Source organism: Duganella sp. BJB1802 (assembly GCF_013369445.1).
In the GTDB taxonomy this organism is placed as follows: domain Bacteria; phylum Pseudomonadota; class Gammaproteobacteria; order Burkholderiales; family Burkholderiaceae_D; genus Rugamonas; species Rugamonas vulcania_A.
On the sequence record NZ_JABWEF010000023.1, the window covers coordinates 57228 to 114898 of the forward strand.

Genomic DNA, 57671 nt, shown 5'->3' on the forward strand with positions numbered 1-57671 from the left:
GATCGGCGCCGGCCATCCGCTGCATCCGCTGCTGTCCGGCGTGCTGGCCGACGAGGACCGCCACGTGCGCCTGTGCAGCCACACGCTGGAGCGCCTGGTCGCGCCGCAGGAGCAGCCGGCGCTGGCGGCGCTGCTGGAGCGGATCCGCGCCATCGACCGCTCCTGGGGCGTGACGGGAGCCATCGGCATGTACCTGGCCGGTTTGGCTTTGCGCTTGAGGCCAGCCGCATGAAGGGCATCAAGCTGACCTACCTGGCCACCGCCGACGCGCGCGGCCACCTGATGCGCGCCCAGCTGCTGACCCACGCGCTGCGCGCCGATGGCGCCTCCGTCGACGTGCTGACCACCTCGGACGAGGGCGTGGACTTCCTGGCGCGCTTCGGCATCGAGGCCACGGTGCTGTCGCGCCACTACGCGGTGCAGTTCGACACGCACCAGAACATGCTGCGCGGCGCCACCGACGCCAACGTGGCCAACTATGTGTTCCGGCCGACGCGCATGTGGCGCGACATCTGGCGCTTGCGGCGCGTGCTGCGCGACGCCGACCTGGTCATTAACGATTCCTTCCATCCGGCGCTGCTGTGCATGGGCTGCCTGCCGGGCTGGCGGCGCAAGGTGGTGCATGTGTATGGCGCCAGCCTGCGGCATGCGCTGGAAACCAACTTCAGCGGCCGGGTGCCGGGCTTGCTGTCCGGCCTGTTCCACCGGGTGATCGCCTTGCAGATCAACGCCAGCCTGGCGCGGCTGGAGCATGACTTTTGCTATATCGACGAGGCCAGCGGCGGCGCCACCTTCCGCCTGCCGACGCCGGTGGCGATCGCCGCGCCGGCCGAAGCCGAGCCGGGCGCCACACCGCGTGCGGCGGTCTACTTGAATCCGCACTTCCGCGATCCCGCGCTGGCCGATGCGTTGACCGCCGGCCTGGAGGGCGCGGGCGTGAGCGCGCAGTTGGTCGGCGAGGGCTACGCGGGGCGGGGCGCATGGCGGGCGCAGGATCCGGACTGGGTGCACGGCGCGGCCGTCAGCGACCTGATCGTCTCGGCGCCAGGCATGGCGGCCTTGTCGGTGGCGCTGGTGTACCGGCGTCCCATCGTGCTGGTGCTGACCGAGCAGCCGGAGCAGCAGAGCAACGCGGCGCGCGCCGCCGCGCTTGGCCTGGCGCACCGCGTCGTCGTATGGCGCGGCGATGCGGCGGCCTTTGGCGCCGAGGTCAGGCAGGCCGGCATCGAGTTGCTGGCGCAAGCGCGCAGCGGCGCCGGCCAGCGCTGCGGCGCGGGCGACGGCCACAACATCGCCCGTGCGCGGCTGGACAGCTGGGTCTCGGTGCTGCAGCAACTGGCGGCAGGCAGGAGGCGAACATGACGCTGTCATCGCGGCAGGACAACATCTGCGACGGCGGCCACGCGCGCGACAGCCTGCCGCCGGACCTGGCCCGCAGCGGCGACGGCGACGTGCAGGCCAGCCTGGCGCTGCCACCGCACTTGGCCCGCATCAGCGACGGCCGCGCGCTGGCCAGCCTGGCGCTGGACTGGTTGCTGATCGCCGCCTGCTTCGCGTTCGCCATTCGGCTGGCGCACCCGGCGGCCTATCTGGTGGCGATGATTCTGATCGCCCGCACGCAGCTGGCGCTGGCCGTGCTGATGCACGAGAGCGCGCACCGCACGCTGCTGCGCAACCGCCGCGCCAACGACGTGGTCGGCCAGCTGTTCGCCGCCGCGCCGTTGATGCTGTCGATGTTCGGCTACCGGCGCGGCCACCTGCGCCACCACCGCGCACCGATGGCCGCCGACGATCCTGTCGCCACCGTGTTCGGCATCGGCGACTATCCGGTCCCCAAACGCGAGCTGTGGTGGCGCCTGTTCAAGGATGTGACCAGCATCGGCTATTTCCTCAGCGTGCGCGATTTCGCCGCCGGCAAGCACGCGCACATCATGCCGAAGGCGCGCAAGGGCGACCGACGCGGCCTGTACGCGCTGGCCTCCATCGTCGCGATCAACTGCCTGATGCTCGGCGTGCTGGCGGCGCTGGGCCACGCGACGCTGTACCTCACGCTGTGGCTGCTGCCGGCGCTGACCTTCCTCCAGCTGTTCGCCCGCATCCGCGCCATCACCGAGCACGCCGGCTATCCCGCCATGGACGACCAGCGCCTGAACGCGCGCACGGTGGTGCGGCGCAGCTGGCAGACGTTCTTCGTCGGCCCGCACCGCATCCATCATCACATCGAACACCACCAGTATCCGCAGGTGCCGTTCTACCGCCTGCCGCAAGTACACGCGCTGATGGCCGAGCGTGGCCAGCTGCCCGCCGCCAACCTGTACCGTTCCTATCTGCGGGTGTTGAAGGATGTGATCGCGTAAAATATCGAGCCGCCACTCCGACCCGCCGCCACACGCTATGCTTTCTGGTTTTGCCGACAATATTGCCACCGACTTCAGACCGGACCTGGTCCGCTGGCGCCAGCTCGTCACGCCGGCCTGGCTGGCGGGACTGACCGCAGGCGCCGAGGTCGAGGCGCCACCGGCGGCGGACTGGCGCCTGTTCGAAGTCGGCTGCGGCGCGGCGGTGCTGTTCGAGCAGGCCCATGTCCCGGGCGCGTCCTACTTCGACACCGCCTGCATCGAACAGCTGCCCCTGTGGAACAAGGTCACCGACCAGGCCTTGCTGGCGCTGCTGCTGGCGCGCGGCGTGCGCCACGACACCACCGTCATCCTCTACGGCCGCAACAACCTGGCCGCCGCGCGGCTGGCGCATCTGCTGCTGTACGCCGGCGTGGCCGACGTGCGCCTGCTCGACGGTGGCTTCGCCCGCTGGCAGGCCGGCGGCCACGCCTGCGCGCGCGGGCCGGCGGCAACCGCCGCAGCCGCCTCCGGCTTCGGCACCATCTTCCCGGCCCATCCCGAATACCTGATCGGCACGCCGCAAGCGCGCGCCTTGCTCGCGCGGGGCGACGGCGTGCTGGCCAGCATCCGCACCCGGGCCGAATTCACCGGCCAGGCCTCCGGCTACCACTACATTGCCGCCGGCGACATTCCCGGCGCGCGCTGGGGCAGGGCGGGCGAGGATGGCGACGTCAACAGTATGAGCGCCTATCACGAGGCCGACGGCAGCATGAAGCCGGCCGCCGAGATCGCCGCGCAGTGGGCCGAACAGGGCATCCTCCCCGGCACGCCAACCGCCTTCTACTGCGGCACCGGCTGGCGCGCCTCGATGGCGTTTTTCTACGCCTGGCTGATGGGCTGGCCCGCGATCAGCGTCTACGACGGCGGCTGGTTCGAGTGGAGCCAGACTCCGCCGGCCGGCTGACGACCGTCCAACTTTTCATACAACAGCCATCGCAACCGTCTGAATTTCGGGGTGGCCCCGGCGTGTCACAAGATGTTGCTGTTATGAATTATATTTAGAATCAAGGACTTGCCTCCGAATTTTCGTTCGTCCAAGGCTGGCACAACCATTGCTATGTAGCTTGGACCCCGCCGGCGCACTGCTTAGCGGTGACGACAACAAAAATCTGGAGAACCCAAGTGAAAAAGAAACGCCCATTAACCCTCTACATCCTGATCGCGATGGTGCTCGGTATCGGTGTCGGCTATGCCTGCCATGACACCTTCCCCGACAAGGCGCTCAGCGCCACCATCGCCGGCAACATCTCGATCGCCACCGACGTGTTCCTCCGTCTGATCAAGATGATCATTTCGCTGCTGGTGTTCTCCACGCTGGCGGTCGGCATTGCGCACATGGGCGACGGCAAGGCCGCCGGCCGGGTCGGCATCAAGGCCATGGGCTGGTTCGTGATCGCTTCGCTGGTGTCGCTGACGCTGGGCATGCTGCTGTCGAACTTCCTGCAGCTGGGCACCCACCTGGGCCTGCCGCTGCCGCCGATGGACGCCGCCACCGGCCTGAAAACCTCGGCCTTCACGCTGAAGGACTTCGTCGCCCACATGGTGCCGAAGTCGCCGATCGAGGCGATGGCCAACAACGAGATCCTGCAGGTGCTGGTGTTCTCGATCTTCTTCGGCAGCGCGCTGAGCGCGATGGGCGAGGCCGGCGCCAAGCTGACCGCCGTCATCGACCAGCTGGCCCAGGTGATGTTGCGCATCACCGGCGCCATCATGAACCTGGCTCCGCTGGCCGTGTTCGCCGCGATGGCCTCGGTCATCACCACCAACGGCCTGGGCATCCTGGGCACCTTCGCCAAATTCATGGGCGGCTTCTACCTGGGCCTGGTCTGCCTGTGGGCGCTGCTGATCCTGGGCGGCTTCCTGTTCATCGGCAAGCGCGTGTTCCGCCTGATGGCCCTGATCCGCGAACCGTTCCTGCTGGCGTTCTCGACCGCGAGCTCGGAAGCGGCCTATCCGAAACTGCTGGTCGCGCTGGACCAGTTCGGCGTGCAACGCAAGATCTCCAGCTTCGTGCTGCCGATGGGCTACTCCTTCAACCTGGACGGCTCGATGATGTACTGTACCTTCGCCGTGCTGTTCATCACCCAGGCCTACGGCATCGACCTGTCGCTGGGCACCCAGATCACCATGCTGCTGTTGCTGATGGTGACCTCCAAGGGCATCGCCGGCGTGCCGCGCGCCTCGCTGGTGGTGATCGCCGCCACGCTGAACCAGTTCCACATTCCCGAAGCCGGCCTGCTGCTGTTGATGGGCATCGACCAGTTCCTGGACATGGGCCGCTCGGCCACCAACGCGGTCGGCAACGCTGTCGCCACCGCCGTGGTCGCGAAGTGGGAAGGCGCTTTGGAAGAAGAAGTGGAACAACCTGTCGTCGCCACGATGCGTGCGGCTTGAAGAATAATTAGAGGAGATTGAAAGATGCAAAAGCATGTGATGGGCGCGTTGGCGCTGGGTTTGGTATCGGCCGTGGCACAGGCGCAATCGAGCGTGACCGTGTACGGCATCGCCGACGCCGGCCTGGTGCTGGAACGCGGCGGCCCCGCCGGTAACACGCAGAACGTCAGCAGCGGCGTGGGCTCCGGCTCGCGCCTGGGCTTCAAGGGCAAGGAAGACCTGGGTGGCGGCCTGGTCGCCGGCTTCCAGCTGGAAAACGGCTACAACATCGACACCGGCACCGCCGGACAGGGCGGCCTGCTGTTCGGCCGCCAGGCCTATGTGAGCCTGTCCGGCTCGGCCGGTTCCATCAGCGCCGGCCGCCAGTACATGCCGTACTTCAAAGCCCTGCGCGATGTGATCGATCCGTTCGGCACCGGCTTCGCCGGCAACGTGCAGAACATCTTCTTCCCGAGCACGCGGGTCGACAACTCGGTCGAGTACATGACGAAGAAGTACAACGGCTTCTCGGCGGACCTGCTGTACGGCTTCGGCGAAACCGCCGGCGACGCCTCCAAGAACCGCACCATCAGCGGCGCCGCCAGCTACGACAACGGCCCGCTGAGCGTGGTGCTGACCCATCATCAGCGCGAGAACGCCCTGGGTACCGCCCACACCCGCTACACCATGCTGGGCGGCCGCTACCGCTACGGCGACGTCACCGGCCACGCCGCCTACTCGCGCAACAAGGATCTGCTGGGCATCGGCAGCCGTGATGCGCTGCTGGGCGTGACGGTGTCGGTCGGCGCGGACAAGCTGCTGGCCTCGTACATCGACCACCGCGACGACTCGTCGCCGCGCCAGCGCGCCCGCCAGGCCGCGATCGGCTACCTGCATCCGCTGTCGGTGCGGACCGACCTGTACGCCGCGTACGGCCATATCATCAACCGCAACGGCGCCAATTTCCACGTCGGCACGGCCACCGATAGTGGTACCGGTACAACCGGATTCAACCTGGGTGTGCGTCATGTGTTTTAATGAGGGCGTATGAAACGAGGATAACAACAGAGGAGACTATGGCAGCAGCACCACCGCAGACCGTCTTGCCGTCTCGGCCGGGCCGCCGGCTGCTGCGCCGGGCCGCGCTGTGGGTGTTGCTGCTGCTGTGCTGCCTCGCGGTGGCGGCGCTGGCCTGGCGCTGGACCGAAAACGCCGCCACCGAAAAGCTGCGCCTGGCCGCGGCGCAGCGGCTCGACGGCTACGCCGTCAGCCTGGAAAACCTGTTGTCCAAATACGACTTCCTGCCCGGCACGCTGGAGCTCAACAAGGACGTGATCGCCCTGCTGCAGCAGCCCGACGACGAGACCCTGCGCGCCGAGGTCAACGCCTACCTCGAGCAGGTCAACCACCTGTCCAAATCGACCACCATCTACATCGTCAACCTGCAGGGCGTGACGCAGGCGGCCAGCAACTGGCGCGAGCCGGACAGCTTCGTCGGCGACAACGTCGCCTTCCGCCCCTACGTGCGCGACGCGCTGCGGCGCACGCCGGGCGGCTTCTACGGCGTCGGCACCACGCGCGGCGAGCCGGGCTACTTCTTCGCGCATGGCATTTATCACAACGGCCGCATGCTGGGCGTGGCCACCGTCAAGGTCAATATCGAGAAACTGGAAAGCGGCTGGATGCAGGGCAACGACAAGGTGCTGCTGACCGACGCCCACGGCGTGGTTTTCCTCAGCTCCGAGCCGGAATGGAAGTATCGCGCGCTGGCGCCGCTGTCGCCGGCCGTGCTGCAAGAGCTGGAGGTGTCGCGCCAATACTTCTCGCACGCCTTGCTGCCGCTGGGCATACGCGAACTGCGCAAGCTCGACAACGGCGCCGCCATCGTCGCCACGCCGGCGCCGGCCGCGCGCCTGCGCATGCTGGCCCAGACCCGTTCGCTCGCGCCGCGCAAGTGGCAGTTCGTCTACCTGTCGGACCTGGCGCCGGTCGAGGCCAGCGCCCGCAACGCCTTCCTCTTCACCTGGCTGTCGGAGGCGCTGCTGCTGATGCTGGTGCTGTACGCGCGCCAGCGCCGCCGGCTGGGACGGCAACGCCAGCGCGCCCGGCTGGACCTGCAGCGCGCCTACGACGACCTGGAATCGATGGTGGCCGAGCGCACCGCCAGCCTGCAGCAGATGACGCACAACCTGAGCGAGGAAAACGTCGTGCGCCGCCAGGCAGAGCAGAAGCTGCGGCAGGCGCAGAGCGAGCTGGTCCAGGCTGGCAAGATGGCGGTGTTGGGCCAGATGTCGGCCGGCATCACGCACGAGCTGAACCAGCCGCTGACGGCGCTGCGCACCATGTCCGACAATGCCCGCGTGCTCATCGAACGCGGCCGGGTGGACGAGGCCAAGGACAACCTGGCGACCATCTCGCAGCTGGTCGCGCGCATGGGTGCGCTGACCGGCCAGCTGCGCCAGTTCGCCCGCAAGTCCGACGCCAGCGTCAGGCCGGTGGCGGTGGCGGGGGCCATCACCGCCGCGCTGTTCCTGGTCGAACGGCGGGTGGAGCAGGAGCGGGTCAACTTCCGCATGTCGATGCAGAGCCCGGACGTGTTTGCGCTGTGCGACACCAACCGGCTGGAGCAGGTGCTGGTCAACCTGTTCACCAACGCGCTCGACGCGATGGCCGACAGCGAGACGCGCCAGCTGACCGTGAGCGTGTCGCGCAGTTTTCAAAAGGCCATGATCGCCGTCTCGGATACCGGGCCGGGCATTCCGGAAGCGATCCGCCGCCACTTATTCGAACCCTTTTTCACAACAAAGCCGCAAGGGCAGGGCCTGGGCCTGGGACTGGCGATATCCGAGCAGATCATCCGCGAATTCGGCGGACGGCTGCTGGCGGAGGCCACGTCCACGGGCGGTGCCCGGTTCATCATCGAATTGCCCATTGCAGAGCAGGAGACAGCATGAAAGTATTACTGATCGAAGACGACCCGACCGTGCGCGCGGGCAGCGCGCAGGCGCTGGACCTGGCGGGCATCGAGGTGCAAGCCTTCCACACCGCCGAGCAGGCGCTGCCGCTGATCACGCCGGGCTTTGACGGCGTGGTGGTGAGCGACGTGCGCCTGCCCGGCATGAGCGGGCTGGACTTCATGGCCGCCGTCAAGGCCATCGACGCGCAACTGCCGGTGGTGCTGGTGACCGGCCACGGCGACATCACCATGGCGGTGGGCGCGATGCGCGACGGCGCCTACGACTTCATCGCCAAGCCGTACTCGTCGGAGCAGCTGACCGACGTGGTGCAGCGCGCGATGGAGACCCGGCGGCTGGTGCTGGAAGTGGCCGCGCTGCGCCACCGCATCGAGCACGGCGAGGGCATCGAGGCGACCCTGCTGGGCGACTCGGCCGCGATCCGCGACCTGCGCCGCCTGATCCTGGACCTGGCCGACGAGCCGGCGGACGTGCTGATCTACGGCGAAACCGGCACCGGCAAGGAGATGGTGGCGCGCTGCCTGCACCAGTTCAGCCGCCGGCACCAGAGCAACTTCGTCGCGCTCAACTGCGGCGCCATCCCCGAGACCATCTTCGAGAGCGAAGTGTTCGGCCACGAGTCGGGCGCCTTCACCGGCGCCGCCAAGCGCCAGGTCGGCAAGATCGAGCACGCGGACGGCGGCTCGCTGTTCCTCGACGAGATCGAATCCCTGCCGATGGCGCTGCAGGTGAAGATGCTGCGCGTGCTGCAGGAGCGCTACGTCGAACGGCTGGGCTCGAACAGCCCGGTGCCGGTGGACGTGCGCGTGATCGCGGCGGCCAAGGTCGATTTGAAGGAATGGTCGGACCAGCAGAAATTCCGCAGCGACCTGTACTATCGCTTGAACCTGATCGTGCTGAACCTGCCGCCGCTGCGCGAGCGGCGCGAGGACATCCCGCTGCTGTTCGAGCACTTCCTGCTGGGCGCCGCCGCGCGCTACAAGCGCAGCGCGCCGCCCGTGCCGGGGCCGCTGATGCAGGCGTTGATGGCGCACGACTGGCCGGGCAATGTGCGCGAACTGCGCAACATCGCCGAGCGTTTCGTGCTGGGTCTGTCGAGCGGGGCCGATGGCCTGCTGTCGGCGCGCAGTCTGGCGCCGTTGCCGCTGGCCGAGCAGGTGGGCTGCTTCGAACGCGCGGTGATCGAACAGGAACTGCGCAGGGCCAGCGGCAGCGTCACCGAAGTGAGCGTCGCGCTCGGCGTGCCGAAGCAGACGCTGTACTACAAGATGCAAAAGTACGCGCTGACGCCGGACGACTACAAGTAAGCGTCTAGTTCAAGGCGCGCTCGCCGTCGCGCAGCGTCAGCACCTGCACGCCGCTGCGCGTGACCGCCACCGTGTGCTCGAACTGCGCGGACAATTTGCCGTCCATGGTGACGACGGTCCAGCCATCGTCCTCGGTGCGGACCGCGCGGCGGCCCTGGTTGAGCATGGGTTCGATGGTGAACACCATGCCTTCCTGGAGCACCAGTCCGGTCTTCGGCTTGCCCCAATGGAGCACCTGCGGCGGCTCGTGCATCTCGCGGCCTATGCCGTGCCCGCAATATTCCCGGACCACGGAATAGCCGTTGCGGCGGGCGTGGCGCTCGATCGCATGGCCGACGTCGCCCAGCCTGGCGCCGGGGCGGACCGCGCGGATGCCGCGCCACATCGCCTCGTAAGTCACCTGCACCAGCCGCTTGGCCAAGGGCGCAACGTCGCCCACCAGATAGGTCTTGCTGGAATCGGCGATGAAGCCGTTCTTCTCCAGCGTGATATCGAAGTTGACGATATCGCCGTCCTGCAAAAACTCCGTGTGCGACGGCACGCCGTGGCACACCACGCTGTTGCGCGAAGCGTTGAGCGCATAAGCGTAGCCATACTGCCCCTTGCTGGCCGGCCGCGCCTGGAGTTCATTGACGATCAGGCTGTCCACCATATCGTTGACCTGCATGGTGGACATACCGATCAGGCTCAAGCGATCCAGATGGGCGAACACGCTGGCCAGCAGCTTGCCCGCTTCCGCCATTAGCGCGATTTCCTCGGGACGCTTGGTCATGCCGCGCTCCGGAGAGGCGGGGCCTCGACACCGGCCGCGCGCAATTCCCGCGCGACGATCTCGTTGAAGGTCAGCGTAGGGTTCAATTCGCTCAACATTCCCATCTTGATCCAGAACGCCGCCTGCGCGTTGATGGACCGGCAAGCGACAGCGCTCGCCTTGCGGATCTGGTCGTGCAGCTCATCATCGATATTCACAATGCCCATTTTTTATCCTATATATGAAACGTATACGAATCATATACTAGCTCGAGATGATTTTCCATGACTAAGTGATAATTCGCGTATTTTGTACACTGGCAAGCTGCTATCCTGACGCCCTCCGGCCGGAGCAAGCCGCAGTATTAACCCATCAACGAAACGAAGAGAATTTTAGATATGCCATTCACAAAGCGCGCTTCGCTTTTTATCTTTGCCGCACTGCTGCTTGGGTGTTCGCGTTCGCCCCAGCCACCGCAGGAGGTGCCGGCGTCGAAGACCACGGCAAGCAAGCAAGCCGCATCTAAAGAGATCACCGAGAACCAGGCGCTGGATCTGCTTTTGGCCGCGCTGAAGCGGCGCAAGGTTGCCGACCTGGATTGCCTTGAATTTATGGCGGAAACCGATGATCCCGCAGTTTCGAAGGCGGAGCAGTGGGAGTTCGCGGCGCATGAAATTCACGACAAAAGATGCGGGGGAGACCCTGGCGTATCGCCGGTGCGTGATCGCTATCAAATAAGCTCGGCAGGCAAGGTCAAGGTCTATGACGCGGCAGAAGGCGAATTCAAAAAATTCTGACGCAGCGCCTTCCTCTCCTCATAATAGTGATGCAGTGGGGCAACACAATAGCCATTTTTAGGATGTTGCCATATGAAAACGTGAACGTTTTCGGTAGAATCTATTTTGCCCCACAGTAATTAAAGCACCCCTCGGCGCCGCTCAACTCCCGCGCGCCAGTCACCGCAGCCCCGCTCCGCTGCTCTTGAATTCTCACCGGTTTCCCCTGTCCGCCGTCAACGGCGACAACGCGTGTGGCCGGGCCTCGTTGCAAGGTGATGTCATGAACCGAATTTACAGAGTTGTGTGGAATGCCGCCCTGGGTGTTTGGCAGGTCTGTTCGGAGCAGGGTGGCGCGCGCGGCAAGCGCAGCGCATCCCGTACCGCGCGGCGCGCGTTGATCGCCGCGACTCTGGCGTTGACCGGCGCCTTGGCGCTGGCGGGCGATCTGCCGACCGGCGGTGCGGTGGTGGCGGGCCAGGGCAGCATCGCGCAGCAGGGCAAGACGCTGACCGTCAACCAGAACACCAACAAGCTGGCCATCGACTGGAACAGCTTCTCCATCGGCAGGGATAACACCGTCAACTTCGTGCAGCCGTCGGCCAGTTCGGTGGCGCTGAACCGCGTGACCGGCAGCGACGTATCGCAAATCCAGGGCGCGCTCAAGGCCAACGGCCAGGTGTTCCTGCTCAATCCAAACGGCGTGCTGTTCTCGCCGACGGCGCGGGTGGATGTGGGCGGTCTGCTGGCGTCGACGCTGGCGATGACCAACGACGATTTCATGGCCGGGAACTATCGCCTGCAAGGCGCCAGCGCCAACGCCGTCATCAACCAGGGCAATATCCGCACCGCCGGCGGCGGCTCGGTGGCGCTGGTGGCGGCGCGCATCGTCAACAGCGGCGAGATCGTGGCCGATCGCGGCAATGTGCTGCTGGGCGCGGGCAGCGAGGTGCAGCTGGATTTCGGTGGCCCTGTCAAGCTGCAGGTGAAGCAGGCGGCGCTCGATGCGTTGATCGACAACGGCGGCGCGGTGCGCGCCGATGGCGGCACGGTGCTGATGACGGCCAAGGCGGCCGGTGACCTGGTCAGCACGGTGATCAACAACACCGGCGTGGTGCAGGCACGCACGCTGGCCACCGGCGAACGCGGACAGATCGTGCTGCTGGGCGATATGCACAATGGCCGCATCGATATCGGCGGCACGCTGGACGCCAGCGCGCCCTTGGCCGGCAACGGCGGTTTCATCGAAACCTCGGCGGCGGAAGTGGCCACCGGCCGCGCGTTGAAGGTGGACGCCGGCGCGGCGCGCGGGCAGGGCGGCGAGTGGCTGATTGACCCGTACAACTACACCATCAACGCCACCGCGGCCAACAACATCAACGCGGCGCTCAATGCCGGCACCAGCGTCACGGTCAGCACGCAGACCAGCGTGAGCGGCTATGGCGGCGGCGCCAGTGGCACCGGCGACATCACCGTGGCCAGCGCGATCAGCAAGACCGGCGGCGGCGACGCGACGCTGACGCTGCGCGCGGATCACAGCATCGCGGTCAACAGCGATATCACCTCCACCGCCGGCAAGCTGGGTATCACGCTGAGCGCGGCCAACGCGAGCGGCGCCACCTCGGGCGGTGTCGATGTCAACGCCAACCTGACCAGCAATGGCGGCGCCATCATGCTGGGCGGCGCGGCCGGTGCGGTCACCAACGGCATCGGCTATGCGCTCAATTACAGCGGCAGCACGGCCGGTGTGATCGTTGAAGCGAACAAGAACATCCTGTCGCAGGGTGGCAATATCACCATCAACGGCAAGTCGTCGGTGGGCTCGAACAATGGCAGTTACTCGGGTGTGACGGGCGGCGTGTATATCTATTCCGGCGCGACCATCCTGTCGGGGACCGGCAACCTGTTCATGACCGGCGAGAGCACCGGCGGCATCAAGACGTTTGGCGTCGGCTTCGAAGGCAGTTCCGGCACGCTGACCACGGTCGGCAGCGCGACCGGTGGCGGCGGCATGCTGCTGAACGCGGTGAATTCGACGTCCGGTTACAGTTCGTCGCTGCAGGACCAGGGGGCGATCGGGCTGGTGTCCTACGGCAGCCGTGCGCGCATCGCGTTCCAGGGGCCGTCGGTGGCGAGCTGGCTGGTGTTCGTCAACGGGGCGCCGCAGTTGTCGGCTTATACGCAGTCGCCGCAGCTGTCCAGCTGTGCGACGCCGTATCCCAACTGCGGCACGCTGGTGATTCCCGGTTCGAACAACAGCTATCTGTATGCGACCTACCAGGCCGTCAGCATGGCGACCCAGCCTGTCTATGTGATACAGAGCGGGGCCGGTACCAAGGTCTATGATGGTTCGACCACGGCGACGGGCCTGACCTTTACCACGCTGGGTGGGCCGTCCGGCTTCTCGGTGTCGTCGCTGACGCCGTCGGTGACGTACACCACGTCGAGCAAGAACGTGGGCAGCTATGCCAGCCTGACACCTGATGGGTCGAATCCCATCAGCTATGTGAACGGCGGCACCACCTATGCGGTGGGCTACTTCAACACCGGCAGCTATACCATCACGCCCAAGACGCTGACGCCTGCCGCGTCCAGCAAGGTGTATGACGGCAGCACTACGGCGGCGGTGACCGCGAGCGGTGTGGTGTCGGGCGATTCGGTGACGCTGAGCGGCACCGGCGCGTTCGGTAGCAAGAACGTGGGCACCTATTCGGTCAATGTCAGCAATATCTCGTTGGGTGGTGCGGACGCGGGCAACTACACTTTGGCCAGCAGTAGCGCCAGCGCGTCGGCCAGCATCACCGCGCGTGCCGTCACGCTGAATGCGGCCAAGACGTATGACGGCGCGGCCGGCCTGACGGGGAATGTCACGCTGGGGAATCTGGTGGCGGGAGATGATCTGACCTACACCGGTGCGACGGCGAACAGCTCGCAGGTGCTGGGCGCGAGCTATGTGAATGCGATTACGCTGGCCAATGGCGCTACCGGCCTGGCATCCAATTATGCGGTGCCGGGTTTGTCGGCGGCGGGTGCGTCGAATACCGCGTCGATTACGCCGAAGGCGTTGACGGTGACCGGCATGACGGCGGGCGACAAGACGTATGATGGCACGACGTCGGCGGTGCTCACTGGCGGTTCGCTCAGTGGCCTGGTGGGTTCGGAGACGCTCTCGTTCTCCGGCCAGGTGGGCGCTTTCGCGGACAAGAACGCGGGCGCCGGCAAGGCGGTTACGGTGAGTGGCGTGGCGCTGGGCACTGGTACTGGCCAGGCGTCCAACTACACGGTGTCCAACCCGGCCGGCTTGACGGCGACGATTTCGAAGCGTGCCGCCGGCGTGTCCGGCATTACGGCGGCGGACAAGACGTATGACGGCAGCGCGGCTGCGGTGGTGGATGCCAGCGGCGCGGTGCTCTCCAACCTGGTGTCGGGCGATCAGGTGACGGTGTCGGCGAGCGGTGCGTTTGCTGATGCGAATGCGGGTGTGGCCAAGCCGGTGACGCTGGCCAGCACTTATGGTGGCGCGGACGCGGGCAATTACACGATCACCGATCAGGCCAGCGCGGCGGCGACGATCGCGCGCAAGCAGTTGACGATTGTCGGGATGTCTGCGGCTGACAAGACGTATGACGGTACGACTTCGGCGACTTTGAGTGGCGGTACGCTCAGTGGGCTGGTTGGAACGGAGACCTTGGGCTTTTCCGGTCAGGTCGGGGATTTCGCTGATCGCAATGCCGGCAATGGCAAGGCGGTGACGGTGAGCGGGGCGGTGCTGGCCGATGGTTCGGGACTCGCTTCCAACTATCAGCTGACGATGCCGTCGTATGTGGTGGCTTCCATTTTGCCCAAGGGCTTGACGGTGAGCGGTGCGACCGCTGCGGATAAGGTCGAGGATGGGACGACGGCGGCTGTATTGACGTCCGGTGGGGCGGTCAGTGGCAAGGTGGGTGGCGATGATGTGCATCTCAATGATGGTGCGGCGTCGGCGAATTTTGCGCAGACGGCGGCTGGCAATGGGTTGACTGTTAACGTCAGCGGGCTGGCGTTGGCCGGGACTGATGCGCAGAACTACAGCATCAGCGGGACCACGGTGGCTACCGCGAATATTCTGCCGGCGCCAACGCCAACGCCGACGCCGACGCCAACGCCGACGCCAACGCCAACGCCAACACCAGTGCCAGTGCCAGCGCCAGCGCCAGTGCCAGTGCCAGCGCCAGTGCCAGCGCCAGTGCCAGCGCCTGCGCCGCCGCCGACGCCGACGCCAGTACCGACGCCAGCACCGACGCCTGTGCCGACGCCAGTACCAACGCCAGTACCAACGCCAGTACCAACGCCAGTACCAACACCTGTACCGACGCCAGTACCAGCGCCTGTCCCGACGCCTGTGCCAGTGCCTGTCCCGGCACCTGTGCCAGTGCCCGTCCCGGCACCGGTACCAACGCCTGTGCCAGCGCCTGTGCCAGTGCCCGTCCCGGCACCGGTACCAACGCCGGTCCCAGCGCCGGTTCCAACTCCCGTGCCGACTCCAGTTGAAGTGCCTGCGCCTGCGCCGGTGCCAACCCCTGTCCCTGCGCCTGTTCCGACACCGGTGCCAGCGCCAACGCCAGCGCCAACGCCAGCGCCGGTGCCCACGCCTGCGCCAGTGCCGGCTCCTGCTGAAGTGCCAGCACCCGCGCCGGTGGTGACGCCAGCGCCTGTTCCGACGCCAGCACCAGCACCAGCACCAGCACCAGCACCAGCACCAGCACCAGCACCAGCACCAGCACCAGCACCAGCACCAGCGTCGGTCCCTGCCGCGGTATCGGTTCTGGCATCGACGCCGGTGCTGCAGTTGCAGGGCGGCTCGGCACCTGCCTTGCCATCGCTTAGTGTCGGCGGGCTGAATTACACGCCGGTCCCCGATGCCAGCGGTGCGACCGTCGCCGCCGGCGGCACAGGTGGCACGGCCAGCGGCGGCAGCGGCACGAGCTCCAGCTCCACCACCGACCGCTCGCCGGTCTCGCAAGGCCTGGGCGCCGGACGTGACGTGAAGTTCCTGAGCGTGTTCGTGGTTGGCGGCGGCATCCAGATGCCGTCGGCCGCGATCGACTCCAGTACTGCCTCGGCAGGAACCGCGACAAACTCGACGCAATAAGGCTAAAATCCACCTACCCATCAGATTGCGTTGAAAGCCGACATGAAATCAGCTCTGACTGTTCTGTCCACCGCCATCACGCTGTGCTTCGGCTCTGGAGCCCTGGCACAGCAACGTCCCGACGCCGGACAGCTGCTGCAAGAGAACGGCCCGCGCGCGCTGCGAGAGCCGCAATCCTCCGCAGCGCCGCTGCAACTGCCCGTAGCGCCGCCGCTGCAAGTGCCCCCCGGAGGCATGACTATTACTTTGAAACAGATCGTCATCAGCGGAAACGCCCTGATCGCGCAGGACGAACTGCTGCGCGCCATCGGCCCGGTGCACGGCAAGACCTACGACTTCGCCGGCCTCAGTGCGCTGGCCGACCAGATCTCCGCGCAGTACCGTAGCGCCGGCTACCCGTTCGCCCGCGCCTACCTGCCGCAACAGGATCTGCAGCAAGGCGTCTTGCACATACAAGTACTGGAAGGCCGCTACGGCCAGATCACCGCCCACGGCGATCCGGACCTGAGCGGTCCCGGCCAGCGCTTCCTGTCGCCGCTTAAACCCGGTGGCGTGATTGAAAGCCACGAACTGGAACGCGTCACGCTGATCCTGGACGACCAACCCGGCATCAAGAGCATCCCGGTGGTCAAGCCCGGCCGCGACGTCGGCACCGGCGACCTCGCGGTCGAAGTGCGGCGCGACCACCGCTACGCCGGCGATGCCGGCATCGACAACGACGGCAACCGCTACACCGGCCGCACGCGCGCCCACGTCAACCTCGACATCGATAGCCCGCTGACACTGGGCGACCAACTGGTCCTGCAGGCCATGGTCACCGATGAAAAGATGTGGTTCGGCGCCGCCAACTACGCCATGCCGCTCAACGCCTACGGACTGCGCGGAAAAGTCGGCTACAGCCATTCCTACTACACGCTGGCCGATACCTTCGCCGCGCTGAACGCCACCGGCACCGCCGACGTCACGAGTGCGGGCCTGAGTTATCCGGTGGTGCGTTCGCAGCGCCTCAACCTCACCTTGTCCGGCACGCTGGAGCACAAGCGCCTGCACGACCGCCAAGGCGCCACCGCCACGCACAGCGACAAGGGCAGCAACAGCCTGCCGATCGCCCTCAACTTCGACGTGCGTGACACCCTTCTGAACGGAGGCATCAGCTACGGCGCCGTCAGCTGGACGCCGGGCCGCCTGCAACTGGACGCCGACCTGGCGCCGGCCGACGCCGCCACCGCGCGCACCGCCGGCCAGTTCTCGAAACTGAATCTGGACCTGGCGCGCATCCAGTCGCTCAGCGAAGGGCTGGATCTGTACGGCCGCATCTCGGCCCAATGGGCCAGCAAGAACCTGGATTCGTCACAGAAGTTCGGCCTGGGCGGGCGCAATGGCGTGCGCGCCTATCCGAGCGGGGAAGGGTATGGCGACAGCGGCGCGCTGGCACAGGTCGAACTTCGCTATGCCATGGGCTTGTGGCTGCCGTATGTGTTTTACGATGCCGGTCGCGTCACCACCAACCGCGATCCATGGACGGCCGACGTGAACCACCGCAGCCTGGCCGGCGGCGGCGCCGGCGTGCGCTATGGCGGACGCACCTGGAATGCCTCATTGATCGCCGCCTGGCGCACCCTCGGCGGCGCACCGCGCTCCGAGCCCGGCAAGGGACAGCCCACGGTGTGGGCCAATGTGGGCTATCAGTTCTAAGTTCGAATTCAGTCCCGTTCCGGCACCGGCACGTTGAAGCCGTTCAGCGTCACCGACACCAGCGCGTACAGGCCGACCAGGTAGATCAGCTCACTGGCGCCATGCTGGCCGAAGGTGTCGACGGCCAGTCGGTACAGGGGCTCCGGCAGCGTGCCGCCCCGGCTCAGCGCATACGCCGTGTCGTAGGCGATGCTTTCCTCCTTGTTCAAATCTCCCGGCTTGACGTCGGCCACCAGCGTGGACAGCCGCTCGGCGGTCATGCCTTCGCGCTCGGCGACCGCGATGTGGGCGTAGATCTCGTAGGCCGCGTTGTAGCTGGCGCCGACCGTCAGGATGGCGATCTGCCGCACGTTTTCCGGCAGCTTGGTGTTGGCGGTCATGGCCAGCGTCAGGTCCCAGATCGCCTTGCCGATGCCTGGCTCGTGCAGCCACGGGTTCCATGGCCCCATCAGCGCGCCGTCTTCGCGCACCGAAATGAAATCGTTGAAGTTGCTGTTGATGCCCTTGCGCATATTGTCGTACAGGGCTTTTTGTTCGGAGCTGAGGTCTTTTGGGGCGATCAATGGCAGGCGCATAGCGGTTCCTTCGTGGTTGAACTGTCAACCCTCAGCATATGCGCGCGACGCCGTGAACTCTGTACGCCATCACACCCAGCGCACGGTTGAAAATGCGCGGCCTCAGCAATAATAGTAAAATTCGATTGTTTGTGAAATGGCAACTATCCCACCGTATAAGGCCAAGCGATGCGCGATGAAGTCAAATCCATAGTGGCGGCATTCGCTGATGGCCAGCACAATCGACTCCTGCGTCTTCAATTTCCCAACCAGGACGCGCCTGGCCGGTTCCTTGTCAATCAACTTGACGCCATGGAAGGGCTGTCGCGCCCCTTCGAGTACAAGGTCGAGCTGCTTTCGGAGTCCGCCCACGTTGAGCTCAAGGACATGCAGGGCAAGCTGCTCTCGGTCCATCTGGTACTTGGCGACGGCGGTATTCGCTACTTCACCGGACATGTTTTCAGTTTCGGGCTGACCAAAGTCGACGGTGGTATCGCCTACTACGAAGCCACGCTGGGACCTTGGTTCCGATTCCTGAGCCTGCGCAAGGATAACTATCTCTTTCATCAAGCGACGTTGTACGAGCAAACCTCCAGCGTGTTTGCGGATTATGACGGTCTTTGCGATTGGGACTGGCGCGTCGCCGGCGCTCAGAAAAGAATGAACGATGCCTGCCAGTTCGACGAGACCGACAGCAATTATTTGCAGCGGCGTTGGAACGCGGCGGGGCTGGTCTACTGGTTCGAACATAGTGCAAGCGGCCACAAGATGGTGCTGACCGACGACACGACAAGTGCCGCGCCGATCGAGGGCGGGGAAGAGGTGCCGTTTCAACGCCACGGTGGCGCGCTGGAAGAGGATGGGATCGGCGAGTGGTCGCCGACGCGCCACTTGGTGCAAGGCGCCGTGGCGGTTGCCAGTTATGACTTCAAAAGCGGCAAGCCCATCGTCAGCGCGATGCCGACGGTGAACCGGCAGGGCAATGTGCCGGTCATCGAATCGTACGAATACACCGGCGCCCTCGGCTTTGCCGACCATGCCACCGGCGAAGCGCTGGCCCGCTTGCGCCTGGAGGAAATGGAGGCGGTGGGAAAACTGTTCCATGGCGCTGGCAACAACCGCCGCCTGGCGCCGGGACGCTGGTTCCGCCTGACAGGACATTTCGATGGTGCGCCAAACGGAGGCAGCGGGGACACCGATGAGTTTCTTGTCGTCGAAGTGCGGCATCGCGCATCGAACAATTACCAGGTCAACGCGCAGCAGCCGTCGGAGTACCAGAACGAGATGTCGTGCTTGCGCAAGTTCATCCCGTGGCGGCCCGGCCGCACACGCAATTGCGAAGAGACACGGATCTACGGACTACAGACCGCCACGATCACCGGCCCGGCCGGCGAAGAGATCCATACCGATGAATTTGGCCGCGTGCGGGTTCAGTTCCACTGGGACCGGGTTGGCGTCCGCGACGAGAACAGTTCCACCTGGATCCGCGTCGCCACACCATGGGCTGGCTCGAACTTCGGGATGACTTCGATACCGCGCGTTGGGACCGAGGTGATTGTCTCCTTTATCGGCGGCGATCCGGATCGCCCCATCATTATCGGCATGGTGCCCAACGTCGATACCATGCCGGCCTGGGAGCTGCCCGCCAATAAGACCCAAAGCGGCATGATGTCCAGGTCCAGCCCAGGGGGCGCTGCGCAGAACGCGAACGCCTTGCGCTTCGAGGACAAAAAAGGTGCCGAGCAAGTCTGGCTCAAGGCCGAGCGCGATTTTGATTCGAATGTCGGCAACGACCAGACACTCACGGTGGGCAACAACCGCAGCAAAGTCGTGGCGCAGGACGAGGACGCGTTCGTCGGGAACAACCATAGCCGCCGCATCAAGAACAGCCTGATGGAGACGGTCAAGGTCGATGCCCTGCAGCAGATCGGCGGCGAAAAGAACACGCTGGTCGGCAAGCATTACAAGGTGGAGGCCGGCGAGTCCTTCGAGATCACTTGCGGGCAGGCCAAGTTCTATATGGATAAAAGCGGCAACGTCGCCATCACGGGCAAGAGCATCAACATCACCGCCGACGGGCCGGTGCAGGTCAACGGCAAACCGATCGACCTGAACTCCAGCGGCGGCGCGGCGGCCGTCACGCCCAGCCCGAAAGGTGGCGGGGCCATCATCGCCGATGTCGATGCGCAGTTCCCCAGTAACCAATCTTGATATCCAATGAATTACCAGATCAATGAGGGCAGTTTCGCGCTACCGCCCCAAGCGCAAGATCGTAGTGTCAACATGCTGGTGCTGAATCACGGCCCCGGCGGGCTGACGCTGGTGGTTTCTCGTGACATGGCACAGGACGGGGAAGCGCTCGATGCCATGCTGCGGCGCCAGCTGCGGACACTGGGCAGCCAGGTGAAAAACTTCAAACAGCAAGACCCGATTGCTGTGCAAGTCGGTGAAGCGCGTTTGTCAGCCTTGCAGGTGTCGACGTCATTCAAGCAGAACAATGCTACGGTCTATCAGCTGCAAACCATGGTCGCGTTGGGGGGGGATGCAGTGCTTGTGTTTACCTTGACTTGCGCCTCTCCGCTGACGCAGGAGCAGGCCGCGTATGCGCAGCAACTGCTGGACAGCTTCACTCCGGCAGCGAGGGACTGATTCCCCATGTGCCCGGCCGCCGCTCGCCTGAACGACCCAATCGCACACACATCCACGATGGGGATGCTCGCCAAAATGGGCGGCTCTCTGCTCGTAGGGGCACTGGTCGGCGCTGCCCTCACAGCGTTGGTGGCGGCTGCCGTCGTGGCAACGGTAGCGACCGGTGGTTTAGGGTTTGCGGCGGTACTGGCCATCGGCTTCGGCGTCAGCGTCGCGATGGAGGCTACTGGGCTAAACGGATTTATAGACAACCAGATCAATCGAGCGGTCGACAAGTTCATTCCACCTTCAATCGAAGGCAAGATCACTAGCGGGGCGCCCAACGTCACATTCAATTCGCTGCCGGCGGCGCGTGCTGCCTCACCAGGCGACCTGGATGTCATCCATTGCGGGAAGCATTCATCCGGCGCGCCGCCCATGTTGGCGCAGGGTTCCGACAATGTCTTCATCAACAGCCAACCAGCCACACGCATCGGCGACATGACCACCTGCGGTGGAACCATCGCCGAAGGTTCCGCCGATGTATTCGTTGGCGGCGGCACGCTCACCGTGCGTGATATCAAGGATGAACGTCCTTGGTGGATTACCGCCCTGGGTGTTGCGATTGGGGTGGCGCTGGCCCTGTGCGGGCGCGGAAAGCTAAATATCTCATCGCTGAAGGCTGCGCTGCCTTGCCTCTTGATGAACATGGGTGCATCAATGCTCGGAACCTACGTCGGCAGCAAGATCCGTACATTCATTGGCAATCCGGTCAACGTGATCACAGGCGGCAAGGTGTTGCGCGAGTCTGCAGACATTTTGCTGCCTGGCCCGATTCAACTTGGGTGGAGTCGCTTTTACAGTAGCCATGATACCCGCGATGGCGGTTTGCTTGGGCGGGGCTGGAGTGTGCCGTTCGAGGTGTCCTTGACGCTGGAGCGCACGCACGACGGCGAACTTTGCGCTGTGACCTATTGCGATGCACAGGGACGTCAGATACGTTTCCCCGCAGTGATGCCAGGAGAGAGTCACCTCAGCACGGCCGAAGGCTGCTATCTGATATGCACGGAGCTTGGTCACTACCTGGTCGAAAGTGTTGACGGCATTTATCGGGATTTCGGCATTCCGGATGCGGGCTTTTCCGGCACCTTGGCGCTACAGCGCATCGAGGACCGCAATGGCAATTGGCAAGCGCTCGATTACGCTGAGAATGGCAGGCTTGTCGCATTGCGCGATGGATGTGGACACAGGCTCGAACTCCGGTACGATGGAGGTGATCCGCGTCGCGTTTCGGCGATCGTCCTGACTGACCGCGCTGATGGCGTGGCCCATGAAGTGCTGGTGCAGTATCGTTACACCAGTGAGTATCAGCTGGCCGAAGTGATCGACCGCACGGGGACGCCGGTGCGCAATTTTGCTTACGCTAACGCGCTGATGATCGAGCACAATGTGCCCGGCGGCTTGCGCTGCTGCTACTCGTGGGAAGGTCGCGGTGCGGAGGCGAGGGTGGTGCGCCACTGGACCAACGATGGCGAACAATACACCTTCGATTACGATATTGCGCGAGGACGTACGCAAGTGCGCGACCAAATCGACAGGCTATATCAATGGGAGTGGAATGACGATTGCCAGCCAACCGCGTATACCGATGCTGAGGGGCACACTTGGCGCTACACTTGGGACCGGAACCGCCAGCTAGTCGAATTTTCCGATCCAGCTGGAAACCGCACGCGCTTCGAATATGATGAGCTTGGGCGGGAAATCGCCGTTATCAATGCGCTGGACCAAATTGAGCGCACGCAGTGGCATGAACGGTTCGACGTGCCGCGCGCGGAATGGGATGCGGCCGGCAACCGGTGGAGTTACGAATACGACCAGCGCGGAAACTTGATCCTGACGACTGATCCAGAGGGCTATCAGACGGAGCAGGTTTACGACGAGAGGGGCCTGCCCCATACGATTTGCGATGCGCGCGGGGGGTATAAACACCTCGAATGGAATAGATGCGCGCAATTGTCCGCTTATACCGACTGCTCCGGGAAACGCACCAGTTTCACATATGACGCGCGCGGCCATCTGATTAACGTCACCAATGCCTTGGGCGGCGTTTCACGCTACGAAGTTGACGTGCTGGGTCGCGTCACAGCAACCATCGCGCCTGATGGCAGCACCCAGCGCTTCCGTTACGATAGCCTCGGCAGGATAAGTGCGCGAATAGATGCTGCTGGCCGTGTAACCGAATACCACTGCAATGGGCGGGGTCTGCTTCAGCGCCGGATCGACGCGATGGGGCGTGGTGTGTGCTTTAAATACGATGCGGCGTTCCGGCTTGCAGAGTTGGTCAATGAGAACGGAGAGTCCTATCGCTTCGCGTACGACCGCAACGATAATCGCATCGAGGAGCGCGGCCTCGACGGCAGCATCAAACGTGTCGACTACGATGTGTGTGGCAACGCGCACGCGATCACCGATGCGGCTGGAGAAGCCGATGCGATAACTATGCGGCTGGAGCGGGACGCGCTCGGACGTGTAGTCGTCAAGCATGCAAGAGGTAGAGGCATCTCATTCAGGTACGGGAAAACAGGACGGGTGGTGCAGGCGCAGTCGTTTACCGATAATGGGTTGCGGCGTGTCATCCATGAAGACGTCAGCTTCACCTACGGCAAACGTGGGGAGCTGACAGGCGAGACTGGCCATCTGGGCACACTAACCCATGAGTACGATGAACTGGGAAACCGGTGCGCGACGATACTGCCTGATGGGCGTACGATCGGGCGTTTGCATTACGGCTCCGGGCATTTGCACCAATTGAATATCGATGGCGAGGTCATCAGCGATATCGAACGTGATGACTTGTACCGTGAGGTAGTTCGCACCCAAGGTGCGCTGTCGACGCGCTACAGCTATGACGCCATGGGGCGCAAGCGCTGGGAGCAATTCGGCGATGCGGCCGGTCTCAAGCCGGCATTGCGCAAGGAATGGACGTACGACCTGGCCGGCGAGTTGACGACAAAGCGTCATTCGCGCCAAGGATCCAGTACGTTTGCCTACGATCCGCTTGGCCGTATCACCAGCGCGACGCACGAGGCGCAGCGCGAACTATTCCGCTGGGATGCGGCAGCCAATATGGTCGACAGCAACCAAGGCGGGGGCTACGTAAAATATAACCGCGTCCAGGTTCTCGAGGATAAGCGTTTCGAATATGATGTCCACGGCCGTTTGGAGAGCAAGCGAATCGGGCGTCACACGGTTCAGCGCTTCAGCTACGATGGCGAGCATCGGCTGGTCCAGGTGGAAACCAACCGCGATGGCGTACGTCAAGCCGTGCACTTCGACTACGATCCGCTGGGGCGCAGGATCAGGAAGCATGACGATTTCGGCACGACGCACTTCCTGTGGGATGGTGTTCAGTTACTGCAAGAACAGCGTGGCAAAGATGTGGCGACGTACGTATATGAGCCAGATAGCTTCGCCCCGCTGGCGCGATTTGATAGCGCGCTGGTGAGCGAATGCCGGAATGCGGCGGCCAATGATCCCGCCACCGAAATGCAGCCCGATATACTGCAGCGTGCGGTGTACTATTTTCATAACGACGTTTCAGGCCTGCCAGAAGAAATGTCGACCGCATTGGGCGATATCGTGTGGGAAGCCAAATATCGGACTTGGGGAAATGCGGTTACGGAAACGTGGGCGCCTTCGGCCGGTGGGGGCGGCTGCCCGTTGCCTCAGAATTTGAGATTTCAAGGACAATATCTCGATCGCGAGATCGGCCTCCATTACAACACGTTCCGTTTTTATGATCCGGATTTAGGCACGTACATATCGGGGGATCCGATAGGCATACTGGGTGGTAATAATCTGCATCAATTTGCCGCGAATCCGATTCGATGGGCCGATCCGTTAGGCTGGTATAACGGCGAGGGTGTACGCGGGTTAGGTAAATACCATACCTTTCACGAGCACGTCCTTTCGGTAAATGAGTATAAGCTGTCCGATGACTACCATTTTTCGAAAGCGAACGAGTCTGTGTATCAACGGTTGCAAACCGATCCAGAGTTCCGCCGCACATTGCAAACCAAGTATCCGGGGGTAATTGAGCATGTTCAACCTTCGTCAACTGGAAACTTTAGTGGGGATTCACCACCTGGGATGACATGGCACCATGCTGATAAGCCGGGATCGCTTGTGTTGGCAGACAGGTTGGACCACAGAAAGTTCGCCAAAATTTACCATCCTGATGGTACCGGGGGGCGTAATAAATGGGGTGGGGGAACAGGCTGCAGGTAGTGACAGGCTCCGGAGAAACATCATCAACATGAGGAATCAAAATGGCAACAACCTATCAAGGATTTATGGCGTTGAGAAACGCTGTCGAGGAATTTCCTGCAGCGGGGCGCATCTTCACGAAGCCAAAAATAGACAGGGCGACGATCATGGATGCAGAGTTCGTCGTGATTCCGAGCCGTGAGGTAGATGGATATACCGAAGAGAACGGGAGACGAATCCCTAATGTGCTGGCCGGGAAAGGGTATTTCTCATGGCTGGAGGCGCCAATAGTTCAAGATATCATTGTTGATCGACTCGAGCGCGATGCGAAAGCGCCGATCAGCGATATTGTTGATGCGGTCTTCTATTATGATGAGTATGACACCTTCAAGGATGCAGATTGATTCGTTTCATCCTTTACTTGTATGGCCTGTAGGAGCGCTGCAGCTGGTTCAGGCGTGCACCAGCGCGTGGTGCAGCGCTTCGCGGTCGCCGGCCGAGGGCTGGTACAGATAGTTGAATTTTCCGGACACCATGGTCGCCACCGGCAGGCCGTCGCGGAACAGCAGGCGGTTGCCGGCCAGCGCGGGGACCTTGTCGCCGGGTAGCAGCGTTCCGCACAGGTTGAGCGGGTCGATGCCGGAGACGCATACCAGGCTGCCGTCGTGCTTGCGGCGGCGCGTCTCGCGCAGCAGCGGGATGGCTTCGGGCAGGGCGAATTGTTCGCCCGACAGGCCGGCGATGAAGCGGCCGCCGCGTATTTCGCCGCGCGCCTCGAGGCGATGGTAGACCGGCAGCAGTTCGCGCCATGAAGGCATCCACGAGGGTTCGCGCTCCAGCAGGCGCCAGAACATCACGCCGTAGCGGCACAGCAGCGTCATGGCGATGTGTTCCAGCGTGTCGGGCGCGGTGCGTGGTGTGCGGGCCGGTGGCGTGGCGCGAGTGGCTGCGATGCTGCTGCCGGCGTTGACGGTGCCATCGGCCTTGGCGGTGGCGTCGGCCATGGTGCCGCCTCCGGCGCCGGCTTCCGCGATTTCGCTTACGCGTTCGCGCACGGTGACGCCGTCGCCGCGACGCACCAGTGCCCAGCGTCCCGCTTCCTCCATCGACGGCGCGGCGCCACGTTGGCGGCGCTTGTCGTTGCTGGCGCGCTTGTTCGCGGGCAGCAGCATGGCGCGCAGGCCGGCGTAGCTGTCGGCGTTGACCAGGCCTGTCGCCACCAGTTCGCCCAGCGTGTTTTCCAGTTCCACCGGCAGCAGGCGCGCTTCGTGCGCCAGTTCGTCGAAGAACATGGCGCCTTCGCTGCGCAACGCGGCCAGCACGCGCGCGGCGCGCGGCGATACTTCGACTTCGGCGGCGACCACCGGCAGCGCGTGCCACAACGCCAGCTGGCGGCGCGGCAGCAGCACCAGCGGCGTGTTGCGCACAGGCCCGCCGGCGGCGCTGGACGGTGCGCCGATGCGCGTCCAAACCAGTTTGCCGCTGCGGCACAGGTCATCGAGCCAGGATTTTTCGTAGTCCCGCATGCGCAGCGATAGCAGGTCGCTTTCCCACGCGCCTGCGCCGGCTTCGTAGCCTTCCAGCTGGGCGAGCAGCAGCGGCAGCGAGTCTTCGCCTTGCAGTTGGGCGTCCGGCGACAGGTGCTGCCAGTCGAACAGGAAGCGCATGAAGTCCTGGCGCTCGACTGGTTCGATTTCGCGCCGCAGGCTCTTGATGGTGTAGCGGTGGATGCGCGCCAGCAGGTGACGTTCGCACCATTCTTCGGTTTTGGCGCCCGGGGTGAAGCGGCCGCGCATCACGTAGCCTTCGCTTTCCAGCTGCGTGAGGGCGATGGTGGCGGTGCCGGTCGAGAGGCCCAATGCGCCGGCAATGGCGTCCACCCTTTGCGGTCCGAAACCGCTAAGCCGCGCGCGCAGGATTTCGACCAGCGCGTTGTCGGCGGTCCAGGCGTCGGCGTCGGCGGGCGGTGCGTCCAGCGGTGGCGTGGCCTTCGCTTGCGGATAGGCGGCGCGCAGGCAGGCAAGGCGTTCCAGTGGTACCCAGAGGTCGATGCCGTCCGTTGCGGTCGCAATCGTCTCGCCGCGCAGGCGCGTGGCGCGTCCGCCGGCGGCCAGCGCGTCCAGCCAGGCGGGCCAGCCTTCGTTGGACGCCGCTTCCGTTTGCGTGATGCAGGCCAGCGACATCAAGGCTTCATGCATTTCGTCGGCGTTGCGCACGCTCGGCCAGGCTTCCTCGGCCACGCTGGCGATGGCGCCGGCGTCGAGCGCGCCCAGGTCGTCGGTGGACGCCGGATCGGTCCAGCGCCGGTTGATGACGGCTTGCGTGCGGCGTTCCTCGATCGGCGCGTCGTCGAGGAAGAAGTAGGGACGGGCGTTGAGGATCTCCATCGCCAGCGGCGACGGCGCCGGCAGGTCGCGCGCGATCAGCGTCACTTCGCCGGCTTCCATGCGGCGCAGCAGGGCCAGCCAGCCTTCGCTGTCCATGGCTTCGTGCAGGCAGTCGTCCAGCGTCTGGTCGACCAGCGGATGGCTGGGCAGCTCTCGTTCGCCGACGATGTTTTCCAGGCACGCCGCCTGGTCGGGAAAGACGGAGGCCAGCAGGTCGTCGCTCTTCATGCGTTGCAGTTGCGGCGCGACCTTGCGTCCACCTGAGTAGCGCGGCAGGGCCAGCGCGGTGGTGGCGTTCCAGCGCCATCGCACGTTGAACAGCGGCGCGTCGAGCAGCGCCTGGATCAGTATGTGCTCGGCGGTGGCCGAGCGCAGGTAGCGCCATACTTCATCCAGCGGGAAGCTGTGCGCGGTCGACAGCGACAGCACGATGGCGTCCTCGCTGGCGGCGGCCTGCAGTTCGAAGTTGAAGCTGCGGCAGAAGCGCTTGCGCAGCGCCAGCCCCCAGGCGCGGTTGATGCGGCTGCCGTAGGGCGAGTGCACTACCAGCTGCATGCCGCCCGATTCGTCGAAGAAGCGCTCCATCACCAGCGTGTCGCGGGTTGGCAGGGCGCCCAGCGCGGCGCGAGTGCGGGCCATGTATTCGACGATCTGGCGCGCGGCGTCGTCGGCCAGGCCGAGGTGCTCGTACAGCCAGTCGATGGCGCGCTCGATGGCGGCGGCGCCGTCCGCGACCGCCGCCAGTTGATGTTCGATCTCGCCGCGCAGGCGCGCCACGCCCATCGACAGCTCGTCGCTGCGGCCCGGCGCTTCGCCCAGCCAGAAGGGAATGTTGGGCGCGGCGCCATGTGCATCCTCCACGCGCACCTTGCCCGCTTCGATGCGCTGGATGCGGTAGGAGGTGTTCCCGAGCTGGAAAACGTCGCCGGCCAGGCTTTCGACGGCGAAGTCCTCGTGCACAGTGCCGACCATCTGCCCCTGCGGTTCCAGCACCACTGAGTAGTCGGCGTTGTCCGGGATGGTGCCGCCGGAGGTGACGGCGGTGAGCTTGCCGCCGCGCCGTCCGCGCAGCGCGCCGGCCACCGTGTCGCGGTGCAGGTAGGCGCCGCGCACGCCGTTGCGGCCCGTGTAGCCCTCGGCCAGCATGCGGATCACGGCGTCGTAGCTGGCGCGCTCCAGCTGCGCGTAGGGCGAGGCGCGGCGCACCATGTCGAACAGCTCGTCCTCGCCCCATTCGCGGCTGGACACTTCGGCGACGATCTGCTGCGCCAGCACGTCCAGCGGGGCGCGGGGGATGCGCAGCATGTCCAGCTCATCGCGGCGCACGCAGTCCAGCAGGGCGGCGCATTCGATCAGGTCATCGCGCGAGGTGGGGAACAGGCGGCCCTTGGGCAGGCCGCCGACCTGGTGGCCGGAGCGGCCCACGCGCTGCAGCAGCGCGGCGATGCTTCGCGGTGAAGACATCTGACACACCAGGTCGACGTCGCCGATGTCGATGCCCAGTTCCAGCGAGGCGGTGGCGATCAGCACACGCAGCTCGCCGCGCTTGAGGCGTTGCTCGGCGTCGAGCCGGTATTCCTTGGCCAGGCTGCCGTGGTGGGCCGCCACCAGCTCCGCGCCCAGCCGCTCGCCCAGGTGGCGCGCCATGCGTTCGGCCATGCGGCGCGTGTTGACGAACACCAGCGTGGTCTTGTGCTGTACCGACAGCTCGGCCAGGCGGTCGTACACGCGCTCCCAGACCTCGTTGGACATGATCGCCTCCAGCGGCACGGGCGGCAGTTCCAGGCCCAGGTCGCGCGCCCGCACGTGGCCGACGTCGACCACCGCGCAGTCGCCGCTAGCGCCGACCAGGAAGCGCGCCACCGCCGATAGCGGTTTCTGTGTGGCCGACAGGCCCACCCGCACCGGCGGTTGCGTACACAGCGCGTCGAGCCGCTCCAGGCTCAGGGCCAGGTGGCTGCCACGCTTGGTGCCGGCCACCGCGTGGATCTCGTCGACGATGACCGTGCGGACGGTCGAGAGCATTGCGCGGCCGCTGTCGGAACCCAGCAGCACGTACAGCGATTCCGGTGTCGATACGAGGATGTGCGGGGCGCGGCGGCGCATGGCGTTGCGTTCTTGTTGTGTGGTGTCGCCGGTGCGCACGGCGCTGCGGATGCCGTGGTCGGGCAATCCCATCGCGGCCAGTTCGCGGCCGATGCCTTCCAGCGGCGCCAGGAGGTTGAGGCGGATGTCGTTGGACAGCGCCTTCAAAGGCGATACGTACAACACCCGCAATTCGTCGGGCAGCGGGGCGGCGGCGCTTTCGGCCACCAGCGCGTCGATGGCGGCCAGGAAGGCGGTCAGCGTCTTGCCCGAGCCGGTGGGGGCGGCGATCAGCGTTGGCCGGCCTGACCGGATCAGCGGCCAGGCGCGCCGCTGGGCCTCCGTCGCGCCGGCGAAGGTCGAGCGGAACCACGCCGCCACGGCGGGGTGGAAGTCGTGCCACAGGTCGGCGGCGGCGGGCGGTTTGCGCATGTCAATATAGTTGGGGATGTTTCGTTGGATGTCAACCGCCGCCGGTGACGACTGTACCTGCTGGCGATGATGCGATCTGTACTCATGCGGAGGGGGCGGCGGGAATTATGCTCGACCTGACAACATAAGGAGCACCATCGCCATGGACGACAACAAACCAGCCGCCCCCGCAGGCAAGATCGAACCCTACACCCATCCGGCCGCCGGCTGGGGCGCCTTGAAGTATGTGGCGCTCAACCTGCTCAAGGAGCGGGTCAGCGGCGTCAATTACAAGTCGCTGTTTGCGCAGAACCAGCCGGATGGTTTCGATTGTCCTGGCTGCGCGTGGCCGGACCGCGAGCACAGTTCCACCTTTGAGTTCTGCGAAAACGGCGTCAAGGCGGTGGCGGCGGAATCGACCAGCAAGCGCGTGACCGAAGATTTCTTTGCCCGCCACACCGTCGCAGAGCTGCTGGAGCAATCCGACTATGAACTGGAACAGCACGGGCGCCTGACCGCGCCGATGCGCTACGACGCCGTCAGCGACCGCTACGTGCCGGTATCGTGGCAGGCGGCGTTCGCGCTGGTGGCGCGCGAGCTCAATGCGCTGGACCACCCGGACCAGGCGGCGTTCTACACCTCGGGCCGCGCCAGCAACGAGGCGGCCTTCCTGTACCAGCTGTTCGCGCGCGCCTACGGTACCAACAACTTCCCCGATTGCTCCAACATGTGCCACGAGGCGACCAGCCGCGGCCTGCCTGGCACCGTCGGCGTCGGCAAGGGCACGGTGACGCTGGACGACTTCGAACAGGCGGACACGTTGCTCATCTTCGGCCAGAATCCCGCCACCAACCATCCGCGCATGCTGGGCGAGCTGCGTGATTGCGCGCGGCGCGGCGCCACCATCGTGTCCATCAATCCGCTGCGCGAGCGGGGACTGGAGCGTTTCACCAGTCCGCAGCACCCGGTCGAGATGCTGACCATGTCCAGTACCCCGATCTGCTCGATGTTCGTACAGCCGCGCCTTGGCGGCGACTTCGCGCTGATCAAGGCGCTGGCCAAGCGCCTGCTGGAGCTGGACGACCATGCGCTGCTGCACGGCATAAAACGCGTGCTGGATGTGGACTTCATCGAACAACACACCGCAGGCTTCAACGAGTTTGCGCGGGATTTGCGCAACGAGAGCTGGCGGCTGCTGGTCGACGAATCCGGCGTGCCGCGCGCGGAGATCGAAGCGCTGGCCCAGGTCTATGCCCGCGGCGAGCGCGTGATCGCCACCTGGGGCATGGGCCTGACGCAGCATAAGAATTCGGTGCCGACGATACAGATGCTGTCCAACCTGATGCTCATGCGCGGCAATATCGGCCGCCGTGGCGCGGGCCTGTGCCCGGTGCGCGGCCATTCCAACGTGCAGGGCGACCGCACGGTGGGTATCGAGGAACGCCCGACCGCAGCCTTCCTGGACCGCATGCGGGAGGTCTTCGATTTCGAACCGCCGCGTCATCACGGCTACGACGTGGTGGCCACCATCGCCGCGATGGCCGAAGGGAAGGTCAAGGTCTTCGTTGGCCTGGGCGGGAATTTCGCCGTCGCCACGCCGGATACGCCGCTGACTTTCAAGGCCTTGCAGTCCTGCGAGCTGACGGTGCATATCGCCACCAAGCTCAATCGCAGTCACTTGATCCACGGCCGCCAGGCGCTGATCCTGCCGACGCTGGGCCGCACCGAGATCGATGTGCGGGGCGGCTTGCCGCAGGGTGTCACGGTCGAGGATTCGATGAGCATGGTGCATATTTCGTATGGCATCAACAAGCCGGCGTCGGAGGCGCTGCTGTCCGAGATCGCCATCGTTTCGCACATGGCGGAAGCCACGCTGGGCAGCGGAGCAGGGCGCGGGCGGCGCGCGCTGGCGTGGCCTGCCTACCGCGACGACTACGCGCGCATCCGGGACGATATCGAGAAGGTGTTCGACGATTTCTACGACTACAACGCGCGGATCGCGGTGCCGGGCGGCTTCCACTTGAAGGTGGCCTCGCGCGAGCGCGAATGGCACACCGCCAGCGGCAAGGCGCAATTCGTGCCGCACCAGGTCGAGCGCGACACGCCGATCGCGCGCGCCAGCATCCGCTACGGCCAGCGCCTGATGGTGATGATGACCACCCGTTCGCACGATCAGTACAACACCACCATCTACGCGCTGGACGACCGCTATCGCGGCGTGTTCGGCATGCGGCGGGTGATCTTCATCAACCAGGCCGATATCGACATGCTGGGCATGAAGGCCGGCGACTGGGTCGACGTGCGGAGCGTCTGGGAGGACGATGTCGAGCGCCGCGCCGACGGCTTCATGCTGGTGGCCTACGACATCCCGCGCGGCTGCATCGGCGCCTACTATCCGGAGACCAATCCGCTGGTGCCGCTGTCCAGCGTGGCCGACGGCGCCGGCACGCCGACGTCGAAGTCGATCCCGGTGCTGCTGTCGCCGGGCGCCATGCCGGCCAACGGCGGGAGGTGACGCCATGATCGTTCGTCCAACCGGCAACTGGTTGCGCATGTTGTTCGTATGGGACGGCTCGGTGCTCAAGTCGATTGTTCCGCAACTGCTGCTGATGCTGGCGATCAGCTCATTGGCGGTGATGACCGGCGGCCGCATCGACGGCGTCAAGATCCCGCTGGATACGGCGCCGTTTCCGCTGGTCGGCGTCAGCCTGGCGATTTTCCTCGGCTTCCGCAACAACGCCGCGTATGCGCGCTTTGTCGAGGCGCGGCAGATATGGGGCCGCATCCTGGTCGCGGCGCGGTCGCTGACGTCGCAGGCGCTCAGCTACCTGCCGCAGGAGGACGAAGGCTTCGCCCGTCAGCTGTTCGTGCGGCGCCTGATCGCCTTTGCCTACGCGCTGACGCACCAGCTGCGCGGCACCGATCCCAAGCCGGACCTGGCGCGCTACCTGAACGAGGAGGACATGGCGCAGCTGAGCGGCTTGGACTACATCCCCGTGGCGCTGCTGGACCGTTTGCGCCTGATGCTGGCGCGCGCCGCCCGCAGGGGGCAAGGGCCGGAGCAGATGCTGTGGATGCTGGACGCACAGGTCGCCGAGCTGGCGGCGGCCGTCGGCGGCTGCGAGCGTATCAGCAATACGCCGATTCCCTATCCCTACGGCGTGCTGGTGCACCGCACCGTCTACCTGTACTGCTTCCTGCTGCCGTTTGGCCTGGTGGACGCCATCGGCCTCGCCACGCCGCTGATCTCCGTGTTTGTCGCCTACACGCTGTTCGCGCTGGAGGCGATCGCGCAGGAGATTTCGGAGCCCTTCGGCACGGAGCCGAACTGCCTGGCGTTGCACGCGATGACGCGCAATATCGAACGTTCGTTGCTGGAGCAGTGCGGCCAGGCCAAGCCCGAGCAGCTCGTGCCCTGTTCGCGCTACTACATCAACTGAGGCGCGCCGTGGTCAGCTCGCGGGCCAATTGGCCCAGCATCCGCACCGCCGCCTCCACCTCGGCGGTCCAGGGATAGCTGTAGTTCAGGCGGATGCAGTGCTGGTACGCGTCGCCGGTGGCGAACATATTGCCGGCGCCGATGCTGATGCCGCGCTCCTGCGCCCTGGCATACAGCTCCAACGCGCGCACCGCCGGCGGCATGGTCACCCACAGCAGATAGCCGCCGGCCGGTTGCGACACGCCGGTTCCCGGCGGGAAAAAGCGCAGCACGGCGGCCGACATGATGCTGGCCTGCTGCGCGTAGGCCTTGCGCAGTTTGCGCAGGTGGTAGTCGTAGCCGTCGTTCTTCAGGTATTCGGCGATGGCCAACTGCGGCAGCGCGGCGGTGTTGAGCGAGTTGAGGAACTTGAGCTTTTCGACCTGCGCGCGGTAGCGCCCGGGCAGCGTCCAGCCGATGCGGTGGCCGGTGTCCAGGCTCTTGGAGAACGAGTTGCAGTGCAGGACCAGGCCGCGCGTGTCGTACTGCTTCAGGGAGCCGGGATGGCTGTCGCCGTAATACAGCTCGTGATACACATCGTTCTCGATCGCCGGCACGTCGTGCCGCGCCAGCATCTGCACCAGCGCGCGCTTGCGCTCATCGCTCATCAGGAAACCCAGCGGGTTCTGGAAGTTCGGCATCAGGATGCAGGCCTTGACGCCCTGTTCGACGATGGCGCGTTCCAGCGCTTCGATGTCGATGCCGTGCACGGCGTCGGTGGCGATTTCCAGCACCCGCATGCCCATGCGCTGCAGCGCCTGCAGCAGCGCGTAGTAGGTCGGCGATTCCACCGCCACCAGGTCGCCCGGCTGGGCCACCGCTTGCAGGCACAGGTTGATCGCCTCGGTGGCGCCGGTGGTGATGATGATTTCGGCCGCGTCCACGGTCAGGCCGTTTTCCATGTGGCGCCGGGCGATCTGGCGTATCAGCTCCGGATTCCCCGGCGGCAGGTCGGACAGCAGTTGATTCTGGCCGCCGCGCCGGGAGACGACGCCGGCGTGGTAGTTCAGCCGCGCCCACGGGAAGGGCGTCGGGTCGGGGAAGGGCGAACCAAGCGGAATGCTGCCCTGGTCGATGGAGCGCAAGGTCGTCAGCACCAGCGTGCTGGTGTCGAGAGCCGGTGCGCGCGCCAGCTCGGCGGGTGACAACGGGGCCTGCGCGGCGCTGGCCTGCGCGGCGCCATCCGGCCGGCGGCGCACGAAATAGCCGGACTGCGGCCGTGCCTCGATGACGCCGCGGCTCTCCAGCAGCAGGAAGGCGCGGACCACCGTCGAAATGCTCAATTGATGGTGCTGGGCGGTCTGGCGCACCGACGGTACACGGTCGCCTTCGCGCAGCACGCCTTGTGCGACCTGGCCGGCGATGGCATCGGCCAGCGTTTCATAGAGTTTCGCGGTTTTCATAGGTGGCAGCGTAACGGAATCCGCGTGCGGCTGCCACTTTACTTCGACCCGGCGATGCGCCGGTGTGGCTATTTGAGCCGCATCCGCTGGCCGCTGCCGCTGGACGCTTCGATCTTGTCGAGCAGGTCGTGCATCGCCAGCGCATCGGCGAAGGTGGGCGCCACGCGGGTGCCGTCCTGCACGTCGCGCGCGTAGGCCGCGTACAGGTTGGTCAACTCCAGCTGGCTGCCACCCAGGTCGCTGGGCGGCAGCCAGTTGTACGCCTCAGGGACCGGTAGCACGCGCATGGGCTGGGCGTCGCCCTGCGCGCCTTCGATGACGTTGAAGGCGTCGCCGAAGCTGGTGTGGTTGGAGATTTTCAGGTCGCCTTCGGAACCGGTCAGGTCCAGCTGCCAGCCGAAGTTGTTGCGCTTGCCCGCTTCCAGGTGGGCCGTCAGCACGGCGCCGTTGGCGAAGCTGCCGCCCACCACCACCTGGTCCGCCAGCGTGTGCGGAAGGACCGTGCCGGATTCGATCAGCGTCACTTCCTTGAACTGGTTGACCGTCAGCGCGTGGATGCTGTCCGGGTGGCCCAGCATGGTGAAGACGGCGTCGAAGAAGTGGCCGCCGTAGATCGACAGCAGGCTGGAAAAATTCTCGGCCGGGACGGTGAAGTACAGCGATTGCAAGCGCCGCTTCTGGAAGTATTCGACGCTGACGTGCAGCCGCACCGAGCGCAGTTCGCCGATGTAGCCGTCGCGCAGCAGGTCGCGCACGTAGCGGTAGTCCGGGCCGAGGCGGCGTTGCAGTCCGACGATGTGGCGCACGCCGGCGCGGTCGGCCAGTTCCATCAGTTCCTGCGATACGGCCTTGCTCGGGGTGAGCGGCCATTCGCTGTAGACGTCCTTGCCGGCGGCGATGGCGGCGCGTATCGCCCGCTCGTGGCTGGGCGCGGGATTGAGCACCAGCACCAGGTCGACTTCGGGATGGGCGACCAGCGCCTCCAGCGAGTTCAATGCGTGCTTGATGCCGTGCTGCGCGGCGACTGCGTCGGCCTTTTCCTGGCTGCGGCTGAAGATCGCGGTGATCTCGTATTGCGGCAGCAGTTTCAGGGAGGGGATATGGCCATATTCAGCCCAGGTGCCTGCGCCGACGATGCCTACGCGGATTTTACCGTTCATACTGGCTCCTTCAAAATGTGTGGAGGGCCAGTCTGACGGCATCGGTTTCGAAGATAAACGGGTTGGCGTTCCGAAGATATCGGACCGATTGTTCCGATATCGTGTCGCTAGATGCGCAGGTGCTGCACCACGTAGTCGATGAACACCCGCAGTTTGGGCGATGCATAGCGGCTGGCCGGCCACAGCAGCGAAAACGTCACCGTCTGTTCCATGTGTTCGGCCAGGATGACCTGCAGGCGGCCGTCCTTCAGTTCATCCTCGATGATGAAGGTGGGCAGGAAGGCGATGCCTTCGCCCTGCAGCAGCGCGTAGGTGATCGCTTCGATGGTGCTGCACGTCATGCGCTCCGCCAGTTGCGGCTCCGGCTCGTCCGCCGCCAGCTTGAAGGGCCATCGCTCGATGCGGCCGGTGGCGGCGAACTTGTGCAGCAGGCAGTGGTGCCGCGCCAGTTCGCGCGGATGTACGGGCGTTCCATGCCGCGCCAGGTAGGCCGGCGAGGCCACCACCACCTGCGGACAGGCGCCGATGCGGCGCGAGGCCAGGCGCGAATCGTGGTGGGTGCCGGTGCGGATCACGGCGTCGAAACCTTCTTCGATGATGTCGACCATGCGCTCGGACAGGTCGATCTCCAGCGCGATGTCGGGATAGCGGCGCATGAAGCCCGTCAGCGTCGGCATCACCAGGCCGGTGAGCTGCGGCGTGCTGACGCGCAGGCGGCCGCCGGGTTTGCCGGAGAGCTCCGACAGTTCCGCTTCCGCCGCCTCCACTTCGCTGAGGATGCGCCGGCAGCGCTCCAGGAACAGCGCACCTTCGGCGGTGAGCGTAATGCTGCGGGTGCTGCGGTGGAACAGCCGCACCGCCAGCCGCTCTTCCATGCGGGCGATGCCCTTGCCGACGGCTGACGAGGATACCCCCAACTGCGCGCCGGCCTTGGTGAAGCTGCGCGTCTCGGCGACGGTGACGAACATCGATATGCCGTTCAGGCTGTCCATATGGCTGGCTCGTTAAAAAGGCTATTGCGGAAGTATCTGTCCGATATATTGGGAATTGCAAGCTATTTTTCTTTTGCAGGACATCCCTTACATTGGCTGTATCCCTAACCGAGTGAGCAAATCATGAAAAACCTGATGTCCCCAGTAGCAGTCGGCGCCTACACCTTCAACCACCGCGTGGTGCTGGCGCCGCTGACCCGCATGCGCGCCGAAGCCGGCGCCAAGCCCGGCCCGCTGATGGCGGAATACTATGCACAGCGCGCCTCGCAGGGCGGCCTGCTGATCGGCGAGGCCACTATCGCCGCCGAAAACGGCAACGGCTACCTCGGCGCGCCAGGCCTGTACGACGACAGCCAGATCGCCGGCTGGAAGCTGGTGACGGAGGCCGTGCACGCGAAGGGCGGCAAGATCTTCCTCCAGCTGTACCACGCGGGCCGCCAGTCCAACAAGGACGTGCAGCCTGCCGGTAGCATTCCGGTCGGCCCATCCGAGGTGCCGCACGGCGGCGTGGCCTACACCACCGAGGGCTGGGTGCCGAACACGCCCAACCGTGCATTGACGATCGCTGAAATCGAAGGCCTGGTCGAGAGCTTCCGTCTGGCCGCCATCCGTGGCAGGGAAGCGGGCTTCGATGGCGTCGAGCTGCATGCCGCCAACGGGTACCTGTTCGACCAGTTCCTGCAGGACGGCAGCAACAAGCGCACCGATATCTATGGCGGTTCGTTTGAAAACCGCGCGCGCTTCCTGATGGACGCCGCCAAGGCCGTGATCTCGGTCTGGGGCAGCGACAAGGTGGCGGTGCGGATCGGCCCAAGCGGCAGTTGGGGCGACATGTCGGACACCGATCCGGAAGGCCTGTTCACCTACGTGGCGGCTCAACTGGCGCAGCTGCGGCTGGCCTATTTGCACCTGATCGAGCCGCGCATCGCCGGCAATATCGAGGACGAGAGCCGCAACCAGGCGCCGCTGGCCGCGCAGTCGATACGCAAGCACTACGCGGGCACCATCATCGCCGCCGGTGGCTTCGACCGGCAATCGGCCGACGCCATCCTCGCGGCGGGCGACGCCGACCTGGTGGCGTTCGGCCGCCACTTCATCGCCAATCCGGACCTGCCGGAGCGCTTCCGTAACGGCTGGCCGCTGAACGACTACGACCGTCCGAGCTTCTTCGGCGGTACGGAAGCCGGCTACACCGACTATCCGTTCCACCAGGAGCAGGCATTGGCGGCCTGAGTGTGTGCTGGCGCTGGCCGGCGGCCCGATGACGGCGCGCTCAAGCCTTAGTCGGCGGCGACCTGCACCACCACCTTGCCGCGCGCCGTACCGTCGAGCAGCGCGGCGTGGGCGGCGCTGACGCTGGCCGCGTCCAGCGTGTAGACGCCGGCGTCCAGCGTGACCTTCAATCTACCTTGGGCGACCAGCGCGGCGGCTTCCTTCATGATCGCGCCGTGGTGGGCGCGGCCTTTGCCGGACAACAGCGGCAGCAACGTGAACACGCCCGAGTAGGTCGCGGCGCGGAACGACAGCGGCGCCAGCGCGTGCGTGCCCCAGCCCAGGCAGCTGACCACATGGCCGCCGTACTGGCGCGCGGCGCGGAACGAGGCGTCCAGCGTGGCGCCGCCGACGGTGTCGTAGACCACGTCGAAACCCTCGCCGCCGGTGTGCTGCTGGACGTATTGTTCGACGCTGGTGCTTCGATAGTCGATGAAGGTGGCGCCCATGTTCTCGATGGCCTCGCGCTGGCCGGCGCCGCCGGTTGCGTAGACCTGTGCGCCGCGCGCCGCCGCCAGCTGCACCGCCATGTGGCCGACGCCGCCGGCGCCGCCGTGCACCAGCACTTTCATGCCCTCGCCGACGCGGGCGCGGTCGACCAGGCCTTCCCAGGCTGTGATGAAGATCAGCGGCAGGGCGGCCGCTTCGCGCATGGTCAGCTGCGGCGGCATGTGCGCCAGCAGGCGGGCGTCCACCGCAGCGTATTGCGCCAGCGAGCCTTGTACATCGCCTATGCCGCCCGTCATGCCGAAGACGCGGTCTCCGGGCGCGAAGCCCTGCACATCGTCGCCGACGCTGTCGACGATGCCGGCGATGTCGATGCCCGGCACGGCGGGCAGCCGGACCTGGGCGTGATCGGCCTTGCCGGCGGCGATCTTGGTGTCGAGTGGGTTGACGCCGCTGGCGATCACGCGCACCAGCACCTGGCCGGCGGCGGCCACAGGGCGGGCGATCCGTTGATCCGACAGCGGTGCGCCAAAGGTGTTCAATACGACGGCTTGCATGGTGTTCATGGTGCGGCTCCTCAGTGGTGGGTTGATGGAGCCATTCTGCGGCCGGAAGGCGGCCGGAAAAAGTGGGCCGCGCCGCATTCAGTATCCCGGAATCGTGGATAATCGGGCTGGAATCGCCCCGCCTAACAAGGAGAGAACGTGGACCGTCTGGATGCCCTCAAGGTTTTTTGCGCCGTCGTCGATGCCGGTGGCTTCAGCCGCGCGGCCGCCAGGCTGGGTATTTCGACATCCTCCGTGACCCACCAGATCGGCGTGCTGGAGGCGCATTTCGGCGTCAAGCTGCTGAACCGCACCACGCGCAGCATGTCGCTGACCGACGAGGGCCGCCGCTGCGTCGAGCAGGCGCGCCGGCTGCTGGAGGAGATGGATGAACTGGAGGGCAGCTTGAGCGACGCCCGCCAGGCGCCGCGCGGCAGCCTGCGGGTCGATATGCCGGGCATCCTGGCGCGCCGGTTCGTGGCGCCGGCGCTGCCGCGCTTCCTGGCCGCGTATCCCGAGTTGAGCGTGCGGCTGACGGCCAGCGATCGCCTGATCGACATGGTGGACGAGGGCGTGGACGTGATGCTGCGTATCGGCGAGCTGCCCGATTCCGCCCTGGTGGCGCGCAGCGTTTTCAAGAACCGCTATATCTGCTGCGCCTCGCCGGCGTTCATCGAGCGCCATGGCAGGCCGCAGCATCCCGACGACTTGAATGATTTCCCCTGCCTGAACTTCCTCTACCCCAAGGCGCGCCAGGTGCGGCCCTGGGTCTTCCAGCAGGACGGCCGGCCCTTCACCAGCACGCCGCGCGGCGCGGTGGCGATGGACCATGTGGAATCGCTGATCGAGATGGCGGTTGCCGGCGCCGGCGTGGCGCAGCATTTGTCGGTGTCGCTGATCGAGCCGTTGCGCAGCGGCGCGCTGCTGCCGCTGCTGCAACCGTGGCAGGCGCCGGGACCGGATGTGTCGGTGCTGTATCCGCAGCGGCACCAGCGCGCCGCCCGCGTGAAGGTGTTCGTGGACTTCGTCGAGGCCTTGTTCAAGGACGCCGCTGCTTGCGGACCGCCAGCGGATTGATGGTGCCGGCGCATTCGCCGCAGAAGCCATACAGCGACAGCGAGTGCTCGTGCAGCACGAAGTTGCGCTCCCTGGCCACCGCTTCCTGGCGCAGTTCGATCTCGGCGTCGAGGAATTCCTCCATGCGGCCGCAGTTGGTGCAGATCAGGTGGTCGTGGTGACTGCCTTCATTGAGCTCGAACACCGAGGCCACGCCTTCGAAGTGGCGCCGTATCAGGATGCGGGCGTCGGCGAACTGCATCAGCACGCGGTAGACCGTGGCCAGTCCCATGTCGATCTGCTCTTCATGCAGCAGCCGGTAGACGTCGTCGGCGTTCAGGTGCTTGCTTTTCGATTCCTGAAACAGCTGCAATATGCGCAGGCGGGGCAGGGTGGCTTTCAGTCCGAGCTTGCGCAGTTCCTGGGGGATGTCCATATCGCTCCATGATGATAATGATTCTTATTCTCATGGTAGCTGAATTTTATATAACTGGCAACGCATGCGCAGACGTGCGGTGTGGCAGCGTCGATAAGATGGCTGGCAGGGCAATATATTTGGTAGTTAAAAGCTATTTCTATTGATACTTAATTATTCGATTGTGTGGATTTTCGATAGAATTTTTGGTGCCTTACTCTAATTCATCGACAGTTGCCGTGCGGCAGTATAAAGTACTTACATCCGATTCAGTTCGTCGGAACGGCACCCGATGTGCCTCCATAACCATCCCACCTTGTTGAGTATGAGCGCCCTCCGTTGCGGACGGCCGGCGTCTTCGCGCGTCCTGAACACGGTTCATTTGGCGAACGCTTACAGGAACACGAATGACCGTTGAATTTTCACTATTGCGCACATTGACCTTCGGCTTGACGCTGCTCGCCTGCGCCGCCGCGCAGGCCGGCGACGGCGACGCGCCGCGCTGGACCTTCGGCGGCTACGGCACCCTGGGTCTGGTGCACAGCAACGACAGCCAGTCCGACTTCACCGCCAACGTCCTCAATCCCGGCAACGCCGGCGCCAGCCACGAGTGGAGCGCCACGGTGGACAGCCGCGTGGGCGTGCAACTGGGTCTGAACCTGGACAGCCGCTGGTCGGCGGTGCTGCAGGTGCTGTCCGAGCGCACGCTGCAAAGCGGCTATGCGCCGCAGGTCGAATGGGCCAACGTCAAATACCAGGCCACGCCGGACCTGAGTCTGCGCGTGGGACGCATCGCGCTGCCGCTGTTCCTGGCCGGCGACTACCGCAAGGCCGGCTATGCCTTGCCTTGGGTGCGGCCGCCGGTCGAGGTGTACGGCGCCATCCCGATCAGCAACAGCGACGGCGTCGACGCCAGCTACCGCTGGAGCGCGGCGGGTTTCAACAACGTCACCCAGGTGTTCTTCGGCCACACCGATATCGTCGTCGCGCCGCACACGCACGCGGTCGCGCGCGCGATGACGGGGCTGTCCAACACCACCGCCAGCGGCGCGCTGACGGTGCGCGCCAGCGCGATGTGCACCGAGCTGACCGTGGGGCTGGCGCGCGAGCTGTTCGACGGCCTGCGGCAGTTCGGGCCACAGGGCGCGGCGCTGGCGGGGCGCTACGACGTCGACGCCAAGCGCGCCGACGTGGTCTCGCTGGGCGCCAGCTACGATCCGGGCGCGTGGTTCCTGATGGGCGAGGTGGGGCGCATGAACGCGCGCTCCTTCTTGGGCGACAAGACCGCCGCGTATCTCAGCGGCGGCTACCGCTTCGGCGACCTGACGCCTTACGTGGCCTATGCCATGTCGCGTTCCAACACGCCGACGCGCATCGCGGGCCTGGACCTGCGCGGCCTGCCGCCGCAGCTGGCCGGCGCCGGCTTCCTGCTCAACGCCGGCTTGAACCAGATGCTGGAGACGATCCCGCAGCAGCGCAGCGTCACCGCCGGCGTGCGCTGGGACCTGCGCGCCAACCATGCGCTCAAGCTGCAATACGACCGCTACACGCCGCGCGATGGCTCGAACGGCACCTTCGTCAACGTGCAGCCGGGCTTCCAGTCCGGCCATCCGATCGGCGTGGTCAGCGCCTCGGTCGATTTTGTGTTCTGAGGGGGATGATATGCATACCCTTCGATCGATTGCGCTGCCGCTGGTGTTGGCGCTGGCGTGCGCCGGCGCCGGCGCGGCGGAGCTGGTGGTGATCGTCTCGGCCAGGAATCCCTTGTCCGCGCTGCGCCCCGAGCAGGTGGCCGACATCTTCCTGGCGCAGACCGGCCGCTTCCCCGGCGGCGACGAGGCCACCGCGCTGGACCTGCCGGTCGGCAGTCCGCTGCGCGATGAGTTCTACAACAGGATGGCGGCCAAGTCGCCGGCGCTGATGAAGGCTTACTGGACCAAGATGGTGTTCACCGGCCGTGGCCAGCCGCCGCGCGAACTCGATAACAGCATCGCGGTGCGCAAGATGGTGGCCGAGAATCCGTCGATGATCGGCTACATCGACCGCGCGGCGCTGGACGCCAGCGTCAAGGCCTTGGTGGTGACGCGATGACGGTGCGCGCCCGAAGCGAGACCCTGCGCCACCGCTGGCTGCGACGTGGCCTCGACACGCACGTCTCGCTGCCGCTGTTCGCCTTCCTGCTGCTGGTGGCGATCTGGGTGGTGACCTTCCACGAGGTCGACGCCGACCGGGTGCACGCGCGCGAGGCTGCCGCCGAGTCGCTGGGCGAGTTGATGGGCACTTACGAGGCGCAGGTGGCGCGCAGCCTGGACGGCATCGACCAGACGCTGCGCGTGCTCAAGTACGCGGTCGAGCGCAAGGGCGCCTTGGGCGCGCTGCCGGAACTGGGCCGCGAGGGCCTGCTGCCGCCGGGCGTGGTGTTCGTGGTCAGCATCGTCGACCGCAACGGCGTCACCGTCGCCAGCAATCCCAGGGCGCTGTCGATTTCGGTGGCCGACCAGGCTTACTTCAAGTTCCACCAGGAGCGCGACAGCGGCGCCACCTTCGTCAGCCAGGCCACGCGCGACGCCGCCAACACCGAATGGCATTTGCACTTCACGCGCCGGCTGGACGACGAGGCGGGCAACTTCGCCGGCATCGTCATCGTCGAAACCGATCCCGCCTATTTCACCAGCAGCTATGAGCGCAGCCGTCTCGGCGAGCAGGGCATGCTGGGCCTCGTCGGCGGCGACGGCGTGGTGCGCTCGCTGCGCGTCGGCGACAAGCTGTCCTTCGGCCAGCGCATGGAGCGGCCGGCCGGGCAGGTCGCCGTGGTGGAGGGCGTGCGGCGCTACATCGGCATGCGCGAGGTGCACGGCGTCGCGCTGAACGTGGTGGTCGGGCTGGCGGAGGCCGAGCAGATGGCTGTCTTCGAACGCCAGCGCCGCGAGAAGATCGGCGAGGCTTCGGTGGTCAGCGCGGCACTGGTGGCGGGCACCGCCCTGTTGTGGCTATGGTCGTGGCAGGGCTCGCGCCACCGCGCCCGCATGCGGCGCGCGCAGGAGACGTATGCGGCGGCGTCGCTGGCCAGCCTGGACGCCTTCTTCGTGCTGCGCGAAGTGCGCGACGCCGGCGGCGCGATCATCGATTTCCGCTTCGTCGACGCCAATTCGCGGGCCGAGAAGATGACGGGGCTGAGCAAGGAGCGGCTGCGCCAGACGACCTTGTGCGGCCTGATGCCGCAGGCGCGCGGCAACGGCATGTTCGACCACCTGGTGCATGTGACCAGGGTGGGCGGCGTGCATGAGCAGGAATGGGAGAGCAATATCCCGCAGCTGCGGGCGCGCTGGCTGCATCAGCAGGTGGTGCCGGTGGAGGGCGGGCTGGTGGCCATCGTGCGCGACATCAGCGAACGCAAACTGGCCGAGGGCCGCATGCAGCACCTGGCGCACCACGACACGCTGACCGGCTTGCCGAACCGCGGCCTGATCGCCGAGCGGCTCGAGCTGACCATCGCCCAGGCCAGCCGGGGCGGCGGTTCGGTGCTGGTGGCCTTCATCGACCTCGATGGCTTCAAGCTGGTCAACGACGGGCTGGGACACAACGCCGGCGATGAGCTGCTGAAGGTGGTGGCCGCGCGCATGAGCGCCTGCCTGCGCGCCGGCGACACCGTGGGGCGCTTCGGCGGCGACGAATTCGTGCTGCTGTTGAACGAGCCGCGCCACGGCGAGGACGCGGCGCCGGTGCTGGAGCGGGTGCGCGAGGCGGTGCTTGAATCGATCGACGTGGGCGGGCAGGAAGTGCAGGTCAGCTGCAGCATCGGCGTGGCGGTCTATCCCAACGACGGCGCCGACGCCGGGACGCTGCTGATGCATGCCGACGCCGCCATGTACCGCGCCAAGGACATGGGCAAGAACAACTGCCAGTTCTACACGCGCGAGATGAACGCCAGCATCGAGGAGAAGCTGGTGCTGCTGGAGGGCCTGCGCGGCGCGCTGGACGACGGCCAGTTCCGGCTGGTGTACCAGCCCAAGGTGGACCTGCGCACGGGCCGCGTGTTCGGCGTGGAGGCGCTGGTGCGCTGGGAGCATCCGGAGCATGGCTGCATCGGGCCGGACCGCTTCATTCCGCTGGCCGAGGAAAGCGGCATGATCGTCGCGCTGGGCGAGTGGGTGCTGCGCACCGCCTGCCGCCAGAACCGCGCCTGGCAGGAGGCCGGCCTGGCGCCGCTGCGGATGGCGGTCAACGTCTCGCCGCGCCAGTTCGAGGAGCAGGGCCTGGTGCCGCGCGTGGCGCTGGCGCTGGCCGACAGCGGCCTGGCGCCGGAATGGCTGGAGCTGGAGGTGACCGAGGGCGTCATCATGCGCGACCTGACGCAGGCCGTGGCCAAGATGGGCGAGTTGCGGGCGATGGGGGTGTCGCTGTCGATCGACGATTTCGGCACCGGCTATTCGAGCTTGTCGGCGCTGAAGTCGTTCCCGGTCAGCACCTTGAAGATCGACAAGTCCTTCGTGCGCGACCTGGGCATCAGCGAAGGCGACCAGGCGGTGGCCAGTTCCATCATCGACCTGGCGCACCGGCTGCACCTGCGCGTGATCGCCGAGGGCGTGGAGACCGAGCAGCAATGCGCCTTCCTGCGCCAGAACGGCTGCGACGAGATGCAGGGCTACCTGTTCAGCCGTCCGCTGCCGCCGGAACAGCTGCGGCTGCTGCTGGCGGGGCAGGCCGCGCCGCACGTTACCGAGCCGCAGCCTTGCCTGCTGGCTTAGCCGCACGTTTGATGTGAAACAAGGCCGGTGCGCGGCCGGCCATCTACTCTGGACATTCGTTCCCGAGCCGGCGGTGGCTTTCATGCACATCCCTATTTCCCTGCTGTTGTTGCCCTTGTGCCTGGCCGGCTGCGCGGCCGACCTGCATCGCGCGCCGGGGCCGGGCGAGCCCGACGTCATCCCGATCACCGAGGAGTTGCTGGCCGCGCAGGGACGCCACGCGCCGGAGGCGGCCGGCGCGGGGAGCGCGGCGGTAGGTTCCTCGGCGACCGGTGCATCGGGTGGCGGCTTGGCGGCCGCCTCCTTGCCGGCCGGGCCGGCCGGCGGGCCTTACCGCCTCGGCGCCGGCGACGTGCTGGCGATCACCGTCTGGGACCATCCCGAATTGACCGGCGCCGTCGCGCGCGACCAGGGCGCGGACGGCGGCGCGCTCGGCCCGCCGGCGGCCAGCTTCGTGATCGACCAGGACGGCATGCTGGAATTTCCCTTCGCCGGCAAGCTGCACCTGGCCGGGCGCACGCGCGAGCAGGCGCGCAGCCTGCTGGCAGCGCGGCTGGCGCGCTACTTCCGCGCGCCGCGCGTGACCGTCGGCGTGCAGGCCTACCGCAGCCAGCGCGTCTACCTGGACGGCGAGGTCAAGGCGCCGGGCCTGCTGGCCATCAACGACATCCCGATGACCTTGCTGGAGGCGATCAACCGCGCCGGCGGCATGCTGCCCGGCGCCGACCAGAGCCGCATCACGGTCGAGCGCGGCGGCCAGCGCCACCGCGTGGACCTGGTGGCGGCGCTGCGCGGCGGCCGCCATCCGGCCGCGCTGCTGCTGGCCGACGGCGACATCGTGCGGGTGCCGCCGCGCGACGAGAGCAAGGTGTTCGTCGGCGGCGAGGTGCTGGCGCCGCGCGCGCTGACCATGCACGACGGCCGCCTCACGCTGAACGAGGCGCTGGGCGAGGCCGGCGGCATCAGTCCGCAGAGCGGCGACGCCGGCCAGGTGTACGTGGTGCGCCACACGCCGCAGGGTGCGCGCGTGTACCGCCTCGACGCGCGGCCGGCGCGGGCGATGGCGCTGGCCGAGCAGTTCGAGCTGTGGCCGCGCGACGTGGTGTATGTGGCGGCGTCGCCGCTGGCCAATTGGCACCGGACCATCAGCCAGCTGTTCCCCGGCGAGCTGTCGTCGGCGGTCGGCGCCACCCGGCCCTAGGAGGCGGCATGAACGACGCACACGATACTCCTCTGTTGCGCCCGCCAAGCGGCGGGGCCGTGCAGTTGATCGCGCCGGGCGCGGCGCCGCCCGAGCCCGGCGCGCTGCCGTGGCGCAGCTACGCGCACGTGCTGGCGGGGCGGCGCTGGCTGGTGGCGGCGGTCGCGCTGCTGTGCACGCTGGTGGCGCTGGTGTACGCGGTCGCCGCGCGTCCGGTGTACGAGGCCAACCTGCTGTTGCACGTCGAGGAGGACAATCCGAACGCGTCCAGGAACATCCTCAACGACGTGTCGTCGCTGTTCGAGACCAAGAAGGCGGCGATCGCCGAGATGGAACTGCTGCGCTCGCGCCTGGTGGTGGCGCGCGCGGTCGACGCCCAGCACCTGTACATCCAGACCGCGCCGCGCTACTTCCCGCTGGGCGGGGCCTGGCTGGCGGCGCGCGGCGACGGCCGGCTGTCGCGGCCGGGCTTGCTGGGCTACGGCGGCTATGTGTGGGGTGGCGAGTCGATCGCGGTGTGCCGCTTCGAGGTGCCGCTGGCCTGGTACAACCGGGATTTCTTCATCACCGCGCTGGGCGGCGGGCGCTACCGGCTGAGCGACGCCGGCGGCCGCGTGCTGCTCGAGGGCGCGGCCGGCGCGCTGGCGCACCAGGACGGCGACGGCGTCGAGCTGCAGGTGGAGAGCCTGCGCGCGCAGCCGGGCGGGCGCTTCGTCGTGCGCCGCACCACGCGGCTGGCGGCGCTGGAGCAGTTGCAGAACGCGCTGCAGATCAGCGAGCAGGGCAAGCAGTCGGGCGTGATCGCGGTGCGCCTGCAGGGCCACGACGCGCAGCAGGTGGCGGCGACGCTGGGCCAGATCGGCGCCGAATACATGCGGCAGAACCTGGCGCGCCGCAGCGAGGAGGCGGAGAAGACGCTGGCCTTCCTCGACCAGCAACTGCCGGCGCTCAAGGCTCAGCTGGAGCAGGCCGAGCTGCGCTACAACGGCTATCGCGGCAGCCACGGCAGCATCAATATCGACCAGGAGGTGCGCATCGCGCTCGACAGCCTGGCGGCGGCGCAGGCGCGGCGCAGCGCGCAGGTGCAACGGCGCGCCGAGCTGCTGGGCCGCTACACGGACGAGCATCCGCTGCTGCGGGCGCTCAACGCGCAGGCGCGGGCGTCGGAGCGCGAGATCGGCGCGCTGCAGGAGCGCATCGCGCAATTGCCGCTGCTGGAGCAGGAGCAGTCGCGGCTGGCGCGCGAGGTCAAGGTCGACACCGATCTGTACACGGCGCTGCTGAACACGGCGCAGCAGTTGCGGCTGGTGGCGGTGGGGCGGGTCGGCAATGTGCGGCTGGTGGACGCGCCGGTGGCGCCGGAGCGCGCGCTGCTGCCGGACCGGCCGCTGATCGTGGTGCTGGGGCTGGTGACCGGCCTGTTCCTGGGCACGCTGCTGGCGTTCGCCAGCCGGGCGGTGCGCGGCGGCATCGACGCGCCGGCGCGCATCGACGCGCTACTGGGCGCGCACGCGGTGCAGGCGGTCATTCCGCACAGCCGGCGCCAGGCGCGCTGGCGGCGGTCGCGCACGCAGGGGCCGCTGCTGCTGGCGCGGGCGGCGCCGGACGACGCGGCGGCCGAGGGCCTGCGGGCGTTCCGCGCGGCCTTGCTGTTCGGCCTGGCGCGCAGGCGCAACAACGTGGTGTGTTGCCTGGGGCCGGCGCGGCGGGTGGGGGCGTCGTTCGTGTCGGTCAACCTGGCGTTGCTGCTGGCGGCCGGCGGCCGGCGCACGCTGCTGATCGACGCCGACCTGCGCGACGGCAACCTGCACGAGCATTTCGGCGTCGGGCGCGCGGCCGGGCTGGCCGACTGCCTGGCCGGCGCGCTGGCGCCGCAGCAGGCCGTGCGGCGCGAGGTGGCGCCCGGCCTCGATTTCATCGGCGCCGGCAGCGTGCGGGCCGGCCCGGCCGAGCGGGCTGAGCTGCTGCAGCGCTTCCAGCCTTCGCAGCTGCTCGAATCGCTGGGCGCGCATTACGACGTGGTGCTGCTGGCGGCGCCGCCGTTGCCGGCCCGGGCCGATGCGCTGGCGGTCGCGGCGCTGGCCGGCGCGGTGTTCCTGGTGGCGCGCGCCGGCGTGACCACCGAAGCCGAGCTGTGCGATGCGATCCGGCGCCTGAACCTGGCCGGCATCGCGCCGCACGGGGTGCTGTACAACGATGCCTGACGGCAGCTAATTCCTGTTGACATTTTGTCTTGCCAGAATTTTTTTCTAAAAGCATTGAACTATAGAATTTGATTCAGATCAAACCTCGCTCATTCACTTAATGTAGCGAGGAACGTCTGATGAAGAAATCTGTCATTTACCTGTCTCAAGGAAACGTCGTGGCCGGCGGCGTGTGCGCGGTGTTGCTGGCTGCCTGCGGCGGCGAAGGCGGCGCGCCCACCCCGGCCCCGCCGGCCCGGCTGGCCGCCGAGGCCAGCTACAACGGCCTGCTGGCCGGGGCCGAGCTGTACGTTTCCCCCGCAGGCTCGGACAGCAACGCCGGCACGCAGGCGGCGCCCTTCCTGACCATCGCCAGGGCGGCGCAGGCGGCCACGGCAGGCGCGACCATCCACCTGGCGCCGGGCCGCTATGCCGGCGGCTTCCGCACCGCCGCCAGCGGGACGGCGACGGCGCGGATACGCTATGTGTCGGACACGCGTTGGGGCGCGAAGATCGTGCCGCCGGCCAGTTCCACCAATGACGTGGCCTGGGACAATCGCGGCAGCTACGTCGACATCGACGGTGTCGAGGTGGACGGCAGCGCGGTCCAGGCCGGCACGCGCTGGAGCACCGGCATCTATACCGCCGGGGCGTTCGGCACGGTGCGCAACAGCCATGTGCACCATATCGGGCAGGGCGGCTGCGTGTCCGGCGGCGGTATCGGTTCGGACAGTTATTACGGCGGCGCCAGCAACGATGTGTTGGCCAACGTGGTGCACGATATCGGCGCGGCCGGCTGCAAGAGCATGTACGGCGTCTACATCAACACGGCCGACAGCGAGGTCAAGAACAACCTGGTCTACGGCGTGTCGAACGCGGCGGTGAACCTGTGGCATGACGCGACGCGGGTGGCCGTGAGCAACAACACCATCTTCGCCGCGTATGTGGGCGTGGTGGTGGGCAGCGGCGACTATTACCACGCCACGGCGGCGGGCGACTACGACCGCGTGAGCAACAACATCGTGTATGACACCACCTATGGCGTGATGGAGCTGGGCACGATCGGCACGCACAACACTTATGCGAACAACCTGATGTATCTGCAGACGTCCTACGCCTATTTGCTCAGCAGGAGTTTCGCGGTGGCGACGATCGCCGCGCCGCCGCAGTTCGTCAACTACGTGCGCAGCGGTGGCGGCGACTACCATCTGGCGGCGGCCTCGCCGGCGATCGACAGGGCGCTGGCGGCCGACGCGCCGGCCACCGACCTGGACGGCAAGGCGCGGCCGTACGGCGCCGCCTCCGATGTCGGCGCGTACGAGTACGTTGGCGGTACGCCGACACCGACACCGACGCCGACGCCGGCCACGGCCAACCAGCTGTACGTGGCCACCACCGGTTCGGATGGCAACCCAGGCACCCAGGCCGCGCCATTGCGGACCATCGCCCGCGCGGCGTCGCTGGCCGTTCCCGACACCACGGTGCACGTGGCGGCGGGCACCTATGCCGGCGGCTTCAAGACCACCGCCAGCGGCTCCGCCGGCGGCCGCATCTACTACCTGTCCGACACGCGCTGGGGCGCGCGCATCGTGCCGCCGGCCAGCTCCAGCAACGACACGGCCTGGGACAACCGTGGCAGCTATGTCGACATCGTCGGCTTCGAGATCGACGGCAGCGCCACGCAGGCCGGCACGCCGTGGACGCACGGCATCTACAACGGCGGTTCCTACGACGCGATCCGTGGCAACCATGTGCACCATATCGCGCTCGGCGGCTGCACCAGCGGCGGCGGTTCGGCCATCGGAATCGACGCCTACTACCACGGCGTGATGGGCGACGTCGTCGGCAATGTGGTGCACGACATCGGGCCGGCCGGCTGCCGCTGGGTGCAGGGCATCTACCTGAGCACGTCCGGCAGCGTGGTCAACAACGTGGTCTACCGCGTGTCCGAGGCGGCCATCCATTTGTGGCACGACGCCAGCCATGTGGTCATCGCCAACAACACGGTGTCGTCGTCGGACACCGGCATCATCGTCGGCGGCGGCGACTTCTACTTCACCAGCGGACCGGACGACTACACGCACGTGGTCAACAACATCGTCTACGACAACCGCTACGGCATCTCCGAGCAGGGCTCGACCGGTACGCACAATACCTACAGCAACAACCTGTCGTTCCAGAACAGCAGCTACAACTGGAGCCTGCTCAACGGCCTGAGCGCGGCCGCCACGGTGACGGCCGACCCGCAGTTCGTCGCCTACAGCCGCAGTGGCACGCCGGACTTCCACCTGCGCAGCATCTCGCCCGCCAAGGGCGCCGGCACCACCAGCTACGCGCCGTCCGTCGACATCGAGGGCACGCCGCGTTCGCCGGTCAGCATCGGCGCCTACCAGTAGGCCCGGACGTTCGGCCGAGGCTGGCGCGGCGGCCGGTTCGTGGGCGGCGGCCGGCACCCGCGCCGGTCGGCCGGCTCACGACGTCCGGCTGCGGGGCCGGCGGGGTGGCCGGCTCGCCGCCGCGTTCGGCCAGCCAGCGCCGGATGCGCCGCCGCAGGCGCGCCGTCTGCGCCTCGAACGGCAGGTGGAACAGGTAGGCCAGCGCCACCACCACGGCCAGCATGGCGGCATACACCGCCAGGCTGGCCGGCTGCCGTGGCGACAGCGGCGCGCCGCCGCGGTAGGTCCACAGCATCTGCTGTAGCGGGATGTGCACCACGTACAGCGTGAACGAGAAGCTGGCCAGGAAGGCGCCGGCCGCGGCCAGCCAGCGGCGCGGCGGCGCCCCGCGCTCCAGGCTGCACAGGCACAGCAGGGCCAGGGCGCCGAACAGCAAATGCGGCAGCCATGTGGCCGTGCTCAGGTCGCCGTCCGGGCCGCGCAGGCGCAGCCAGACCGCCACGCCGATGGTGCCGGCCACGCAGGCGCGGCGTCCCCACGGCCCGGCGTCCCAGCGCAGGCGGGAGGCGCCCGCGCCCAGCAGCCACAGCGTGAAATACAGCAGCATCACGGGCGGCAGGCGGCTGGCGATCGCCAGCGCCGCCCCGGCCGCGCCCGCGCGCACGCGCACGGTGGCGCCGCGCGCTGCCAGCAGCAACAGCGGGAACAGCGCGTAGTACCAGGTTTCGTTGGCCAGGCTCCACAGCGGGAAGTTGCCGCCGAACGCGGGCACGGCCAGCGTCTGCACGCCGGCCAGGTTGCCCAGCAAGGTGAGCAGCGACCAGGGCTGGCCGCCGCCGACGTCGGCGCTGGCCGCCAGCGTGCCATCGGCCAGGCCGAGCAGCAGCATCAGCGCGAAGGCCGGCAGCAGCACGATCCACAGCCGCGTCAGGCGGTCGATGCCGTAGTCGCGCAGCGCGTGCGGGCGGCCGTGGCGGTCGAGCAGGCTGCCGCCGACCAGCCAGCCGCTCAGCACGAAGAACAGCACCACCGCCAGCTGCGCGAAGCCGGTCGCGAACGCCAGCGCCTGGTACCACAGCGGCGGATGCTCCAGCGTGCGCAGGCCGGGGAACACCTGCGCGCGCAGATGGGCGGCCGCCACCTGCAGCGCCGCCAAGCCGCGCAGCAATGCGATCCACGGCGACGGCTGGTCGCGCGGCGTCAGGCGGCTGCGCGCAAGCAGGCGCCGCCGCGCGGCCGGCGCCAGCAGCACCGCCAGCGTGCAGAACACGATGCGCAGGTCGCCGCCGAAGCTGCGCTCGCGCACGTAGCGCAGGTAGTATTCCAGCTTGATCGGCAGCACCTGTTGCAGGTAGGCCTGCTCGGGGTCGGCCGCGCGACGCAGGATCTCGCCCTCGTCGCGGAAGCGGATCGCGGCCCAGTCGGTGATGCCGGGCGGCACCGACAGCACCAGCGCGCGCGCGGCCGGCGGATAGTGGGCCACGTAGCGCGACACCTCGGGGCGCGGGCCGACCAGGCTCATCTGGCCGAGCAGCACGTTGAGCAGCTGCGGCAGCTCGTCGAGCTTGTGGCGGCGCAGCAGCCGGCCGGCGCGGGTGGCGCGGGCGTCGTCGGCCAGCGACAGTTGGCCGGTCTCCTCGGCCGAGGGCGCCATCGTGCGGAACTTGCGGATGTCGAAGGGGCGGCCGTGGCGGCCCACGCGGCGCTGGCGGAACAGCACCGGGCCGGGCGAGTCGCACTTGATCCACACGGCCAGCAGCAGCAACAGCGGCGCCAGCAGCACCAGCCCGGCCAGCGCGGCGGCCACGTCGAACAGGCGTTTGGCTAACATAGCAGCTCCCTGAGCGCGGCGATCACGCGCGCCTGGTCGGCGTCGCGCATGCGGGTGTACAGCGGCAGGGTCAGCAGCATCGGCCAGCTGGCCTCGGCCTGCGGGAACTGTTCCGGACGCAGCCGGTAGCGCTCGCGCCAGTAGGGCTGGCGGTGCAGCGGGATGTAGTGGACGCTGGTGCCGATTCCGCGCTCGGCCAGCAGCTCGATCAGGCGGTCGCGCGCCAGCGGGGCGTCGGCGCGCAGGCGCACCGGGTACAGGTGCCAGGCGTGCCGGCTGCCGGGGCCGGCGTCCGGCGGCAGCCGCAGCGGCAGGCCGGCCAGGCCCTCGCGGTAGCCGCGCGCCAACGCCTGGCGGCGTTCCAGGAAGCGGCCGATCTTGCGCAGCTGCTGGCGGCCGACGGCGGCGGCGACGTCGCCCAGGTTGTATTTGTAGCCGGGCGCGACCACCTGGTAGAACCAGGCCGGGCGGCGCGAGGTGTAGCGCTCGAACGCGTCCTCGCTGATGCCGTGCAGGCGCATGGTGCGCGCGCGCCGGCACAGCGCGGCGTCGCGGCTGACCAGCATGCCGCCCTCGCCGGTGGTGATGGTCTTGTTGGCGTAGAAGCTGAACACGGTGGCGTCGCTGTCGAGCGTGCCGACCAGGCGGCCGTTGTGGACGGTGGGGAAGGCGTGGGCGGCGTCCTCGACCACGCGCAGGTCGCGGGCGCGCGCCAGCGCCAGGAGGGCGTCCATGTCGCAGGCCAGGCCGCCGTAGTGCACCGGCAGGATGGCGCGCGTGCGCGGCGTGATCGCGGCTTCGGCGGCGGCCGCGCTGATGCCCAGCGTGGCGTCGTCAATGTCCACGCACACCGGGTCGGCGCCCAGGTAGCGCACCACCTCGGCGGTGGCGGTGAAGGTCATGGTCGGCACCAGCACCTCGTCGCCGGGGCCGATGCCCAGCGCCTCCAGCGCCAGGTGCAGGCCGGCGGTGGCCGAGTTGACGGCGATGGCCTCGACGCCGCCGCCGAGGTAGGCCGCGAAGTCCCGCTCGAACTGGCGGCAGACCGGGCCGCTGGTGATCCAGCCCGAACGCAGGCATTCAAGGACCGCCTCGGCCTCCTCGGGGCCGAGGTCGGGCAGGGCGAACGGCAGGAAGCTGTCGTCGGGCGATGCGGCGGGCGGTCTCGGCGCGGGCGTGCACAGGCCGGGTGCCGATGGGGCGGGTGCGGACAGGACCGGCGTGGACGGGGCGGTCGCGGATGCGGCGGGCGCACACGTGGCGGACATGGGCGCGGCGGACGTGGGCATGGCCGGGGCGTGCAAGGGGCGGGACGGCTTCATCATGGTCTCCTCGGTGATGTGCGCTTTACGCGGGCGCGGCGCAGGCGGCCAGGAAGCGGTGCGCCAGGATGCGGTAGTCGAGCCGCTCGCGCGCGTAGGCGGCGCCGCGCGCGCCCAGCGCGGCCCGCTCGGCGGCCGGCAGCGCGGCCAGGCGGGCGATGGCGTCGGCCAGCGCGGCCGGGTCGTCCGGCGGCGTGCTCAGGCCGCAGCCGGCCTCGGCCACGGGATCGTTGGCGGCGTCGACCGCGTGGACGATGGGCCGCGCGGCCATCATGTAGTCGCCCAGCTTGTTGGGGGAGATGCCGTAGCGGTACAGCGGCTGGCGCTGCCAGCCGAGATAGGCCAGGTCGAAGCGCGCCAGCAGCGCCGGCATGTAGCGCCGCTCCAGCGCCGGCAGGAAGTGCACGTTGTCCAGCCCGGCCTCGGCGGCCTGCCGGCGCAACGCCTCGCGCGCCGGGCCGGCGCCGGCCAGCACGAAGGCCAGCGGGTGGCCGCGCAGCCGCACGGCGGCCGCCAGCAGGTTGTCGAGCGCGTTGGCGGCGCCGTGGCTGCCGGCGTAGCCGACCACGATCTGCCCGCGCAGGCGCTCGAACAGCGCGGCGGCCGGCGCCGGCAGCGGCGCCAGCCGGCCTGCCATTCGTCCGGACAGACGCCGTTGGGCACCACGTGCAGCTTGTGCGGCGCCATGCCGCGCGCGGCCATGTGCGCGGCCGCGTTGGGCAGCAGCGAGATCACGGTGTCGGCGTGGCGGTAGGCGTAGTCCTCGGCGGCCTGCATCAGCACGATGAAGGGGTGCCAGCGCGACATGCCGCCCAGCAGCATCGGCGACAGCGGCCACAGGTCGTGCACCTCGAACGCCAGGCGGGCGCCGGCCAGGCGGGCGATGCGGCGCGCCGGCCAGATGTCGGCCGGGTAGGTGCTGGAGGCGATCACCAGGTCCGGCCGGGCGGCGCGCGCCAGCGGCCGGGCGCCGCGGTACAGCGCGGCGACGAAGGCGGCCATGTTGGCCGCGCGCGCCACGCCATTGCCGTGGTAGGCCGGCGCCGCATGCCAGCGGTAGGCGATGCCGTCGATGGTCTCGTCCAGCACGGCCCGCCCCCCTAGCTGCGGCGCGCGGTTGCGCAGGTGGCTGTGGGCGGCGGCCACGATGCGCACGCGGTGGCCGGCGCGCACCCATTCGCGCGCCAGGAAATACGGCCGGTATTCCATGCCGTGGCGGACCGAGCCGGCGTAGTGGTTGATCAGCAGGATGTTCATGCGCGCTCCCAGGCGTTACCAGCGCCACGCCTCGACCAGGCGCAGCAGGTTGTGGCGGCTGCTGGCTGTCCAGTTGGTGCGCCATTGGGCCGGGTGGGTCAGCAGGCAGATGCGGCGGTGGCGGCCCAGCGCCTGCTGCGGCGGCTGCGGATGGAAGTACTGCGGCGCCGGGCGGTCGCTGATGTACAGGTCGAAGCTGGCCAGCAGCGCCGGGTCGTAGCATTCGCAGGCGATGCCGCAGCGCGCGCGCAGCGCGGAATCGTCCAGCAGCTCGCAGTTGGCCATGCCGAGCCGGCGGTTGGCGAAGTCGCCGTGGCTGGCGACGGTGCGCAGCTTGACGCCGACGCCGGCCTCGACGCGGTGGAAGTTGCGCTCGAATTCGGCGCGGATCTCCGGCAGGCGGGCGCGCACGGCGTCGGCCTGCCTGAGGTGCTCGCGCTTGGCGTAGGTGGCCACCTCCTCGTAGTGGTAGCTGGCCTCGCTGCCGTAGCGTTCGATGTCGCGCATCAGGCCGAAGTCCAGCGTCGACAGGCGGAAGTAATAGCTGGCGTGCACGCCATGCCGCTGCTCCAGCGCGAACAGCGCGCGCGCGGTGCGCAGGTCGGTGTCGATGTCGTGGCGGTGCACCAGCACCGGTCCGTCGGGCGCGCCCGACCGCGGCGCCGCCAGCCAGCCGCGCACCGAGGTCTGGCGGTAGCCGGCCTGGCTGGCCTGCCGCAGCAGCGCGGCGTAGTGGTGCAGGCGCGACGGCATCAGGTAGTCGCTGTAGAGGCGGCGCAGGATGGTGTTCATAGCAGCGTGTACCTTGCGCGGTAGGGGGAGAAACCCAGCATGGTCTTGAACTGCCGCAGACCCGGCTTGGCGCCGAAGAAGGTGTCGTACATCAGGTAGTGCGGGCCGTGGCCGGCCTGCAGCTCCTGCAGCAGTTCGATGACGATGTCGGTCACCATCAGGTGCATGGCGCCGTCGTTGTTGCGGTAGCCCAGCAGCTGCGAGAAGGCGGCGAAGTTGCCGTAGCGGCCGACGTTGCAGTAGGCGGCCAGCCGGCCGTCCTTGTTGAACACGCCGTAGTAGCGGAAATGGCTCAGCGCTTCGTAGCGCGGCGGCTTGTGCTGGTAGCGCTCGTCCATCGGCCGGCCCTGGCGGCTGGCGCTGCTGGTGTTGATGGCGTGGATGGCGTCGATGTGCTCGTTGCGGTCGATGCGCGCCAGCGTGTAGCCGCGCCGCCTGGCCTTGCCGGCGTAGCTGGCGGCGCCGCAGCGCCCGGTGATGCTGGCCAGGTAGGCGGCCGGCGTCGGGTGGCGGCGCAGGTCGATCAGCGCCACGCCCAGCTGCTTGTGGCCGAACAGCTTGTATTTCGGATGCGGCCGCGTGAAGCGGCGGTGCGTGTCGAGCACGTCGGCCGGATGCAGGCGCGGGTCGAAGGTCAGGCTCGCCACGGGCAGGCGGGCGACGTCCAGCAACAGGCGGAACGGACGGGTAAGCGTGGCGATCATGCCGGCATCTCCCTCAATGGATGGAATAACGGACGCGGTAGGGCGCGAAGCCCAGCTTTTTCTTGAACTCCCGCAGGCCCGGCAGGGCCCCCAGGTAGGTGTCGTACATCAGGTAGTTCAGCCGGCCCTCGTCGATCAGGCGGCAGGCGATGTCGGCCAGCAGCAGGTACATCAGGCCGTCGCTGGTCTTGTAGCCCAGCAGGTGGTCGGTGGCGGCGAAGTCGCCGTAGATGCCGAGGTCGCAGTAGGCGGCCAGCCGGCCGTCCTGGTCCAGCACGCCGTAGTAGCGGAAGCTGTCGACCGCGACGAAGTGCTCGGCGCGGTCGGCGTAGGACGGATCCATCGGCCGGCCCTGGCGCTGCGCCAGCGAAGTGTTGATGCGGTGGATGTCGTCGATGTAGCGGTTGCGGTCGATCTCGGCCACGCGGTAGCCGTGGGCGCGGGCGCGCCGGCTCTGGTAGCCGGCGTAGTCCTTGCGGCCGACCGCCCGCAGGTAGGCGGCGCTGTCGCGGTAGGCGCGCAGGTCGAGCAGGGCGACGCCGAGCGACTTGAAGCGCACCAGCTTGCAGCGCGGATGCGGGCTGGTGAACAGTGCGTGGGTGCGCTCGACCAGCTCGGGGTTGAGCGCGCGCTCGAAGCGCAGCCGCGCGCGCGGCAGGCGCAGCACGTCGGCGATCAGCGCCAGCTGTGCGGGCAGGGCGTGGAGGCGGTCAGAGGTTTTCATAATAGCG

41 protein-coding genes and 1 pseudogene (2 of these 42 cut by a window edge) are annotated in these 57671 nt (G+C 67.0%); 25 read left to right on the plus strand and 17 right to left on the minus strand.

Annotated features, from left to right (window positions below):
• The 8 genes from HUX88_RS27730 to HUX88_RS27765 all read left to right on the plus strand — a co-directional run.
• Positions 1-232 carry the 3' end of a hypothetical protein gene (locus tag HUX88_RS27730; protein WP_176363847.1) on the plus strand. Its footprint begins 470 nt before the window's first position, so only the last 232 of its 702 coding nucleotides appear in the window; its start codon lies beyond the left edge, outside the window; its stop codon occupies positions 230-232.
• Entirely contained in the window at positions 229-1362 is a 1134-nt protein-coding gene (locus tag HUX88_RS27735) for a hypothetical protein (RefSeq protein WP_176363848.1), read from the plus strand. Before HUX88_RS27730 ends, HUX88_RS27735 begins: the two co-directional genes overlap by 4 nt.
• Positions 1359-2357, plus strand: coding sequence for a fatty acid desaturase family protein (locus HUX88_RS27740; protein WP_176363849.1), 999 nt, complete (start codon positions 1359-1361; stop codon positions 2355-2357). The genes HUX88_RS27735 and HUX88_RS27740 overlap by 4 nt, the downstream gene beginning before the upstream one ends.
• A gap of 37 nt (positions 2358-2394) precedes the next feature.
• The gene (locus tag HUX88_RS27745; RefSeq protein ID WP_176363850.1) at positions 2395-3303 is read left to right on the plus strand and encodes a sulfurtransferase; all 909 of its coding nucleotides are present in this window, start codon (positions 2395-2397) and stop codon (positions 3301-3303) included.
• Between the two features lie 218 nt (positions 3304-3521).
• Positions 3522-4793, plus strand: a complete 1272-nt coding sequence (locus HUX88_RS27750; RefSeq protein ID WP_117009995.1) for a dicarboxylate/amino acid:cation symporter — start codon at positions 3522-3524, stop codon at positions 4791-4793.
• 24 nt (positions 4794-4817) lie between these two features.
• A complete protein-coding gene (locus HUX88_RS27755; protein ID WP_176363851.1) occupies positions 4818-5810 on the plus strand; it encodes a porin in 993 nt (330 codons plus the stop codon).
• Positions 5811-5848: 38 nt separating this feature from the next.
• Positions 5849-7726, plus strand: coding sequence for an ATP-binding protein (locus tag HUX88_RS27760; RefSeq protein ID WP_117009997.1), 1878 nt, complete (start codon positions 5849-5851; stop codon positions 7724-7726).
• Positions 7723-9054, plus strand: coding sequence for a sigma-54 dependent transcriptional regulator (locus HUX88_RS27765; protein WP_117009998.1), 1332 nt, complete (start codon positions 7723-7725; stop codon positions 9052-9054). Before HUX88_RS27760 ends, HUX88_RS27765 begins: the two co-directional genes overlap by 4 nt.
• Positions 9055-9058: 4 nt before the next feature.
• Here HUX88_RS27765 and map read toward each other — a convergent pair whose 3' ends face one another.
• The gene (gene map, locus HUX88_RS27770; RefSeq protein WP_176363852.1) at positions 9059-9826 is read right to left on the minus strand and encodes a type I methionyl aminopeptidase; all 768 of its coding nucleotides are present in this window, start codon (positions 9824-9826) and stop codon (positions 9059-9061) included.
• On the minus strand, positions 9823-10032 hold the full coding sequence (locus tag HUX88_RS27775; protein ID WP_117010000.1) for a ParD-like family protein: 210 nt from the start codon (positions 10030-10032) through the stop codon (positions 9823-9825). Before HUX88_RS27775 ends, map begins: the two co-directional genes overlap by 4 nt.
• Positions 10033-10203: 171 nt before the next feature.
• Here HUX88_RS27775 and HUX88_RS27780 point away from each other — a divergent pair, with 171 nt between their 5' ends.
• The 3 genes from HUX88_RS27780 to HUX88_RS27790 all read left to right on the plus strand — a co-directional run bounded on the left by HUX88_RS27780 (position 10204) and on the right by HUX88_RS27790 (position 17407).
• Complete coding sequence (locus HUX88_RS27780; protein ID WP_176363853.1) at positions 10204-10602, plus strand: hypothetical protein; 399 nt, start codon at positions 10204-10206, stop codon at positions 10600-10602.
• A gap of 262 nt (positions 10603-10864) precedes the next feature.
• Positions 10865-15712: a YDG domain-containing protein gene (locus HUX88_RS27785; protein ID WP_176363854.1), complete on the plus strand. Its 4848-nt coding sequence runs from the start codon at positions 10865-10867 to the stop codon at positions 15710-15712.
• Between the two features lie 42 nt (positions 15713-15754).
• On the plus strand, positions 15755-17407 hold the full coding sequence (locus tag HUX88_RS27790; RefSeq protein ID WP_176363855.1) for a ShlB/FhaC/HecB family hemolysin secretion/activation protein: 1653 nt from the start codon (positions 15755-15757) through the stop codon (positions 17405-17407).
• 8 nt (positions 17408-17415) lie between these two features.
• Here HUX88_RS27790 and HUX88_RS27795 read toward each other — a convergent pair whose 3' ends face one another.
• Positions 17416-17982 (minus strand): carboxymuconolactone decarboxylase family protein, encoded by a 567-nt coding sequence (locus HUX88_RS27795; protein WP_176363856.1) that lies wholly within the window; start codon positions 17980-17982, stop codon positions 17416-17418.
• A gap of 168 nt (positions 17983-18150) precedes the next feature.
• Here HUX88_RS27795 and HUX88_RS27800 point away from each other — a divergent pair, with 168 nt between their 5' ends.
• From HUX88_RS27800 to HUX88_RS27815, 4 genes are all read left to right on the plus strand, one after another.
• Positions 18151-20172: a type VI secretion system Vgr family protein gene (locus tag HUX88_RS27800; RefSeq protein WP_176363857.1), complete on the plus strand. Its 2022-nt coding sequence runs from the start codon at positions 18151-18153 to the stop codon at positions 20170-20172.
• A 6-nt stretch (positions 20173-20178) separates the two neighbouring features.
• Entirely contained in the window at positions 20179-20610 is a 432-nt protein-coding gene (locus HUX88_RS27805) for a DcrB-related protein (RefSeq protein WP_117010006.1), read from the plus strand.
• Between the two features lie 129 nt (positions 20611-20739).
• The gene (locus HUX88_RS27810; protein WP_176363858.1) at positions 20740-24876 is read left to right on the plus strand and encodes an RHS repeat-associated core domain-containing protein; all 4137 of its coding nucleotides are present in this window, start codon (positions 20740-20742) and stop codon (positions 24874-24876) included.
• A 41-nt stretch (positions 24877-24917) separates the two neighbouring features.
• Positions 24918-25259, plus strand: coding sequence for a hypothetical protein (locus tag HUX88_RS27815; RefSeq protein ID WP_147330476.1), 342 nt, complete (start codon positions 24918-24920; stop codon positions 25257-25259).
• Positions 25260-25307: 48 nt separating this feature from the next.
• Here the strand turns inward: HUX88_RS27815 and HUX88_RS27820 are convergent, their stop codons facing one another.
• Positions 25308-29759 carry a DEAD/DEAH box helicase gene (locus HUX88_RS27820; RefSeq protein WP_176363859.1) on the minus strand — a complete coding sequence of 1484 codons (4452 nt, stop codon included), beginning with the start codon at positions 29757-29759 and terminating at the stop codon, positions 25308-25310.
• A gap of 142 nt (positions 29760-29901) precedes the next feature.
• Here HUX88_RS27820 and HUX88_RS27825 point away from each other — a divergent pair, with 142 nt between their 5' ends.
• Together HUX88_RS27825 and HUX88_RS27830 are read left to right on the plus strand one after the other, a co-directional pair.
• A complete protein-coding gene (locus HUX88_RS27825; RefSeq protein ID WP_176363860.1) occupies positions 29902-32253 on the plus strand; it encodes an FdhF/YdeP family oxidoreductase in 2352 nt (783 codons plus the stop codon).
• 4 nt (positions 32254-32257) lie between these two features.
• Positions 32258-33178 carry a bestrophin family protein gene (locus tag HUX88_RS27830; protein ID WP_176363861.1) on the plus strand — a complete coding sequence of 307 codons (921 nt, stop codon included), beginning with the start codon at positions 32258-32260 and terminating at the stop codon, positions 33176-33178.
• Here the strand turns inward: HUX88_RS27830 and HUX88_RS27835 are convergent.
• From HUX88_RS27835 to HUX88_RS27845, 3 genes are all read right to left on the minus strand, one after another.
• Positions 33171-34619: a PLP-dependent aminotransferase family protein gene (locus HUX88_RS27835; RefSeq protein ID WP_176363862.1), complete on the minus strand. Its 1449-nt coding sequence runs from the start codon at positions 34617-34619 to the stop codon at positions 33171-33173. The genes HUX88_RS27830 and HUX88_RS27835 overlap by 8 nt on opposite strands.
• Positions 34620-34687: 68 nt before the next feature.
• The gene (locus tag HUX88_RS27840; protein WP_217916478.1) at positions 34688-35779 is read right to left on the minus strand and encodes a Gfo/Idh/MocA family protein; all 1092 of its coding nucleotides are present in this window, start codon (positions 35777-35779) and stop codon (positions 34688-34690) included.
• Between the two features lie 107 nt (positions 35780-35886).
• Positions 35887-36771 carry a LysR family transcriptional regulator gene (locus HUX88_RS27845; protein ID WP_176363864.1) on the minus strand — a complete coding sequence of 295 codons (885 nt, stop codon included), beginning with the start codon at positions 36769-36771 and terminating at the stop codon, positions 35887-35889.
• A gap of 123 nt (positions 36772-36894) precedes the next feature.
• Between HUX88_RS27845 and HUX88_RS27850 the strand changes: the two genes are divergently transcribed.
• Positions 36895-38004, plus strand: coding sequence for an alkene reductase (locus HUX88_RS27850; RefSeq protein ID WP_176363865.1), 1110 nt, complete (start codon positions 36895-36897; stop codon positions 38002-38004).
• A gap of 47 nt (positions 38005-38051) precedes the next feature.
• Here HUX88_RS27850 and HUX88_RS27855 read toward each other — a convergent pair whose 3' ends face one another.
• Positions 38052-39056, minus strand: a complete 1005-nt coding sequence (locus HUX88_RS27855) for a zinc-dependent alcohol dehydrogenase family protein (RefSeq protein ID WP_176363866.1) — start codon at positions 39054-39056, stop codon at positions 38052-38054.
• Between the two features lie 138 nt (positions 39057-39194).
• Between HUX88_RS27855 and HUX88_RS27860 the strand changes: the two genes are divergently transcribed.
• A complete protein-coding gene (locus HUX88_RS27860; protein ID WP_117010016.1) occupies positions 39195-40112 on the plus strand; it encodes a LysR family transcriptional regulator in 918 nt (305 codons plus the stop codon).
• On the opposite strand, the gene fur is transcribed toward HUX88_RS27860, so the two are convergent.
• Positions 40075-40527, minus strand: coding sequence for a ferric iron uptake transcriptional regulator (fur, locus tag HUX88_RS27865; RefSeq protein WP_117010017.1), 453 nt, complete (start codon positions 40525-40527; stop codon positions 40075-40077). The genes HUX88_RS27860 and fur overlap by 38 nt on opposite strands.
• Before the next feature lie 386 nt (positions 40528-40913).
• Here fur and HUX88_RS27870 point away from each other — a divergent pair, with 386 nt between their 5' ends.
• From HUX88_RS27870 to HUX88_RS27895, 6 genes are all read left to right on the plus strand, one after another.
• Positions 40914-42158 (plus strand): porin, encoded by a 1245-nt coding sequence (locus tag HUX88_RS27870; RefSeq protein WP_176363867.1) that lies wholly within the window; start codon positions 40914-40916, stop codon positions 42156-42158.
• 10 nt (positions 42159-42168) lie between these two features.
• A complete protein-coding gene (locus HUX88_RS27875) occupies positions 42169-42597 on the plus strand; it encodes a phosphate ABC transporter substrate-binding protein (protein WP_176363868.1) in 429 nt (142 codons plus the stop codon).
• The gene (locus HUX88_RS27880) at positions 42594-45254 is read left to right on the plus strand and encodes an EAL domain-containing protein (RefSeq protein WP_176363869.1); all 2661 of its coding nucleotides are present in this window, start codon (positions 42594-42596) and stop codon (positions 45252-45254) included. Before HUX88_RS27875 ends, HUX88_RS27880 begins: the two co-directional genes overlap by 4 nt.
• Positions 45255-45336: 82 nt before the next feature.
• On the plus strand, positions 45337-46455 hold the full coding sequence (locus HUX88_RS27885) for a polysaccharide biosynthesis/export family protein (protein ID WP_176363870.1): 1119 nt from the start codon (positions 45337-45339) through the stop codon (positions 46453-46455).
• A gap of 8 nt (positions 46456-46463) precedes the next feature.
• Positions 46464-48659, plus strand: coding sequence for a GNVR domain-containing protein (locus HUX88_RS27890; RefSeq protein ID WP_176363871.1), 2196 nt, complete (start codon positions 46464-46466; stop codon positions 48657-48659).
• 119 nt (positions 48660-48778) lie between these two features.
• Positions 48779-51034 carry a DUF1565 domain-containing protein gene (locus tag HUX88_RS27895; RefSeq protein ID WP_176363872.1) on the plus strand — a complete coding sequence of 752 codons (2256 nt, stop codon included), beginning with the start codon at positions 48779-48781 and terminating at the stop codon, positions 51032-51034.
• On the opposite strand, the gene HUX88_RS33195 is transcribed toward HUX88_RS27895, so the two are convergent.
• The 8 genes and pseudogenes from HUX88_RS33195 to HUX88_RS27930 all read right to left on the minus strand — a co-directional run.
• Positions 51012-52865 carry a sugar transferase gene (locus HUX88_RS33195; RefSeq protein ID WP_176363873.1) on the minus strand — a complete coding sequence of 618 codons (1854 nt, stop codon included), beginning with the start codon at positions 52863-52865 and terminating at the stop codon, positions 51012-51014. The two genes, HUX88_RS27895 and HUX88_RS33195, sit on opposite strands and share 23 nt — an antisense overlap.
• On the minus strand, positions 52859-54190 hold the full coding sequence (locus HUX88_RS27905) for a DegT/DnrJ/EryC1/StrS aminotransferase family protein (RefSeq protein WP_229219583.1): 1332 nt from the start codon (positions 54188-54190) through the stop codon (positions 52859-52861). Before HUX88_RS27905 ends, HUX88_RS33195 begins: the two co-directional genes overlap by 7 nt.
• A 22-nt stretch (positions 54191-54212) precedes the next feature.
• The gene (locus HUX88_RS33200) at positions 54213-54824 is read right to left on the minus strand and encodes a glycosyltransferase (RefSeq protein WP_308937154.1); all 612 of its coding nucleotides are present in this window, start codon (positions 54822-54824) and stop codon (positions 54213-54215) included.
• A 62-nt stretch (positions 54825-54886) separates the two neighbouring features.
• Positions 54887-55444 (minus strand): annotated as a pseudogene (locus HUX88_RS33205) (glycosyltransferase); the annotation flags it as partial.
• A gap of 15 nt (positions 55445-55459) precedes the next feature.
• On the minus strand, positions 55460-56236 hold the full coding sequence (locus HUX88_RS27915) for a hypothetical protein (protein ID WP_176363874.1): 777 nt from the start codon (positions 56234-56236) through the stop codon (positions 55460-55462).
• On the minus strand, positions 56233-56940 hold the full coding sequence (locus HUX88_RS27920) for a hypothetical protein (RefSeq protein WP_117010027.1): 708 nt from the start codon (positions 56938-56940) through the stop codon (positions 56233-56235). The genes HUX88_RS27915 and HUX88_RS27920 overlap by 4 nt, the downstream gene beginning before the upstream one ends.
• A gap of 13 nt (positions 56941-56953) precedes the next feature.
• Positions 56954-57664 (minus strand): hypothetical protein, encoded by a 711-nt coding sequence (locus HUX88_RS27925; protein WP_117010028.1) that lies wholly within the window; start codon positions 57662-57664, stop codon positions 56954-56956.
• Positions 57651-57671, minus strand: the final stretch of a protein-coding gene (locus tag HUX88_RS27930; RefSeq protein ID WP_176363875.1) for a glycosyltransferase. 1077 nt of this gene lie beyond the right edge of the window; only the last 21 of its 1098 coding nucleotides appear in the window; the start codon falls outside the window, past its right edge; it ends in the stop codon at positions 57651-57653. Before HUX88_RS27930 ends, HUX88_RS27925 begins: the two co-directional genes overlap by 14 nt.

Excerpts from the sequence above, each read along its gene's own strand:
- HUX88_RS33195 (WP_176363873.1), bottom strand. The coding sequence starts at position 52,865 with ATGTTAGCCAAACGCCTGTTCGACGTGGCCGCCGCGCTGGCCGGGCTG.
- HUX88_RS27775 (WP_117010000.1), bottom strand. The coding sequence starts at position 10,032 with ATGGGCATTGTGAATATCGATGATGAGCTGCACGACCAGATCCGCAAG.
- HUX88_RS27890 (WP_176363871.1), top strand. The coding sequence starts at position 46,464 with ATGAACGACGCACACGATACTCCTCTGTTGCGCCCGCCAAGCGGCGGG.
- HUX88_RS27850 (WP_176363865.1), top strand. The coding sequence starts at position 36,895 with ATGAAAAACCTGATGTCCCCAGTAGCAGTCGGCGCCTACACCTTCAAC.
- HUX88_RS27815 (WP_147330476.1), top strand. The coding sequence starts at position 24,918 with ATGGCAACAACCTATCAAGGATTTATGGCGTTGAGAAACGCTGTCGAG.
- map (WP_176363852.1), bottom strand. The coding sequence starts at position 9,826 with ATGACCAAGCGTCCCGAGGAAATCGCGCTAATGGCGGAAGCGGGCAAG.
- HUX88_RS33200 (WP_308937154.1), bottom strand. The coding sequence starts at position 54,824 with ATGGCAGGCCGGCTGGCGCCGCTGCCGGCGCCGGCCGCCGCGCTGTTC.
- HUX88_RS27915 (WP_176363874.1), bottom strand. The coding sequence starts at position 56,236 with ATGAACACCATCCTGCGCCGCCTCTACAGCGACTACCTGATGCCGTCG.
- HUX88_RS27805 (WP_117010006.1), top strand. The coding sequence starts at position 20,179 with ATGAATTACCAGATCAATGAGGGCAGTTTCGCGCTACCGCCCCAAGCG.
- HUX88_RS27760 (WP_117009997.1), top strand. The coding sequence starts at position 5,849 with ATGGCAGCAGCACCACCGCAGACCGTCTTGCCGTCTCGGCCGGGCCGC.
- HUX88_RS27780 (WP_176363853.1), top strand. The coding sequence starts at position 10,204 with ATGCCATTCACAAAGCGCGCTTCGCTTTTTATCTTTGCCGCACTGCTG.
- HUX88_RS27800 (WP_176363857.1), top strand. The coding sequence starts at position 18,151 with ATGCGCGATGAAGTCAAATCCATAGTGGCGGCATTCGCTGATGGCCAG.
- HUX88_RS27830 (WP_176363861.1), top strand. The coding sequence starts at position 32,258 with ATGATCGTTCGTCCAACCGGCAACTGGTTGCGCATGTTGTTCGTATGG.
- HUX88_RS27825 (WP_176363860.1), top strand. The coding sequence starts at position 29,902 with ATGGACGACAACAAACCAGCCGCCCCCGCAGGCAAGATCGAACCCTAC.
- HUX88_RS27905 (WP_229219583.1), bottom strand. The coding sequence starts at position 54,190 with ATGATGAAGCCGTCCCGCCCCTTGCACGCCCCGGCCATGCCCACGTCC.
- HUX88_RS27820 (WP_176363859.1), bottom strand. The coding sequence starts at position 29,759 with ATGCGCAAACCGCCCGCCGCCGCCGACCTGTGGCACGACTTCCACCCC.
- HUX88_RS27885 (WP_176363870.1), top strand. The coding sequence starts at position 45,337 with ATGCACATCCCTATTTCCCTGCTGTTGTTGCCCTTGTGCCTGGCCGGC.
- HUX88_RS27735 (WP_176363848.1), top strand. The coding sequence starts at position 229 with ATGAAGGGCATCAAGCTGACCTACCTGGCCACCGCCGACGCGCGCGGC.
- HUX88_RS27745 (WP_176363850.1), top strand. The coding sequence starts at position 2,395 with ATGCTTTCTGGTTTTGCCGACAATATTGCCACCGACTTCAGACCGGAC.
- HUX88_RS27870 (WP_176363867.1), top strand. The coding sequence starts at position 40,914 with ATGACCGTTGAATTTTCACTATTGCGCACATTGACCTTCGGCTTGACG.
- HUX88_RS27880 (WP_176363869.1), top strand. The coding sequence starts at position 42,594 with ATGACGGTGCGCGCCCGAAGCGAGACCCTGCGCCACCGCTGGCTGCGA.
- HUX88_RS27875 (WP_176363868.1), top strand. The coding sequence starts at position 42,169 with ATGCATACCCTTCGATCGATTGCGCTGCCGCTGGTGTTGGCGCTGGCG.
- HUX88_RS27790 (WP_176363855.1), top strand. The coding sequence starts at position 15,755 with ATGAAATCAGCTCTGACTGTTCTGTCCACCGCCATCACGCTGTGCTTC.
- HUX88_RS27840 (WP_217916478.1), bottom strand. The coding sequence starts at position 35,779 with ATGAACGGTAAAATCCGCGTAGGCATCGTCGGCGCAGGCACCTGGGCT.
- HUX88_RS27785 (WP_176363854.1), top strand. The coding sequence starts at position 10,865 with ATGAACCGAATTTACAGAGTTGTGTGGAATGCCGCCCTGGGTGTTTGG.
- HUX88_RS27795 (WP_176363856.1), bottom strand. The coding sequence starts at position 17,982 with ATGCGCCTGCCATTGATCGCCCCAAAAGACCTCAGCTCCGAACAAAAA.
- HUX88_RS27920 (WP_117010027.1), bottom strand. The coding sequence starts at position 56,940 with ATGATCGCCACGCTTACCCGTCCGTTCCGCCTGTTGCTGGACGTCGCC.
- HUX88_RS27855 (WP_176363866.1), bottom strand. The coding sequence starts at position 39,056 with ATGAACACCATGCAAGCCGTCGTATTGAACACCTTTGGCGCACCGCTG.
- HUX88_RS27845 (WP_176363864.1), bottom strand. The coding sequence starts at position 36,771 with ATGGACAGCCTGAACGGCATATCGATGTTCGTCACCGTCGCCGAGACG.
- HUX88_RS27895 (WP_176363872.1), top strand. The coding sequence starts at position 48,779 with ATGAAGAAATCTGTCATTTACCTGTCTCAAGGAAACGTCGTGGCCGGC.
- fur (WP_117010017.1), bottom strand. The coding sequence starts at position 40,527 with ATGGACATCCCCCAGGAACTGCGCAAGCTCGGACTGAAAGCCACCCTG.
- HUX88_RS27925 (WP_117010028.1), bottom strand. The coding sequence starts at position 57,664 with ATGAAAACCTCTGACCGCCTCCACGCCCTGCCCGCACAGCTGGCGCTG.
- HUX88_RS27755 (WP_176363851.1), top strand. The coding sequence starts at position 4,818 with ATGCAAAAGCATGTGATGGGCGCGTTGGCGCTGGGTTTGGTATCGGCC.
- HUX88_RS27835 (WP_176363862.1), bottom strand. The coding sequence starts at position 34,619 with ATGAAAACCGCGAAACTCTATGAAACGCTGGCCGATGCCATCGCCGGC.
- HUX88_RS27765 (WP_117009998.1), top strand. The coding sequence starts at position 7,723 with ATGAAAGTATTACTGATCGAAGACGACCCGACCGTGCGCGCGGGCAGC.
- HUX88_RS27740 (WP_176363849.1), top strand. The coding sequence starts at position 1,359 with ATGACGCTGTCATCGCGGCAGGACAACATCTGCGACGGCGGCCACGCG.